The following is a 57,671-nucleotide window of genomic DNA, read 5'->3' as shown; positions in this document are numbered from 1 at the left end:
CGCGCGGCATTCCGACGGCCGCGCACTCGTCCCAGACCATCCGGGTCGCGCCGGCCACGCCGTCGGCCGCCGAGACAACGAAAAGGGCCGCGTCCGCGGCGCGCAGACCGGCCCTGAGTTCCCCGACGAAATCGGCGTATCCGGGGGTGTCCAAGATATTGATCTTGACTTCTCCCCAGTCCACCGGGACCAGGGAGAGCTGTACGGAGCGTTGCTGCCGGTGTTCGATGTCGTCGAAGTCGGAGAGGCAGCCGCCGTCCTCGACCCGGCCCGCCCGGTTGACCGCGCCGGATGCCAGCGCGAGGGCCTCGACCAGTGTGGTTTTTCCCGAGCCGCTGTGGCCGACCAGCACCACATTGCGCAGGGCCGTGGGCTGGTCGGCCGTTGATGCCCTGCCGGCGGCTCCCGGGTGTGTACTCGATTTCTCGCTCATGTGTCTCGCCTCCAGGTCGACACTTTGCGGTGATTCGAGCTTTCCACCGAGCCCATGCCGCGTCCATACGTGGCACACGGGCCCGGTGCCCCCAAGGGGTCCGGGCGCCCTGGTGGGGCCTGCGGGCGCGGCCGGCGGCGCGCGCCGGCGGCCCCGAGCCGCGGGACGCACCCCGCGCCGCGATGCGTTCGTGGTGCCCCCTGACCTCCTGGCTACGATGGGCCCGCCGGTGGCCGTCAGACCGCACGGCCCATATCGACTCCCGGGAAGGCCATGCTGAACAAGTACGCGCGTGCGTTCTTCACGCGTGTTCTCACGCCGTTCGCCGCCCTGCTCATCCGGATCGGCGTCAGCCCGGACGCGGTCACTCTGGTCGGCACCGGGGGCGTGGTGGCCGGCGCCCTGATCTTCTACCCACTGGGCGAGTTCTTCTGGGGAACGGTCGTCATCACGCTGTTTGTCTTCTCCGACCTCGTCGACGGCAACATGGCGCGGCAGCTGGGCCGCTCCAGCCGTTGGGGGGCCTTCCTCGACTCCACCCTCGACCGGGTCGCCGACTCGGCGATCTTCGGCGGACTTGCCCTGTGGTACGCGGGCCGGGGCGACAGCCTGATGCTCTGCGGGATGGCGATCTTCTGCCTCGCCAGCGGCCAGGTGGTCTCGTACACCAAGGCCCGCGGGGAGGCCATCGGACTGCCGGTGGACGTCAACGGCCTGGTGGAACGCGCCGAGCGGCTGGTCATCACGCTGGTCGCCTGCGGCCTGTCGGGCCTGCACGCCTTTGGGGTGCCCGGCGTCGAGATCCTGCTGCCGATCGCCCTGTGGATCGTCGGCATCGGCAGCGCCGTCACCCTGGGCCAGCGCGTGGTGACGGTACGACGGGAGTCGGCCGAGGCCGACGCCATGGCACAAGGGGGGAACAGCGCATGAGCCCGCGCAGGAACGGCCGGCCGTTGATCGATACGGAGAAGCTGGCGGAGGCGCTCTACGCGCTGGGCTGGAGCACCGTCAAGAAGCTGCCCGAGGGCGCTGCCGTACGGCTCGGCCGCCGGATCGCCGACATCGCCTGGAAGCGCCGCGGCAAGGGCGTCCTCCGTCTGGAGTCGAACCTCGCCCGGGTCGTCCCGGACGCCACACCGCAGCGGCTCGCCGAGCTCTCCCGGGCCGGGATGCGCTCGTACATGCGCTACTGGATGGAGTCCTTCCGGCTGCCGGCCTGGAGCAAGGACCGGATAAGGGCGGGTTTCACCCCCGAGGACGTGCACTACCTGGAGGACGGGCTCAAGTCCGACCGCGGCGTCATCCTGGCCCTGCCCCACATGGGCAACTACGACCTCGCGGGCGCCTGGGTCACCACCAAGCTCGGAGTCCCCTTCACCACCGTCGCCCAGCGCCTCAAGCCGGAAACCCTCTACGACCGCTTCGTCGCCTACCGCGAGGGCCTGGGCATGGAGGTCCTGCCGCACACCGGCGGCACCGCCTTCGGCACGCTCGCCCGGCGGCTGCGGGCCGGCGGGCTGGTCTGCCTGGTCGCGGACCGTGATCTGTCCGCCTCCGGCATAGAGGTCAAGTTCTTCGGCGAGGCCACGAAGATGCCGGCCGGCCCCGCCGTACTCGCCGTCCAGACCGGCGCCATGCTGCTGCCCGTCACCCTCTGGTACGACGACACCCCCGTCATGCGCGGCCGGGTCCACCCGGAGATCGAGGTCCCCGAGACCGGCACCCGCGCCGAGAAGGCCGCCCAGATGACCCAGGCGCTCGCCGACGCCTTCGCCTCCGGCATCGCCGACCACCCCGAGGACTGGCACATGCTCCAGCGGCTCTGGCTCGCCGACCTGGAAGCGCGCGAGGAGCCAGGCGCCCCGGGCGGCACCGAGGCCTCCGGAACCTCCGGAACGGAGTCCGTGTGAAGATCGGCATCGTCTGCCCGTACGCCTGGGACGTCCCCGGCGGCGTGCAGTTCCACATCCGCGACCTGGCCGATCACCTGATCCGCCTCGGCCATGAGGTCTCCGTCCTCGCCCCCGCGGACGACGAGACCCCCCTGCCGCCGTACGTCGTCTCCGCCGGCCGGGCCGTCCCCGTCCCGTACAACGGCTCGGTCGCCCGCCTCAACTTCGGCTTCCTCTCCGCCGCCCGGGTCCGCCGCTGGCTCCAGCACGGCGCCTTCGACGTCATCCACATCCACGAGCCGGCCTCGCCCTCGCTGGGCCTGCTCTCCTGCTGGGCGGCCCAGGGCCCGATCGTGGCGACCTTCCACACCTCCAACCCGCGCTCGCGGGCGATGATCGCCGCGTATCCGATCCTCCAGCCCGCACTGGAGAAGATCAGCGCACGGATCGCGGTGAGCGAATACGCCCGCCGCACCCTCGTCGAACACCTCGGCGGCGATGCGGTGGTCATCCCCAACGGCGTGGACGTCGACTTCTTCGCCACCGCCGAGCCCAAGGCGGAGTGGCAGGGCAGGACGATCGGCTTCATCGGCCGGATCGACGAACCGCGCAAGGGCCTGCCGGTCCTGATGAAGGCGCTCCCCACGATCCTCTCCGAAGTACCGGACGCCCGGCTGCTGGTAGCCGGCCGCGGCGACGAGGCGGAGGCCGTCGCGGACCTGCCCGCCGATCTGCGCTCCCGGGTCGAATTCCTCGGCATGGTCAGCGACGAGGACAAGGCCCGCCTGCTGCGCAGCGTCGACCTCTACGTCGCGCCCAACACGGGCGGCGAGTCCTTCGGCATCATCCTGGTGGAGGCCATGTCGGCCGGTGCGCCCGTACTGGCCAGCGACCTCGACGCCTTCGCCCAGGTCCTCGACCAGGGCGAGGCCGGCGAACTCTTCACCAACGAGGACGCCGATGCGCTTGCCGCTGCGGCGGTACAACTCCTCGGTGACCCGGCGCGCCTGACCGAACTCCGCGACCGCGGCGCCCGCCACGTACGCCGCTTCGACTGGGCCACCGTCGGCGCCGACATCCTCGCCGTCTACGAAACGGTCACCACCGGGGCGATGTCGGTAGCCACCGACGAGAGAATCGGCCCAAGGGGCCGTCGTCGCCTGGCCAAGGATTAACCCGTCCGCTGCGGTTGGCTTTTCTTCCCACGTTTTTGGCTTTCCCGCCGTGGTTGTTGCTCGCCGTTTGTGGCCCGCTTCGCGGTGCCCCCGCCGTTGCGCCTGCGGCGGGCGGGGTCCGCTGCGCGGGGCTGTGGGTGCGGTGACGGACCTCCGGGGCCTGGTGTGTGGACTGCTTCGCTTTACGTCCACACACCAGGCCCCTCCGGCCCGTCCCCTCCCGTTGGGAGAGTGAGTGCAGGTAGGTGGGGGCTGGCCATTCGTAGCCAGTTCACTGCGACCGATAAGGCGCACCGGACCACCCACGTGCACCCCCATCAACGTTCTTCCCATCCCTCAACGGGAGGGGACGGGTCTGCGCGGGTGGGGGTTTCCGGACGTAAAGCGAAGCAGTCCGGAAACCCCCACCCGCGCAGACCCGTCACCGCACCCCGACAGCCCCGCGCAGCGGACCCGCCCGCCGCAGGCGCAACGGCGGGGGCACCGCGCAAGCGGGCCACCAACGGCGAGCAACCCCCACGGCGGGAAAGCCAAAAACGTGGGAAGAAAAGCCAACCGCAGCGGACGGGTAACGTGACCGCCCGTGACCACGTTCATCTGGATCGCCGTCGCGATCGTCCTCATCGGCATCTACCTCAGCTGGACGGCCGGCCGCCTCGACCGCCTGCACGCCCGTATCGACGCGGCCAGGGCGGCGCTCGACGCCCAGCTGCTGCGACGGGCGTCCGTCGCGCAGGAGGTGGGTACGTCGGGGGTCCTGGATCCGGCCGCTTCGATCGTCCTCTACCAGGCCGCGCACGAGGCGCGGCAGGCTGAGGAGGATCACCGGGAGGTCGCGGAGAGTGAGCTGAGCCAGGCGCTGCGGGCGATCTTCGCGGAGGAGGCGCAGCTGGAGGCAGTGCGGGAGGCGCCGGGTGGCGAGCAGACGGTTGCCGAGCTGACCGCCGCGGTGCGCCGTGTCCCGATGGCGCGTCGCTTTCACAACGACGCCGTACGGGCCGCCCGTGCCGTTCGCCGCCACCGGGTGGTGCGGTATTTTCGGCTGGCCGGTCATGCGCCGTTCCCGCTGGCCTTCGAGATGGATGATGAGCCGCCGGCCGTTCTGGACGACCGCTCGTCCGGGAACTGAGCCGGGAAGCAGGCCGGGGGCGCGGAGCCGGCGGCTCCCAGCGGTGACGAGCCACTGACCTCTAATTGGCCCTTTTCCCGGGCCGCTCACAAACGGTTGTGTGGGCGCAGCAGTACAGCCACCCGCATTGAGTGAGGTCAAACCGTGTCCAGCACGCCCACCACGCCCCAGAACCCCGAGACCGGAACCGCGCGCGTCAAGCGCGGGATGGCCGAGCAGCTCAAGGGCGGCGTGATCATGGACGTCGTCACGCCGGAAGAGGCGAAGATCGCCGAGGACGCGGGCGCCGTCGCCGTCATGGCCCTGGAGCGGGTCCCCGCCGACATCCGCAAGGACGGTGGCGTGGCCCGGATGTCGGACCCCGACATGATCGACGGCATCATCAGCGCCGTCTCCATCCCGGTCATGGCCAAGTCCCGGATCGGCCACTTCGTCGAGGCGCAGGTCCTCCAGTCGCTCGGCGTCGACTACATCGACGAGTCCGAGGTCCTCACCCCGGCCGACGAGGTCAACCACTCCGACAAGTGGGCCTTCACCACCCCCTTCGTGTGTGGTGCCACCAACCTGGGCGAGGCGCTGCGCCGGATCACCGAGGGCGCCGCCATGATCCGCTCGAAGGGCGAGGCCGGCACCGGCAACGTCGTCGAGGCGGTGCGCCACATGCGTCAGATCAAGGGCGAGATCGCCCGGCTGCGCGGCTACGACAACAACGAGCTGTTCGCCGCCGCCAAGGAGCTGCGCGCCCCGTACGAGCTGGTCAAGGAGGTTGCCGAGCTCGGCAAGCTGCCGGTCGTGCTGTTCTCCGCCGGTGGTGTCGCCACCCCGGCCGACGCCGCGCTGATGCGTCAGCTCGGTGCCGAGGGCGTGTTCGTCGGCTCCGGCATCTTCAAGTCCGGTGACCCCGCCAAGCGCGCCGCCGCGATCGTGAAGGCCACCACCTTCTACGACGACCCGAAGGTGATCGCGGACGTGTCCCGCAACCTGGGCGAGGCCATGGTCGGCATCAACTGCGACACCCTCCCCGAGGCCGAGCGCTACGCCAACCGCGGCTGGTAGGGCACCGGATGAGCACCCCCACCATCGGTGTGCTGGCTCTCCAGGGCGACGTCCGCGAGCACCTCGTCGCGCTCGCCGAGGCGGACGCCCTGGCCCGGCCGGTGCGCCGTCCCGAGGAACTGGACGAGATCGACGGCTTGGTCATCCCGGGCGGCGAGTCCACCACGATGTCCAAGCTGGCCGTCGTCTTCGGCATGCTGGAGCCGCTGCGCGCGTTCGTCCGCGCGGGCAAGCCGGTCTACGGCACCTGCGCCGGCATGATCATGGTCGCCGACAAGCTGCTGGACGCCCGCGACGACCAGGAGACGTTCGGCGGCGTCGACATGATCGTGCGCCGTAACGCCTTCGGGCGGCAGAACGAGTCGTTCGAGGCGGCCATCGACGTCGCCGGGATCCCCGGCGGACCGGTCGAGGGCGTCTTCATCCGGGCGCCCTGGGTCGAGTCGGTCGGTGGCGCGGTCGAGGTCCTGGCCACGTACGACGGGCACACCGTGGCCGTGCGGCAGGGTAACGTCCTCGCCACGTCTTTCCACCCGGAGCTCACCGGCGACCACCGGGTCCACGCCCTGTTCGTGGACATGGTGCGGCGGGCCCGGGACTGATCCCGGGGGCGGGTCACGGCGCTTGATCACGGTCGTGGCCGGGTGACGGGCGGGAGTGACACCGTGTGACCCGGCCCCGGTAGGATCTGAGGCGTTCGTTTCAGACGTTGGTTACGCGAAGGAGACAGGCGGATGTCCGGCCACTCTAAATGGGCTACGACGAAGCACAAGAAGGCCGTGATCGATGCCAAGCGCGGCAAGCTCTTCGCGAAGCTGATCAAGAACATCGAGGTCGCGGCCCGCACCGGCGGCGCCGACGTGGACGGCAACCCGACCCTCTTCGACGCCATCCAGAAGGCCAAGAAGAGCTCGGTGCCCAACAAGAACATCGACTCCGCGGTCAAGCGCGGTGCGGGTCTTGAGGCCGGCGGCGCCGACTACGAGACCATCATGTACGAGGGTTACGGCCCCAACGGTGTCGCGGTGCTCATCGAGTGCCTCACCGACAACCGCAACCGTGCCGCCTCGGACGTCCGTGTCGCCATGACCCGCAACGGCGGTTCGATGGCCGACCCGGGTTCGGTGTCGTACCTGTTCAACCGCAAGGGCGTGGTGATCGTCCCCAAGGGTGAACTGTCCGAGGACGACGTCCTGGGCGCGGTCCTGGACGCGGGCGCCGAAGAGGTCAACGACCTCGGCGAGTCCTTCGAGGTGCTCAGCGAGGCCACCGACCTGGTCGCGGTCCGCACGGCCCTCCAGGAGTCCGGCATCGACTACGACTCGGCCGACGCCAACTTCGTCCCGACCATGCAGGTCGAGCTGGAGGAAGAGGGCGCGCGCAAGATCTTCAAGCTGATCGACGCGCTGGAGGACAGCGACGACGTGCAGAACGTCTTCGCCAACTTCGACGTCTCGGACGATGTCATGGCCAAGGTCGACGCCTGACCGGCGCGGCACACTCGGTCGTCTGACGGGCCGGCGGGGACACACCCCGTCGGCCCGTCGGTTTGTCAGTGGCAGCCACTACTGTGCTGATCAGGGGGCATGCGCTTCCGAGGCAGGCACAGTTGACCGATAGGCGAGGGGCGGGGACCGATGAAGGTGCTGGGGGTGGACCCGGGGCTGACGCGCTGCGGGGTCGGGGTGGTCGACGGTGTCGCCGGCCGGCCGCTGACGATGGTCGGCGTCGGCGTCGTCCGCACCCCCGCGGACGCCGAGATCGCCCAGCGCCTGGTCGAGATCGAGCGCGGGATAGACGCCTGGCTCGATGAGTACCGCCCCGAATTCGTCGCCGTGGAGCGGGTCTTCAGCCAGCACAACGTCCGTACGGTCATGGGCACCGCCCAGGCCAGCGCGGTCGCCATGCTGTGCGCGGCCCGCCGCGGGCTGCCGGTCGCGCTGCACACCCCCAGCGAGGTCAAGGCCGCCGTCACGGGCTCAGGCCGGGCCGACAAGGCCCAGGTCGGCGCGATGGTGACCCGTCTGCTGCGGCTCGACGCGCCACCGAAGCCGGCCGACGCCGCCGATGCCCTCGCCCTCGCCATCTGTCACATCTGGCGCGCCCCCGCGGTCAACCGCCTCCAGCAGGCGCATGCCGCGGCCCGCCGCGCCGCTCCCGTCCGCGCTCCCGGCGTCCGCCGGGCGACACCCCAGAAGGGCACCCGATGATCGCCTTCGTCTCCGGCCCGGTCGCGGCCCTCGCACCGGACTCCGCCGTCGTCGAGGTCGGCGGTATCGGCATGGCTGTCCAGTGCACTCCGGACACCCTCTCCGGCCTGCGCATCGGACAGCAGGCCAAGCTCGCCACCTCCCTCGTCGTCCGCGAGGACTCGCTCACCTTGTACGGCTTCGCCGACGATGACGAGCGGCAGACCTTCGAGCTGCTCCAGACCGCCAGTGGCGTCGGCCCCCGGCTCGCCCAGGCGATGCTCGCGGTGCATTCGCCGGACGCGCTGCGGCTGGCCGTCGCCACCGGTGACGAGAAGGCGCTCACCGCCGTGCCCGGTATCGGCAAGAAGGGCGCGCAGAAGCTGCTCCTGGAGTTCAAGGACCGGCTGGGGGAGCCGGTGGGCACCGGCCGCGCGGGCGTCGGCGGCGCCGTCACACCCGGCTGGCGCGATCAGCTGCACGCCGCCCTGATCGGCCTCGGCTACGCCACCCGCGAGGCGGACGAAGCGGTCGCCGCGGTCGCCCCGCAGGCCGAGGCGGCCGTCGCCGACGGCGGCGCGCCCCAGGTGCCGCAGCTGCTCAAGGCCGCCCTCCAGACCCTGAACCGCGCCCGGTGACCGCCGCCCTCCGGGCCCCGCGCCCCCGACCGTTCGACCACGCAGGCGGCCCGGCCGCCCCGACCCCGCGAGGCACACCGCAGTGAACTGGGACGACACCGCACCGCCCACCACCGAGGACCCCGCCACGGGCGCGCCCGACCGGCTGGTCGGGGCCGACGCGGACGGTGAGGACACCGCCGTCGAGGCCGCGCTGCGGCCCAAGGACCTGGAGGAATTCGTCGGCCAGGAGCGGGTGCGCGAACAGCTCGACCTGGTCCTGCGCGCCGCCCGGGCCCGCGGTGCCACCGCCGACCACGTCCTGCTGTCCGGAGCGCCGGGCCTCGGCAAGACGACCCTCTCGATGATCATCGCCGCCGAGATGGGCGCCCCGATCCGCATCACCTCCGGCCCCGCCATCCAGCACGCCGGTGATCTCGCCGCGATCCTCTCCTCCCTCCAGGAGGGCGAGGTCCTCTTCCTCGACGAGATCCACCGGATGTCCCGGCCCGCCGAGGAAATGCTCTACATGGCGATGGAGGACTTCCGCGTCGACGTGATCGTCGGCAAGGGCCCGGGCGCCACCGCCATCCCGCTCGAACTCCCCCCGTTCACCCTGGTCGGGGCCACGACCAGGGCCGGTCTGCTGCCGCCCCCGCTGCGCGACCGCTTCGGCTTCACCGCCCATATGGAGTTCTACGCCCCCGCCGAGCTGGAGCGGGTCATCCACCGCTCGGCCGGGCTGCTGGACGTCGAGATAGAGCCCGAGGGCGCCGCGGAGATCGCCGGCCGCTCGCGGGGCACGCCCCGTATCGCCAACCGTCTGCTGCGCCGGGTCCGCGACTACGCGCAGGTGAAGGCCGACGGCCTGATCACCCGCGAGATCGCCTCCCAGGCCCTCGGGGTCTACGAGGTCGACGCCCGCGGCCTGGACCGCCTCGACCGCGCGGTGCTCACGGCCCTGCTCAAGCTGTTCGGCGGCGGACCGGTGGGCCTGTCGACCCTCGCGGTGGCGGTGGGGGAGGAGCGGGAGACGGTCGAGGAGGTCGCCGAGCCGTTCCTCGTACGGGAAGGTCTGCTGGCCAGGACCCCCAGGGGCCGGATCGCGACCCCGGCGGCCTGGGACCATCTGGGGCTCGTCCCGCCACAGCAGCAGGCGGGCGCCGGCGGGCAGCAGGGCTTGTTCGGGGCGTGACGGCGCGGGGACTCGCCCGGTCAGGAACTGCGGTGGGATGCTGTGCGTTGTTCCACTGGTGGGGACTCGCCTAGACTCCGCCGATGCCGTTCGTATGGGCGGCATACCCACCCCCGTATATGAGACCGCGCGTCAGCGGTCGTGCGAAGGATTTCCGTCCCGTGAGTATCGTGACTCTCCTCCCCTTCATCGTCCTCATCGGGGCCATGTTCCTGATGACGCGGTCCGCCAAGAAGAAGCAGCAGGCGGCCGCGCAGATGCGCAATGAAATGCAGGTCGGCACCGGCATCCGGACCATCGGCGGCATGTACGCCACGGTCAAGGAAGTCCACGAGGACACCGTCCTCCTGGAGGTCGCCCCCGGCGTGCACGCCATTTACGCCAAGAACGCCATCGGCGCCGTGCTCGCGGACGAGGAGTACAACCGCATCCTGGACGGTGCCGACCCGATCCACGCCGGCGAGCCGATTGTTCCGGACGACGCCTCCTCGCTGACCGGCGACACCGCCGAGGCCGAGAAGGCCGACAAGATCGACCTGGGCAAGACCGCCCCGGCCGACGCCGAGCCCGCCGCCGACGAGGCCAAGGACGCCAAGCCCGCCGACGAGGTCAAGGACACCGTCAAGGCGGACGCCGACGCCGCGAAGGACGACAAGAAGTCCGGCGACGACGCGAAGTAGTCCACCCCCACGGAACCGCGGAGCACGCGTGGTGTGTCGTGCACCGCGGTTCCGGAACGGTCTAGGCTCCGGCGGGGGCAGGTCCCCACAAGACTTCGTGGCCCCTCGGCCGGCATCCCGGGCCGAGGGGTTGGACAGGGAGATACGAGAAGGTGGCAGCACCGAAGAAGGGCCGCAGGGCGCCCGCGAGCCAGGGGCATCCGGGCCGCACCCTGCTCCTGGTCCTCATCGCCATGGCGGGGCTGATCGGAGGGATGTTCTACTCCGGCACGATGACGCCGCGGCTGGGCATCGACCTGGCGGGCGGCACCAGCTTCACGCTGGCGGCCCAGAACCAGCCGGGCAAGCCCAACGCGATCAACGAGACCAACATGAACACCGCCGCCGGCATCATGGAGCGGCGGGTCAACGGTCTCGGTGTGTCCGAGGCCGAGGTCCAGACACAGGGCACCGACCACATCATCGTGAACATCCCCAAGGGGACGGACGCGAAGCAGGCCCGCCAGCAGGTCGGCACCACCGCCAAGCTCGGGTTCCGGCCGGTGCTCACCACCACGGCGGGCACCAAGACCCCCGAGCCCAAGCCCAGCCCCTCCAAGGGCGGCGCGAACGGCAAGGCCAAGGGCGACAAGGCCGCGGGTGACCCGGCCAAGGACCAGCCGGGTACCCAGCAGAAGGCCTCGTCCTCGCAGTCGCCGGACGCCAAGCCGACGACGCAGGGCCGGGCGGTGACGGACGCGCTGAAGAAGGCACCGTCCGCCAAGCCCACCCCCTCCGCCCCGGCCAAGCCCTCCGCCCCCGCGGTTCCGCCGACGCCCGGCGCGGACATCCCGCCGGCCCTCCAGAAGCAGCTGAACGCTCTGGACTGCGCCAGCAAGCAGAGCCGCGCCACCGCCGGTGAGAAGGCCGCGAACTCCAAGCCGTCCGACCCGATCGTGGCGTGCAAGGAAGACGGCACGCAGAAGTACGCGCTCGGCCCGGTAGGCGTCGAGGGCACGGACGTCAGCGACGCCAAGGCCGTCTTCGACAGCCAGCAGGGCCAGGGCTGGATCGTCCAGATGGACTTCACCTCGAACGGCGGCAAGAAGTTCGCGGACGTCACCGGCAAGCTGGCCGCCAAGGCGCCGCCGCAGAACCAGTTCGGGATCGTGCTGGACGGCGCGGTGGTCTCCGCTCCGTCGGTCAGCAACGCGATCAACGGCGGCAACGCCACGATCTCCGGCGGCTTCAACCAGCAGTCCGCCGAGGACCTCGGCAACATGCTGTCCTACGGTTCCCTGCCGCTCTCCTTCAAGATCGACGACGAGACCACGGTCACCGCGGCGCTCGGTGGCGAGCAGCTGCACGCCGGTCTGATCGCCGGCGCCATCGGCCTCGCACTGGTCGTGATCTACCTCGTCGCCTACTACCGGGGGCTGGCGCTGGTCGCGCTGGCGAGTCTCTTCGTCTCGGCGATCCTGACGTACACGATCATGACGTTGCTCGGCCCGACCATCGGGTTCGCGCTGAACCTCCCGGCGGTCTGCGGCGCCATCGTGGCCATCGGTATCACCGCCGACTCGTTCATCGTCTACTTCGAACGGATCCGGGACGAGATCCGCGACGGCCGCACCCTGCGCCCGGCCGTCGAGCGCGGCTGGCCGCGGGCCCGCCGTACGATCCTGGTCTCCGACTTCGTGTCGTTCCTGGCCGCCGCGGTGCTGTTCATCGTCACCGTCGGCAAGGTGAAGGGCTTCGCGTTCACGCTCGGCCTGACCACCGTCCTCGACGTCGTCGTGGTCTTCTACTTCACCAAGCCGCTGATGACGATGCTGGCCCAGCGGAAGTTCTTCGCCGACGGTCACTCCTGGTCCGGCCTCGATCCCAAGCGCCTGGGCGCCAAGCCGCCGCTGCGCCGTCGTCGCGGCGCCGCCCCCACCCAGACGAAGGAGGCGTGAGATGTCCAAGCTCGGAAACATCGGCGCCCGGCTCTACCGCGGCGAGGTCGGCTACGACTTCATCGGCAAGCGGAAGATCTGGTACGGCATCTCGATCCTCATCACCATCACGGCCATCGTCGGCCTGGCGGTGCGCGGCCTGAACATGGGCATCGAGTTCTCCGGTGGCGCGGTCTTCACCGCGAAGTCGTCCATGGTCGCCTCGGAGGCCCAGCACAAGGCCGAGTCGGCGGTGGGCGGTCACCAGGCCGTGGTACAGAAGCTCGGCGGCAGCACGCTGCGCATCCAGATCAGCGGTCTGGACACCAAGCAGGCGCTGCCGGTCCAGGAAAAGCTCGCCAAGAACCTGAACATCCCGGTCAAGGACGTCAACACCCAGTTGGTCGGCCCGAGTTGGGGCGAGGAGATCAAGAACAAGGCCTGGCTGGGCCTGGGGATCTTCATGGTCCTCGTGGTGCTCTATCTGGCGATCGCCTTCGAGTGGCGGATGGCCCTCGCCGCCCTGATCGCGCTGATCCACGACCTCACGATCACGGTCGGCGTCTACGCCCTGGTCGGCTTCGAGGTCACGCCCGGCACGGTCATCGGTCTGCTGACCATCCTCGGTTACTCCCTGTACGACACGGTCGTCGTCTTCGACAGCCTCAAGGAAGCCTCCAAGGACCTCACCAAGCAGAACCGCTTCACGTACAGCGAGGTCGCCAACCGCTCGATCAACAGCACCCTGGTGCGGTCCATCAACACCACGGTCGTCGCGCTGCTCCCGGTCGCGGGTCTGCTGTTCGTCGGCGGCGGTGTGCTGGGCGCGGGCATGCTCAACGACATCTCGCTGGCCCTGTTCGTCGGTCTCGCCGCCGGTGCCTACTCGTCGATCTTCATCGCGACCCCGCTGGTCGCCGATCTGAAGGGCCGCGAGCCGCAGATGAAGGCGCTGGCCAAGCGGGTCAAGGCGAAGCGCGCCGCGGCCGCGGCCAAGGAGGCGAGCCAGGAGGACACCGAGGACCCCGCCCCGGCCGATGCCGAGGACGGTGCCGCGGTCGTCGGACCGCGCCACCAGCCCGACTCGCGTAACCGCGGACGCGGCCGCCCCTCGGGCAAGCGCCGATGAGCGCCCCGGCGGAACTTCGTGAGCTCCTGATCAGCCGGATCACGGACATCCCGGACTACCCGCAGCCCGGGGTGATGTTCAAGGACATCACCCCGCTGCTGGCCGATCCGGCCGCCTTCGGCGCGCTGACCGAGGCGTTCGCCGAGCTGTGCGGGCAGCACCGCGTGGACAAGATCGTGGGCCTGGAGGCGCGCGGGTTCATACTCGCCGCTCCGGTCGCGGTCCGGGCCGGTGTCGGCTTCGTCCCCGTCCGCAAGGCGGGCAAGCTCCCCGGCACGACCCTCGGGCAGTCCTACGAGCTGGAGTACGGCACGGCCGAGATCGAGATCCACAGCGATGCGCTGGCCCCGGGCGACCGGGTGCTGGTGATCGACGACGTCCTCGCCACCGGCGGGACCGCCGATGCCTCGCTCCAGCTCATCCGCCGTGCGGGTGCCGAGGTCGCGGGCCTGGCCGTGCTGCTGGAGCTCGGCTTCCTGGCCGGGCGGCAGCGGCTGGAGCCGGGACTCAAGGGCGCTCCGCTGGAGGCCCTGATCACGGTCTGAGCCGGCCGTACGCAGCAGCTCCGCAGCGGGGGCATCCGGAAGAAATCCGGGTGCCCCCGCTGCTGTGTCATGTACGGACCCATGGCCGCGGGGGAGTCGCGGCCGCGGGGTCGATACCATGGCACCCCGACCCGTTCGAGGTTTTGGGGTCCGGAACCGCCTGAGGAGTGCTCTTGCCAGACGAGGCCCAGCCGCTCTCCCCCGGACTGCGTCCGACGGGATCCGACGCCGCGCGCCCGGACGAGCCGAAGCCCACGGACGTGGCTTCCTCGGACGCGCCCCAGCCCGAGCGGCAGGGTGCGCCCGACGGCAGCGCCACGCCCCGGCCGCCGGCCGGCCCGACCTCCGCGTCCGCGGCGCCCGCCGAGCGGCCCCGTACGGCGCCCAAGCCGGGGCCCGCCTCCTCCTCGTCCCAGCCGGGCTCCGCGCCGTCCCGGGCGCCGAAGCCGCCCGCCAAGGCCGACCAGCCCGCCGCCACCAAGCCGCTGCCGCCCGCCCCCGCCGGCCGCTCCGGCTCCCCGAACCGGGTACGGGCCCGGCTGGCCCGGCTGGGCGTCCAGCGCTCCAGCCCGTACAACCCCGTCCTGGAGCCGCTGCTGCGGGCCGTCCGCGGCAACGACCCCAAGATCGAAACCGCGACGCTGCGCCAGGTCGAGCGGGCCTACCAGGTCGCCGAGCGCTGGCACCGCGGCCAGAAGCGCAAGAGCGGCGACCCGTACATCACCCACCCGCTCGCGGTGACGACGATCCTCGCCGAGCTGGGCATGGACCCGGCCACGCTGATGGCGGGCCTGCTGCACGACACCGTCGAGGACACCGAGTACGGCCTGGACACCCTGCGCCGCGACTTCGGCGACCAGGTCGCGCTGCTGGTCGACGGCGTCACCAAGCTGGACAAGGTCAAGTTCGGCGAGGCCGCGCAGGCCGAGACCGTGCGCAAGATGGTCGTCGCCATGGCCAAGGACCCGCGCGTCCTGGTCATCAAGCTCGCCGACCGGCTGCACAACATGCGCACCATGCGCTACCTCAAGCGGGAGAAGCAGGAGAAGAAGGCCCGCGAGACGCTGGAGATCTACGCTCCGCTCGCCCACCGCCTGGGCATGAACACCATCAAGTGGGAGCTGGAGGACCTCGCCTTCGCGATCCTCTACCCCAAGATGTACGACGAGATCGTGCGGCTGGTCGCCGAGCGTGCGCCCAAGCGGGACGAGTACCTGGCCATAGTGACCGACGAGGTCCAGGCCGATCTGCGCTCCGCGCGCATCAAGGCCACCGTCACGGGGCGGCCCAAGCACTACTACAGCGTCTACCAGAAGATGATCGTCCGCGGCCGCGACTTCGCCGAGATCTACGACCTGGTGGGCATCCGCGTCCTCGTCGACACCGTCCGCGACTGCTACGCCGCCCTCGGCACCATCCACGCGCGATGGAACCCGGTCCCCGGCCGGTTCAAGGACTACATCGCGATGCCGAAGTTCAACATGTACCAGTCGCTGCACACGACCGTGATCGGCCCCAGCGGCAAGCCCGTTGAGCTCCAGATCCGTACGTTCGACATGCACCGCCGCGCCGAGTACGGCATCGCCGCGCACTGGAAGTACAAGCAGGAAGCGGTGGCCGGCGCCTCCAAGATCCGTACGGATGTGCCGAAGAACGCCGGCAAGGGCCAGGACACCGTCAACGACATGGCCTGGCTGCGGCAGTTGCTCGACTGGCAGAAGGAGACCGAGGACCCCGGCGAGTTCCTGGAGTCGCTGCGCTTCGACCTGTCGCGCAACGAGGTCTTCGTGTTCACGCCCAAGGGCGATGTCATAGCGCTGCCGGCCGGTGCCACCCCCGTCGACTTCGCGTACGCGGTGCACACCGAGGTCGGCCACCGCACGATAGGGGCCCGGGTCAACGGGCGGCTCGTCCCGCTCGAATCGACCCTGGACAACGGCGACTTGGTGGAGGTCTTCACCTCCAAGGCGCCGGGTGCCGGACCGTCCCGCGACTGGCTCGGCTTCGTCAAGTCCCCGCGGGCCCGCAACAAGATCCGCGGCTGGTTCTCCAAGGAGCGCCGCGACGAGGCCATCGAGCAGGGCAAGGACTCCATCGCGCGCGCCATGCGCAAGCAGAACCTGCCGATCCAGCGGATCCTGACCGGTGACTCCCTGGTCACCCTCGCGCACGAGATGCGCTACCCGGACATCTCCTCGCTCTACGCCGCCATTGGCGAGGGCCATGTCGCCGCGCAGGGCGTCGTCCAGAAGCTGGTGCAGGCGCTCGGCGGCCAGGACGAGGCCACCGAGGACATCGCCGAGTCGACCCCGATCCGGCCGCGTTCCAAGCGCCGCTCCAGCGCCGACCCCGGGGTGGTCGTCAAGGGCGTCGACGACGTGTGGGTCAAGCTGGCCCGCTGCTGTACGCCGGTGCCGGGCGACCCCATCATCGGCTTCGTCACCCGCGGCAACGGTGTCTCGGTACACCGCGCCGACTGCGTCAACGTCGACTCGCTGTCCCGGCAGCCGGAGCGGATACTCGACGTCGAATGGGCGCCGACCCAGTCCTCGGTCTTCCTGGTCGCCATCCAGGTCGAGGCGCTGGACCGCTCCCGGCTGCTGTCGGACGTCACCCGGATCCTGTCCGACCAGCACGTCAACATCCTGTCGGCCGCCGTCCAGACCTCCCGCGACCGTGTCGCCACCTCCCGCTTCACCTTCGAGATGGGCGACCCCAAGCATCTGGGGCACGTCCTGAAGGCCGTACGGAGCGTGGAGGGCGTGTACGACGTCTACCGGGTGACGTCGGCCCGCAGGCCGTAACGGCGTGACACAGCAGGCGGCCCCGGTACGGAATCCGTACCGGGGCCGCCTGCTGTTCCGCGCTAGCCGCCGAACTCTTCCAAGCCCCTCAGCGCCTGGTCCAGCAGCGCCTTGCGGCCCTCCAGCTCCCGGCCGAGCTTGTCGGCCTTGGCGTTGTTGCCCGCCGCCCGGGCCGTGTCGATCTGCTTCTCCAGCTTGTCGACCGCGTCCTGGAGCTGACCGGTCAGCCCCGCGGCGCGGGCCCGCGCCTCAGGGTTCGTCCGGCGCCACTCGTTCTCCTCGGCCTCCTGGATGGCTCGCTCGACGGCGTGCATCCGGCCCTCGATCTTCGGGCGGGCGTCCCGCGGCACATGGCCGATGGCCTCCCACCGCTCATTGATCGAGCGGAACGCGGCCCGCGCGCCCTTCAGGTCCGAGACGGGCAGCAGCTTCTCGGCCTCGACGGCCAGCTCCTCCTTGCGGGTCAGATTCTCCCGCTGCTCGGCATCGCGCTCCGCGAAGACCTCACCGCGCGCCTGGAAGAAGACGTCCTGGGCGCCGCGGAAACGGTTCCACAGATCGTCCTCGTGCTCGCGCTGGGCCCGGCCGGCCGCCTTCCAGTCCGCCATCAGCTCGCGGTAGCGGGCCGCGGTGGCCCCCCAGTCCGTCGAGTTCGACAGCGCCTCGGCCTCGGCGACCAGCTTCTCCTTGGCCTTACGGGAGTCCTCGCGCTGCGCGTCCAGCGACGCGAAGTGCGCCTTGCGCCGCTTGGAGAACGCCGAGCGGGCGTGCGAGAAGCGGTGCCACAGCTCGTCGTCCGCCTTGCGGTCGAGCCGCGGCAGGCCCTTCCAGGTGTCGACCAGCGCGCGCAGCCGTTCACCGGCCGCCCGCCACTGCTCGCTGGCGGCCAGCTCCTCGGCCTCGGCGACCAGCTTCTCCTTGGCCTCCCGGGCCTCGTGGCTCTGCCGCGCCTTCTGTGCCTTGCGCTCCTCGCGGCGCGATTCGACGGCCTCGACGAGCTTGTCGAGCCGCTTCTTCAGCGCTTCCAGGTCGCCCACCGCGTGGTGTTCGTCGACCTGGGTGCGCAGATGCTCGATCGCGGTCGTGGCGTCCTTCGCCGACAGGTCGGTGGTCTTGACCCGGCGCTCGAGGAGGCCGATCTCGACGACCAGGCCCTCATACTTGCGCTCGAAGTAGGCGAGGGCCTCCTCGGGAGTGCCCGCCTGCCACGATCCGACGACCTGCTCGCCATCGGCGGTACGCACGTACACGGTCCCCGTCTCGTCGACGCGGCCCCATGGGTCGCTGCTCACAGCGCCTCCTCCACATGATGCCGACGGGGGCGTGCGGCCCCCCGGCATCGTCCACAGTTTCTGTCCGGCAGAGCCGCGCCCTGACCGGTCCGACGGGCTGAATCGCGGGTGAGGGTGGCAGCCGTCGGAGCAGGCACCCTACCCAACGCCAATCTAGGCGACCGGCGGTCGGCTGTCCGCATCCAGCACGACCGAAATTCCTCGGTTCGCGCGGTGGGGGCCGCCGCACCGCCCCAGGTCGCCCGGCAGGTCAGGACTTTCTGACGGTTGCCCGGTCGATCACGACGGTGGCGTTCGGTGCGGTGTTGCCGGTTTGCGGGTCGGGCGTCGAACCGGCCTTGGCGATCTTCCGCAGCACGTCCATACCGCCGGTGACGGTGCCGAACGGTGTGTAGTTGGGAGGCAGCTTGCTGTCCTGGTAGACGAGGAAGAACTGGCTGCCGCCGGAGTCGCGGGTTTTGTCGCTCTGCCCGTCGTAGCGGTTGGCCATCGCGACCGTGCCCGCCGGATAGACGCCGCCCTTGAGCCGGGGGTCCTTGAGGTTCTCGTCCGGGATGGTGTAGCCGGGCGTGCCCTGGCCCGTGCCCTTCGGGTCGCCGCACTGAAGGACGTAGAGGCCCTGGTCGACCAGACGGTGGCACTTGCTGTGGTCGAAGTAGCCCTGACCGGCCAGGAAGGCGAAGGAGTTGACGGTGTGCGGCGCCTTGCCGGCGTCCAGCTTCAGCTCGATCGTGCCGCAGGTCGTCGCCAGCTTCGCGGAGTAGGAGGCCGAGGTGTCCACGGACATCGCCGGCTCCTTCTTCCAGGTCTTGGTGGAGGGCATGCCCTTGGCGGGCTTGCCGCACGGATCCGGCGCCTTGGAGGGGGACGGGGGAGCCGCCCGGTCGGCGTCCTGGCCGGCGCCCGCAAGCCCGGTGGTGGCGTACGCGGTGACGCCCGCGGCCAGGGCGACGGCCACGGCGGACGCGATGACCACATTGCGGCGTCTGGTCTTCCGCTGAGCCGCGGACCGCCGTTGCTGCTGGCGCTCGTACTTCTCCCTGGCGAGCTGCCGCCGCCGCTGATCTCTGCTGACCACCGGTCGTCTCCTTCGTCCGATCACCGATCGCTGTCGTCGCCGTGGCCGTACCGTATATGGGTTCGCTCTGCCGGGAGTCCCGCCGGTAGGCTCTGGAGCTGCCGAGATGTTCCGGGAGCGGTCCCGTGGACCGACCCCGACCACCGACCTTTAAGGACGAACGTGCTGATTGCCGGGTTCCCCGCCGGGGCCTGGGGCACCAATTGCTACTTGGTCGCCCCCGCCGCCGGCGAGGAGTGCGTCATCATCGACCCGGGCCACCAGGCGGCCCAAGGTGTCGAGGACGCGGTCAAAAAGCATCGGCTCAAGCCCGTCGCGGTCGTTCTCACCCATGGCCACATCGACCATGTCGCCTCCGTGGTCCCGGTGTGCGGCGCGCACGACGTACCGGCCTGGATCCACCCCGAGGACCGCTTCATGATGAGCGACCCGGAGAAGGCCCTGGGCCGCTCCATCGGTCAGCAGCTCATGGGCGAACTCACCGTGGGGGAGCCGGACGACGTCAAGGAGCTGACCGACGGTGCCGCCCTGGAACTCGCCGGGATGGAGTTCTCCGTCGCCCACGCCCCGGGCCATACCAAGGGGTCGGTGACGTTCAGGATGCCCGAGCAGGCCGACATTCCGCCGGTCTTCTTCTCCGGCGACCTGCTCTTCGCCGGCTCCATCGGACGCACCGACCTGCCGGGCGGCGACCACGCCGAGATCCTTCAGTCGCTGGCCCGTGTGTGCCTGCCGCTGGAGGACTCGACCGTCGTCCTGTCCGGCCACGGCCCCCAGACCACCATCGGCCGCGAGCGCGCCACCAACCCCTTCCTGCGGGAGGTGGCCGCCGGCCTCGGAGACGGCTTCAGCGCCGCTCCACGACGAGGAATGTGACGAGACCTTCCGTGAGCACCTTCAAGGCCCCCAAGGGCACGTACGACCTGATTCCGCCGCAGTCCGCCACCTATCTCGCGGTGCGCGAGGCGATCGCCGCGCCGCTGAAGAACTCCGGGTACGGCTATGTCGAGACGCCCGGTTTCGAGAACGTCGAGCTGTTCGCGCGCGGGGTCGGTGAGTCCACCGACATCGTGACCAAGGAGATGTACGCCTTCGAGACCAAGGGCGGCGACCAGCTCGCGCTGCGCCCCGAGGGCACCGCGTCCGTGCTGCGCGCCGCACTGGAGGCCAACCTCCACAAGGCGGGCAACCTCCCGGTCAAGCTCTGGTACTCCGGCTCGTACTACCGCTACGAGCGCCCGCAGAAGGGCCGCTACCGCCACTTCTCCCAGGTCGGCGCCGAGGCCATCGGTGCCGAAGACCCGGCCCTGGACGCCGAGTTGATCATCCTGGCCGACCAGGCCTACCGCGCGCTGGGACTGCGGAACTTCCGCATCCTGCTCAACTCCCTGGGCGACAAGGAGTGCCGCCCCGTCTACCGGGCCGCGCTCCAGGACTTCCTGCGCGGCCTCGACCTGGACGAGGACACCCGGCGCCGGGTCGACATCAACCCGCTGCGCGTCCTGGACGACAAGCGCGAGTCCGTACAGAAGCAGCTCGACGGGGCGCCCAAGCTCCGTGACTACCTCTGCGAGGCCTGCAAGGCGTACCACGAGCAGGTGCGCGAGCTGCTGACCGCGGCGGGCGTGGCCTTCGAGGACGACGAGAAGCTGGTCCGCGGCCTGGACTACTACACCCGCACCACCTTCGAGTTCGTCCACGACGGCCTCGGCTCGCAGTCAGCGGTGGGCGGCGGCGGCCGCTACGACGGTCTCTCGGAGATGATCGGCGGCCCCGCGCTGCCGTCCGTCGGCTGGGCGCTGGGCGTCGACCGTACGGTGCTGGCACTGGAGGCGGAGGGCGTCACGCTCGACATCCCCGCCGCCACTGCCGTCTACGCGGTACCGCTCGGTGAGGAGGCCCGCCGGGTGCTGTTCGGTGTGGTCACCGAGCTGCGCCGGTCCGGCATCGCCACCGACTTCGCGTTCGGCGGCAAGGGCCTGAAGAACGCCATGAAGTCCGCCAACCGCTCCGGCGCGCGGCTGGCACTGGTGGCGGGCGAGCGGGACCTGGCCGAGGGCATCGTCCAGCTCAAGGACCTGGAGAGCGGTGAGCAGACCGCGGTCGCGCTGGATGCCGTGGCCGACGAGGTCCGGCGCACGCTGGGCTGAGGCCGCGGGACGGCGGACCCCGAGGGGCCCGGACGGCGATCTGCCGGCCGGGCCCCTCGTGCGTGCCGGGTCCTCCGTGCCGCCGGGCGGCCGGTGTCAACGGCGGCGGCGCCTTCATCCCGGCGAAGGGTTTCCGGCACGGCCGCACCGGTGGCGGCAGGCGTCGTGCGGGCGGCAGAGGGGGCGGTGGCGCGGCGAATACTGAGAGAACCCTGTGTGCGGGCGGCTCTTCTTTATGCTCATCGCACAGTGGGGCATGGTGGAGTTGGGGCAGAATGAACGGCGTGGCCGCGACCGGGCCCGCGCTCAGCCCCACTCCCAGGGATCGACGGAACGGCGATATGACGACGACAGCGCTTGACGACGTGTCCACCGACGACGACCGCGCGAGCGGCCCGGGCACCCTCGGCTCGGGTCGCGGATACGCCCTGCTTCTGGTGATCACCGGCGCGCTGGGTCTGCTGGCGGCCTGGGTCATCACCCTGGACAAGTTCGAGCTGCTGAAGGACCCGCACTACAAGCCCGCCTGCAGCCTCAACCCGATCGTCTCCTGCGGCAACGTCATGCAGAGCAAGCAGGCGGAGGCCTTCGGCTTCCCGAACCCGCTCGCCGGTCTGGTCTGCTTCGGCGTGGTGGTCGCGATCGGCATGGCCCTGCTGGCCGGCGGCCGCTTCCGCCGCTGGTACTGGATCGGGCTGAACATCGGCACGCTGCTCGGCACGGTCTTCTGCATGTGGCTGATGTCCCAGTCGCTGTACGTGATCAACTCGCTGTGTCTGTGGTGCACGCTGACCTGGATGATCACGATCCTGATGTTCTGGTACACCACCGTGCACAACATCAAGCACGGCATCATCCCGGCCCCCGCGGGACTGCGCCGGACGGTGCTGGAGTTCCACTGGGTCGTGCCGGTGCTCTGGTACGGCGTGATCGCGCTGCTGATCCTCACCAAGTGGTGGTCGTACTGGAGCAGCCTGATCTGAGGTCCCGCCCGACGCGTCACCCGCGCCCCGGCTCCGTCCATGACGGCGGCCGGGGCGTTGTCAGTGGGGTGGCTTAGGCTCGTGATCGTGGAGCCCGACCTGTTCACCGCCGCTGCCGAAGACCGCCAGGAGAAGGACCCCGCGGGGTCCCCGCTCGCCGTCCGGATGCGCCCGCGCACCCTCGACGAAGTCGTGGGCCAGCAGCATCTGCTCAAGCCGGGCTCGCCGCTGCGCCGTCTCGTCGGCGAGGGCGCCGGGGGCCCCGCCGGGCCGTCCTCGGTGTTCCTGTGGGGGCCGCCGGGCATCGGCAAGACGACCCTCGCGTACGTCGTCAGCCAGGCGACGAACAAGCGCTTCGTGGAGCTCTCGGCGATCACCGCGGGAGTCAAGGAGGTCCGCGCGGTCATCGACGGCGCACGGCGGGCCTCGGGCGGCTACGGCAAGGAGACCGTCCTCTTCCTCGACGAGATCCACCGCTTCAGCAAGGCCCAGCAGGATTCCCTGCTGCCGGCCGTGGAGAACCGCTGGGTCACCCTGATCGCCGCGACGACCGAGAATCCGTATTTCTCGGTGATCTCGCCGCTGCTGTCCCGCTCCCTGCTGCTGACCCTCGAACCCCTCACGGACGACGATCTGCGCGGGCTGCTGCGGCGGGCGCTGACCGATGCGCGCGGGCTGGCGGGCGCGGTGACCCTGCCCGAGGACACCGAGGGGCATCTGCTGCGGATCGCCGGCGGCGATGCCCGGCGCGCGCTGACGGCCCTGGAGGCCGGTGCCGGTTCCGCCCTGGCCAAGGGCGAGAAGGAGATCACCCTCCAGACGCTGGAGGAGTCCGTCGACCGGGCGGCGGTGAAGTACGACCGGGACGGGGACCAGCACTACGACGTCGCCAGCGCGCTGATCAAGTCCATCCGGGGCTCGGACGTCGATGCCGCGCTGCACTACCTGGCGCGCATGATCGAGGCGGGGGAGGACCCGCGGTTCATCGCCCGCCGGCTGATGATCTCGGCGAGCGAGGACATCGGCCTGGCCGACCCCACGGCCCTGCCGACCGCGGTCGCCGCCGCCCAGGCCGTGGCGATGATCGGCTTCCCGGAGGCGCGGATCACGCTGAGCCAGGCCACCATCGCGCTCGCCCTGGCGCCCAAGTCGAACGCCGCGTACATGGCCATCGACGCCGCCCTGGCGGACGTCCGGGCCGGTCAGGCGGGAGCGGTGCCGCCGCATCTGCGCGACAGCCACTACAAGGGCGCTCAGAAGCTCGGCCACGGCCAGGGCTACCAATATCCGCACGACCTGCCGGGCGGTATCGCGGCCCAGCAGTATGCGCCGGACGAGGTGCACGGCAAGCGCTATTACGAGCCCACCCGCCATGGCGCGGAGGCGCGGTACGCCGATGTCGTCGAGCGGGTGCGGACGCGCCTGCGCGCCGACTCCGGTGAGAGCGCCGCCGAGTAGGCCTCCGCGGGGCGGCGCCCCCGGATTACCCGGCCGCGGCCTCGAAGAGCAGATGCATCGCCCGCCGCAGGTCCACCACGTCCCGAACGGGCTCGGGGAAGTCGAACCGGGCGTCGAAGGTGTGCTGCTCGGCGTCGGTGAAGCGGACCCGCAGACCGAAGCGGTCCAGGCCCACCGGCACGGCCCGGCCGCGCATCCCGCAGACGTCCTTGCGGTCGCCGAGCAGGGCGCACAGCCCGCGTACCTGCTCGCTGTGCGCGGAGTGCAGATGCTGGAGCAGCTCCGCCTCGTGGGCGACGAGGGGGTCGGCGGCCGCGTCGGCGAAGTCGTCCGGTTCGACGGACTCGGCGCCCCACAGATCGTCCACCGCGCCCTCGCCGACCTCCAGGCGCAGCATCATCCAGGCGGCCCGCCCGTACAGGCCCGGGGCGGGGTCCGGCTGGAGCGCCTCGCCGATGCCGAGCAGCTCGCCCACCGGGTGCCGCTCCGCGAGCAGCAGCGCCGCCTCGGCCCGCTGCTCATTGCGGACGGGGGTGAGCCAGCCGGCCACCCAGGCCCGTCCGCGGATGCGATGGGGCACCGAAACGGGCGCGACATCCGTGATCTCCATCACGGCTGTGAGGTCGTCGTCCTGCGCGTGTGCCGCCGCCCGAGCCGCCGCAGAGTCCCCGGAAACCAGCAACAGCACGTCTCCGTCGGGTGTCACGGTCCGGCAGACCGGTGCCGAGAGGCCGGTCTCGTCGGGGTCCTCGATGCCGGGGATGCTCAGCGACGCCATACCATTGGATTCGACGAGGGTTCGTATGCGCTCGGCGGCAGTGGGCTGCTGGGCGTCTTCCACGGGACGCGGCTGACCCGCCTCGGTGCGGTGTGCACTGGGCAGGGGGATCCCAGGTCGAAACATGCGTTCTCCTCGCGCTAAGGTAAGCCTCACCTAACTTACACGGAGGTCCGTTCCACGTGAACCAGTCGCGTCCCAAGGTCAAGAAGTCCCGCGCGCTCGGCATCGCGCTGACGCCCAAGGCCGTCAAGTACTTCGAGGCCCGTCCCTACCCGCCCGGCGAGCACGGCCGTGGCCGCAAGCAGAGCAGTGACTACAAGGTCCGTCTGCTCGAGAAGCAGCGCCTGCGTGCGCAGTACGACATCAGCGAGCGCCAGATGGCGCGTGCCTACGACCGCGCTCGGAAGGTCGAAGGCAAGACCGGCGAAGCGCTGATCATCGAGCTTGAGCGCCGTCTGGACGCGCTCGTCCTGCGTTCGGGCATCGCCCGCACCATCTACCAGGCTCGCCAGATGGTCGTCCACGGCCACATCTCGGTGAACGACCGCAAGGTCGACAAGCCGTCCTTCCGCGTCCGCCCCGGCGACGTCGTGATGGTCCGCGAGCGCAGCCGCGAGAAGCACCCCTTCCAGGTCGCCCGCGAGGGTGGCTACGACACCGACGGTGAGACCCCGCGCTACCTCGAGGTCAACCTGCCGGCTCTGGCGTTCCGTCTCGACCGGGACCCGAACCGCAAGGAGATCCCGGTGATCTGCGACGAGCAGCTCGTCGTCGAGTACTACGCCCGCTAAGCACCACCGCAGGCGCAGCACCACGCTCAGCCCGCCGTCTCCCCGCCGCTCGCGGAGGGGGAGACGGCGGGCTTGCTCGTACCCGGCGGCGCGATCCGCACCGTCCGGGGCCGGGCGGGCGCCGGACCCTCGGTCCGCAGCCCCCGGGCCACCGCCGCGTCCAGGCCGAGGCGCTCGCCCCTGCGCAGGGCACGCTCGTAGCGCTCGGCCCCCAGCCGCTGCCGTGCCTGTTCCTCGCACAGCACGTGCGGTCGGCGGAAATGGCGCGAGCCGAACAGCGGCAGCCCCACCGAAGGCCAGATCCGTTTCGCGGCGCCCTGGAGCACCGCCGCCTCCTCCGCATCCCCCTCGCCGAGCGTGATCATCGCCAGCAGTTCGAGCGCCAGCACCACGCCCAGCAGGTCGTGGAAGGCGTGATGGACGGCCAGCGACTGCTCCAGCAGGGTCCGGGCCCGCTCGCCGTCGCCCCGCGACCAGGCCGCGTACCCCAGCACGAACCGGGCGTACGCCCGCGTCCAGCGCTCCCCGTGGTCCGCACACACCTCCACGACGTCCTCGCACAGCCGCACCGCGTCCGCCGGGTCGCCCCGGAAGGCCACCGCCATCGCCAGCTCGACCTGCGCCAGCAGCACGGTGCCGTTGAGCTCGCCGATCTCCCGGTAGCGCCGCAGCGCCCTGCGCAGCAGCTCCTCGGCGCGCGGCATGTCGTCGCAGACCAGGGCGAGACAGCCGGTGCGGTGCAGCGCGTACGCGGCCGCGGTGGCGTTGCCGGTCCGCTCGGCCTCGTCCCGGCACTCCTGTAGTGCCCCGAGCGCGCCGATGGTGTCCCCCTGGAGCACCGCGACATAGCCGGCCACCCACAGGGCCTTCAGCCGTGTGTCGTCGTGCTCGCTCTCCAGCTCCAGGGCCCGGTCCAGCCAGTGGCGGCCCTCGGAGAGCCGGCCGCAGCCCACCCAGTAGAACCACAGGGTGCCCGCCAGATACTGGCCCAGATGGGTATCGGCGGGGCACTCCAGGCTCTGCTCCAGCGCCACCCGCAGATTGGGCAGCTCGGCCTCGATCCGGGCCGCGATCTCGGCCTGCCGGGAGCTGAACCAGTCCAGTTCGCACCAGGTGGCCAGCCCCAGATACCAGTCGCGGTGCCGGCGCCGCAGCCGGTCGCCGTCGTGCGTCGCCGCCAGCCAGTCCGCGCCGTAGGCCCGTACGGTGTCCAGCATCCGGTAGCGCACCCCGGCCGCGGTCTCCTCCCGCACCAGCACCGACTGGGCGACCAACTCCGCGATGACATCGAGGAGTTCGTCGGCCGGCAGGTCCGGTCCTGAGCAGACGTATTCCACCGCCTCCAGGTCGAACTGCCCGGCGAAGACCGACAGCCGCGCCCACAGCAGCCGCTCCCCGGGCGTACACAGCTCATGGCTCCAGCCGATCGCGGTACGCAGCGTCTGGTGGCGCGGCAGGGCACCGCGGCCGGTGCCGGTCAGCAGCCGGAAGCGGTCGTCGAGCCGCTGGAGCACCTGGTTGACGGAGAGCGCGCGCAGCCGCCCGGCGGCCAGCTCCAGCGCGAGCGGAATCCCGTCGAGCCGCGCACAGAGCTCGGTGACGGCGGCCTCGTTGGCCTCGTCGACGGTGAAGGCGCCGAGCACCGCCGCCGCGCGGTCGGCGAACAGGGCGGTCGCATCGGTGGTGTTCAGCGGTGCCAGCGCCATGTTCTGCTCGCCGGTGAGCCCGAGCGGGCGCCGCCCGGCGGCCAGCACCCGCAGCCCGGGGGCGCGGCGCAGCAGCTCCGCGGTCAGCTCGGCACAGGCGTCGACCAGGTGCTCGTAGCCGTCCAGGACGAGCAGCAGTTCACGGTCGGCGAGGTGGTCGCAGAGCGCGGTGCGCACCGGGCGGCCGCCGTGGTCGGCCGGCGCCAGTGCCTCGGCGACGGCGTGGTCCAGGAGGTGCGGTTCGCGCAGGGACGCGAGTTCGACCAGCCACACCCCATCGCAGAAGCGATCCTGCAAGATCGCTGCGCCATGGCGGGCAAGGCGTGACTTCCCGATGCCGCCGAGGCCGGTGAGCGTCACCAGCCGGGCCGATTCCAGCTGCCGTGCCAGCGCGGCCAGTTCGTCGTCGCGGCCGATGAAGCGGTTGAGTTCCGCGGGAAGGTTCCCCGGCCTGCCCGGAGCCCGCGGACGCTCGGGGGACGGGCGGGAGAGGGGACCGGGGCGCGTGAGGCGTCGCATGGCACACGGAGCGTACTCGGCAGGATGCGGACCGTACAATCACGCCGCGGGATCCCCCCGGCGGTCGCCCGTGGTGACCGGGAACGGGGTACGGACGGACAGTCACGGCGCGATAAGGTCAAGGTTGCCGTTCGAGCAGGACGAGAAGCAGACCGAACCAGTCGGAGAGTGGTGCCAACGTGTCCGGTGGAGAGGTGGCCGGGATCCTCGTGGCCGTCTTCTGGGCGATCCTTGTGTCGTTCCTCGCCCTCGTGCTGGTGAGGCTCGCACAGACGCTCAAGGCGACCACCAAGATGGTGGCCGAGGTGTCCGAGAAGGCCGTGCCCCTCCTCGCCGACGCCTCCGCGACGGTCCGCTCCGCGCACACCCAGCTGGCCCGCGTCGATGCCATCGCCGCCGACGTCCAAGAGGTCACCGCCAACGCCTCCGCGCTCTCCTCGACCGTGTCCTCCGCCTTCGGCGGCCCGCTGGTCAAGGTGGCGGCGTTCGGCTACGGCGTGCGCCGCGCGATCGGCAAGAAGGGCGAACCGGAGCCGGAGCGCACCGTCGTCCTCGGCCGTACCCTGCCCGGCGCCCGCCGCGGCGGGCGCCGCAACCGTCGCTCCAAGGACTGATCACAGCGATGTTCCGCCGCGCATTCTGGTTCACCACCGGCGCCGCCGCCGGCGTGTGGGCCACCAACAAGGTCCACCGCAAGCTGCGCAAGCTCCAGCCCGACAGCCTCGCCGCACAGGCCGCGGACAAGGCCGTCGAGACCGGACACCGGCTGCGCCAATTTGCATTGGACGTACGCACCGGAATGGCGGACCGTGAAGAACAGCTGCACGACGCCCTGGGGCTCGGCGAGCCGGACGGGGTGCGCGAGCTGCCGGCACCGCGCCGTGCGGTGCTCGAACCGCAGTACCGAACCACGAGAACAACCGGACCTACCGGTCTGACCGGACCGACTGGAAAAGAGGACCACTGATGGAGTCGGCTGAAATCCGCCGCCGCTGGCTGCGCTTCTTCGAGGAGCGCGGGCACACCGTCGTGCCGTCGGCGTCGCTCATCGCGGACGACCCGACGCTGCTGCTCGTCAACGCGGGCATGGTCCCCTTCAAGCCGTACTTCCTCGGTGAGGTCAAGCCGCCCGCCCCGCGCGCCACCAGCGTGCAGAAGTGCGTCCGTACGCCGGACATCGAAGAGGTCGGCAAGACCACCCGGCACGGCACGTTCTTCCAGATGTGCGGCAACTTCTCCTTCGGCGACTACTTCAAGGAAGGCGCCGTCAAGTACGCCTGGGAGCTGCTGACCGGCTCGCAGGCCGACGGCGGCTACGGCCTCGACCCCGAGCGCCTCTGGATCACCGTCTACCTCGAGGACGACGAGGCCGAGCGCCTCTGGCACGAGGTCATCGGGGTGCCCAAGGAGCGCATCCAGCGCCTGGGCAAGAAGGAGAACTACTGGTCCATGGGCGTCCCGGGCCCCTGCGGCCCGTGCTCCGAGATCAACTACGACCGGGGCCCGGAGTTCGGCGTCGAGGGCGGCCCGGCCGTCAACGACGAGCGGTATGTGGAGATCTGGAACCTGGTCTTCATGCAGTACGAGCGGGGTGCGGGCACGAGCAAGGAGGACTTCGAGATCCTCGGCGAGCTGCCCAGCAAGAACATCGACACCGGCCTCGGTCTCGAACGCCTGGCGATGATCCTCCAGGACGTCCCGAACATGTACGAGACGGACACCCTGCGCGTCGTCATCGACAAGGCCACCGAGCTCTCCGGGGTGCGCTACGGCGACTCCGACGCCACCGATGTCTCGCTCCGCGTCGTCGCCGACCACATCCGTACGTCCACGATGCTCATCGGCGACGGCGTCACCCCCGGCAACGAGGGCCGTGGCTACGTCCTGCGCCGCATCATGCGCCGCGCCATCCGCAACATGCGGCTGCTCGGCGCGAGCGGGCTGGTCGTCGGCGAGCTGCTGGACGTGGTCATCAAGACCATGGGCCAGCAGTACCCGGAGCTGCTGGAGGACCGCCGCCGCATCGAGACGGTCGCCCTCGCCGAGGAGGCCGCCTTCGTCAAGACGCTGAAGGCCGGCACCAACATCCTCGACACCGCCGTCACGGACACCAAGTCCGCCGGCTCCTCGGTCCTGCCCGGCGAGAAGGCGTTCCTGCTCCACGACACCTGGGGCTTCCCGATCGACCTCACCCTCGAAATGGCCGCCGAACAGGGCCTCTCGGTGGACGAGGACGGCTTCCGCCGCCTGATGAAGGAACAGCGGGACCGCGCCAAGGCCGACGCCCAGGCCAAGAAGAGCGGCCACGCCGACCTGTCCGCCTACCGTGAGGTCGCCGACAAGTCCGGCAGCACGGAGTTCACCGGCTACAGCGCCACCGAGGGCGAGTCCGCCGTCGTCGGCCTCCTGGTCAACGGCGCCCCGGCGCCCGCCGCCCACGAGGGCGACGAGGTCGAGGTCGTCCTGGACCGCACCCCCTTCTACGCCGAGGGCGGCGGCCAGCTCGCCGACACCGGCCGGATCAAGCTGGACTCCGGCGCCGTCGTCGAGGTCCGTGACGTCCAGCAGCCGGTGCCCGGCGTGACGGTCCACAAGGGCGTCGTCCAGGTCGGCGAGGTGGTGCTCGGCTCGGCCGCGTACGCCACCATCGACATCACCCGCCGCCGCGCCATCGCCCGCGCCCACAGCGCCACCCACCTCACCCACCAGGCGCTGCGCGACGCCCTCGGCCCGACGGCCGCCCAGGCCGGTTCGGAGAACTCCCCGGGCCGCTTCCGCTTCGACTTCGGCTCGCCGGCCGCTGTGCCCGGCACGGTGCTGACCGACGTCGAGCAGAAGATCAACGACGTCCTCGCCCGTGAGCTCGATGTGCACGCCGAGGTCATGAGCATGGAGGACGCCAAGAAGCAGGGCGCCATCGCCGAATTCGGTGAGAAGTACGGCGACCGTGTCCGGGTCGTCACCATCGGCGACTTCTCCAAGGAGCTGTGCGGCGGTACCCACGTCCACAACACCGCTCAGCTGGGCCTGGTGAAGCTGCTCGGCGAGTCGTCCATCGGCTCCGGTGTGCGCCGGGTCGAGGCGCTGGTCGGCGTGGACGCCTACAAGTTCCTGGCCCGGGAGCACACCGTCGTCTCCCAGCTCACCGAACTGGTCAAGGGCCGCCCCGAGGAGCTGCCCGAGAAGATCTCCGGTGTCCTGGCCAAGCTGAAGGACGCCGAGAAGGAGATCGAGAAGTTCCGCGCCGAGAAGGTGCTCCAGGCCGCCGCCGGGCTGGCCGAGGGCGCCAAGGACGTGCGCGGTGTGGCGCTGGCCGCCGGGCAGGTCCCGGACGGCACCTCCGCCGACGACCTGCGCAAGCTCGTCCTCGACGTGCGCGGCCGGATCCAGGGCGACCATGCCGCCGTGGTGGCCCTGTTCTCGGTCGCCAACGGTCGCCCGGTGACGGTCATCGCCACCAACGAGGCCGCCCGCGAGCGCGGCATCAAGGCCGGTGACCTGGTCCGTACGGCCGCCAAGACGCTCGGCGGCGGTGGCGGCGGCAAGCCGGACGTCGCCCAGGGCGGCGGTCAGAACCCCGCCGCGGTGCCCGAGGCCATCGAGGCCGTCGAGCGCCTCGTCGCCGAGGCGGCCTGACGCGCGTGAGTGAGATGCGACGCGGCCGGCGCATCGCCGTGGATGTCGGGGACGCCCGTATCGGGGTCGCCTCGTGCGACCCCGACGGGGTCCTCGCCACCCCCGTCGAGACCGTGCCGGGACGTGACGTCCCGTCAGCACACCGTCGGCTCAAGGCGATCGTCGAGGAGTACGAGCCCCTCGAAGTCGTGGTCGGCCTGCCCCGCTCCCTCAATGGGGGAGAGGGGCCGGCCGCGGCCAAGGTCCGGGCCTTCGCCCAGGAGATGGCCCGGAACATCGCCCCCGTAGGGGTCCGGCTGGTCGACGAGCGGATGTCGACGGTCACCGCCACCCAGGGGCTGCGGGCCTCCGGGGTCCGGAGCAAGAAGGGCCGCTCGGTGGTCGACCAGGCCGCCGCGGTGGTGATCCTGCAGAGCGCGCTGGAGACCGAACGTGTCTCCGGGGAACCTCCGGGCGAGAGCGTCGAAGTGGTCATCTGATCGCGGTACGGTAACGTTCCGCGCGATGTGCGGCGTTCGAACAGCCGCGCGTGCAAGTAGAGGCGGACCGGGTTACAGCAAGCGCACTGCCGGGCCGGAGTGCACCGCCTCTCGGCTCTAGGGGATCGATGACCGAGTATGGCCGGGGCTACGGCTCCGAACCGTGGCATCCCGAGGACCCGCTCTACGGAGACGGTTCCTCCAGAGGCCAGGACCAGCAGCCTCAGTGGGACGGGCAGCAGGCCCACCGGTACCCCCAGCAGCAGGCCGACCCGTATGCCCAGCAGCACTACAACGGCGGCTGGGACGGGACGCAGGGCGGGCAGGTCCCCTACGACCCCTACGATGCGTACGACCCCTACGGGCAGCAGCCACCGGCCGACCCGTACGGCGGGGCGAACCCCGACTACTACGCCGCTCCCGAGGCCTATCCGCCGCAGCCCCAGCACCCGCAGCAGCAGGGGATGCAGGCCCAGCAGCCCCAGCAGGGGATGCAGCAGCAACAGCAGTACCAGCAGTCGCCGCATCCCCAGCAGCGGGAGCCCTACTACGACGAGGGCACCGGGGCCGGCGACGACTGGCGGGCCGAGCCGGAGCCGCGCGAGCCGGAGCCGGAGCACGCGTTCTTCGCGGACCACGGCGATGACGACGACCGCGACGACCACGACCCGCGCGAGGAGGGCCGTGGCGGCCGCGACCGCCGCGGCAAGAAGAACAAGAAGAACAAACGGCACAGCGGCCGGACCTGCCTGGTCGTCACGCTGTTCTTCGCCGGAGCCGTCGGCGTCGTCGGCTATTTCGGCTATGACTTCATCATGAGCCACTTCGGTTCGGCCCCCGACTACGAGGGCGAAGGAACCGGCGAGGTCCAGGTCGACGTCCCGGAGAATTCCACGATCCTTCAGATGGGTCTGGCCCTCAAGAAGGCAGGCGTGGTCAAGAGCGCCGACGCGTTCTCCGAGGCGGCCGTTGACAGCAAGAAGGACAAAATCCTTCAGCCGGGGACCTATTCCCTGCGCAAGCACATGTCCGCGGCCTCGGCCGTCGAGCTGATGGTGGACCCCAAGAGCCGCAACGGCCTCACGATCCGTGAAGGGCTGCGCTCCGGCGACGTCTACAAACTCATCGACAAAAAGCTCCACCTTAAGACCGGCACGACCAAGGGCATCGCCAAGACCGAGTCCAAGAGCCTCGGCCTGCCCTCGTGGGCCAACGACTCCGCGAAGATAAAGGACCCGCTGGAGGGGTTCCTCTATCCGTCGACGTACAGCGTGGGGGAGAACACGAAGCCGGCGGCGGTCCTGAAGCAGATGGTGGCGCGGGCGAATCAGGTCTATGCGAAGTACGACCTGGAGCGGAATGCGCAGAAGCTGCACCTCGATTCGCCGATGCAGCTGCTCACCGTCGCCAGCCTCACGCAGGCCGAGGGTAAGTACAAGCATGACTTCGACCGGGTCGCACGGGTCGTCTACAACCGTCTCAAGCCGAACAACACCGAGACCTACGGTCTGCTCGATTTCGACTCGACGGTGAACTACGCCCGGTCCAAGAGCACCCTCGACACCGGCTCCGTCGACAATCTGCGGAACTTCAACGACCCCTACAACACCTACAAGTTCAAGGGACTGCCGCCGGGGCCGATCGGCAACCCCGGTGAAGAGGCGCTGAAGTCGGCGATCCACCCGACCAAGGGCAACTGGTACTACTTCGTCTCGATCAATCCGGAAAAGACGCTGTTCGCGGAGACGAACGAAGAGCACGAACGCAACCGCCGTATTTACCTCAAGGAACAAGAGAAAGCCAAGTAATGAGCACCACCCGTCGGGCTGCGGTACTCGGCTCCCCGATCGCCCATTCCCTTTCCCCGGTGCTGCACCGTGCCGCGTATGCGGAACTGGGGCTGGCGGACTGGGCGTACGACCGCTACGAGGTCGACGAGGCGGCATTGCCCGGTTTTCTGGAGAAGCTCGGCCCCGAGTGGGCGGGCCTGTCGCTGACCATGCCGCTCAAGCGCGCGGTGATTCCGCTGCTCGACGAGGTCAGTGAGGTCGCGGCGTCCGTTGAGGCCGTCAATACGGTGGTCTTCACCGAGGGCGGCCGGAGCGTGGGCGACAACACCGACATCCCCGGCATGCTCGCCGCGCTGCGTGAGCGCGGGGTGGAGCAGGTCGAGCGGGCGTCGGTCCTGGGGGCCGGGGCCACCGCCTCCTCCGCGCTCGCCGCGCTCTCCCGGATCTGCACCGGCGAGGTCACCGCGTATGTCCGCAGCGCGGCGCGCGCCGACGAGATGCGCGGCTGGGGCGAGCGGCTCGGCGTCACGGTCCGCACCGCCGCCTGGGAGGACGCCGCCGCGGCCTTCGAGGCGCCGCTGACCATCGCCACCACCCCGGCGGGGACCACCGACGCGCTCGCCGCCGCGGTCCCCGACCGGCCCGGCACGCTCTTCGACGTGCTCTACGAGCCCTGGCCGACGGCGCTGGCCACGGCCTGGTCCGACCGCGGCGGCGCCGTGGTCGGCGGCCTCGACCTCCTGGTCCACCAGGCCGTGCTCCAGGTGGAGCGGATGACGGGCCGCTCCCCGGCGCCGCTGGCCGCGATGCGCACGGCGGGCGAGGCGGCGCTCACCGCCCGCTGACCCTCCGTACCGGGCTCTTCCGCCCGGACCGTCCCGTACGTCCCCGCGCGCCCGGTCCGCACCCTGGACTGGGCGCCGGTCGTCCCGCGCGACGTGGGAGGATCGGGGAGAGACCGTACGCGGATGAGCAGTACATGAGGAGCACCGTTGAGCAGGTTGCGCTGGCTGACGGCGGGGGAGTCGCACGGCCCCGCACTCGTGGCGACGCTGGAGGGCCTTCCGGCCGGCGTGCCGATCACCACGGAGATGGTGGCGGACGCGCTGGCCCGGCGCCGGCTCGGCTATGGCCGCGGTGCCCGGATGAAGTTCGAGCAGGACGAGGTCACCTTCCTGGGCGGGGTGCGGCACGGTCTGTCGATGGGCTCGCCGGTGGCGATCATGGTCGGCAACACCGAGTGGCCCAAGTGGGAGCAGGTGATGGCGGCCGACCCGGTGGACCCGGAGGAGCTGGCCGCGCTGGCCCGTAACGCGCCGCTGACCCGTCCCCGCCCCGGCCACGCCGACCTCGCCGGTATGCAGAAGTACGGCTTCGACGAGGCCCGCCCGATCCTGGAGCGCGCCTCCGCCCGCGAGACCGCCGCCCGGGTCGCCCTCGGCACGGTCGCCCGTTCCTTCCTCAAGGAGACGGCCGGCATCGAGATCGTCTCGCACGTCGTCGAGCTGGCCGCGGCCAAGGCCCCGTACGGCGTGTACCCCAAGCCCTCCGACGTCGAGAAGCTGGACGCCGACCCGGTGCGCTGCCTGGACGCGGACGCGAGCAAGGCGATGGTCGCCGAGATCGACCAGGCCCACAAGGACGGCGACACCCTCGGCGGAGTCGTCGAGGTGCTGGCCTACGGCGTGCCGGTGGGCCTCGGCTCGCATGTGCACTGGGACCGGCGGCTGGACGCCCGGCTGGCCGCCGCCCTCATGGGCATCCAGGCCATCAAGGGCGTCGAGGTCGGCGACGGCTTCGACCTGGCGCGGGTGCCGGGCTCGAAGGCCCATGACGAGATCCTCGCGACCGACGGCGGCATCAGGCGCAGCTCGGGCCGCTCCGGCGGCACCGAGGGCGGGCTGACCACCGGCGAGCTGCTGCGGGTGCGCGCCGCGATGAAGCCGATCGCGACCGTGCCGCGGGCGCTGGCGACCATCGATGTGAGCACCGGCGAGGCGGCCAAGGCGCACCACCAGCGCTCGGACGTCTGCGCGGTGCCGGCCGCCGGCATCGTCGCCGAGGCCATGGTGGCGCTGGTGCTGGCGGACGCCGTGGTGGAGAAGTTCGGCGGCGACAGCGTGCCGGAGACCCGCCGCAATGTGCGGAACTTCCTCGACAACCTGGCGATCAAGTGACGTCCCCGGTCGTCGTGCTGATCGGCCCGCCCGGGGCCGGTAAGTCGACAGTGGGCGCACTGCTGGCCGAGCGGCTGGGCGTCGGCTACCGGGACACCGACGCCGATATCGTCGCCACGGCCGGCCGGCCGATCGCCGAGATCTTCATCGACCAGGGCGAGCCGCACTTCCGCGACCTGGAACGGGCCGCGGTGCGTGACGCGCTCGACGGCCACCCGGGCGTGCTCTCGCTCGGCGGCGGCGCGATCCTCGACGAGGGCACCCGCAAGCTGCTGACCGGACTGCCGGTGGTCTTCCTGGACGTGCAACTCGCGGACGCCGTCAAGCGGGTGGGCCTGGACGCGCCCCGCCCGCTGCTGGCCGTCAACCCGCGCAAGCAGTGGCGCGAGCTGATGGAGCGGCGCCGCCCGCTGTACACCGAGGTCGCGCGCGCCGTGATCGACACGGGGGAGCGCTCCCCCGAGCAGGTCGCCGAGGCGATCCTGGACGCTTTGGAGCTACGGCCGGCCGCGGGAGACGCCCCGCGGGCCGCCCACAGGGAGGAACAGGCATGACGGAGCAGGCCACCCGTATCCAGGTCGGCGGCACGGCGGGCACCGATCCGTACGAAGTGCTCGTCGGGCGGCAGCTGCTCGGTGAACTCCCCGGCCTGATCGGCGAGGGCGTCAAGCGCGTCGCGGTGCTGCACCCGGAGGCGCTGGCCGCCACCGGCGAGGCGCTGCGCGAGGACCTCGCCTCCCAGGGCTACGAGGCGATCGCCATCCAGCTGCCGAACGCCGAGGAGTCCAAGACCGCCGAGGTCGCGGCCTACTGCTGGAAGGCGCTCGGCCAGTCCGGCTTCACCCGCAGCGATGTGATCGTCGGCGTCGGCGGCGGGGCCACCACCGACCTGGCCGGCTTCGTCGCCGCGACCTGGCTGCGCGGGGTGCGCTGGATCGCCGTGCCGACCACCGTGCTCGGCATGGTGGACGCGGCGGTCGGCGGCAAGACCGGCATCAACACCGCCGAGGGCAAGAACCTCGTCGGCGCCTTCCACCCGCCGGCCGGGGTGCTCTGCGACCTGGCCGCGCTGGACTCGCTGCCGGTCAACGACTACGTCTCCGGCCTGGCCGAGGTCATCAAGGCCGGCTTCATCGCCGACCCGGCGATCCTCGACCTGATCGAGTCGGACCCGGAGGCCGCCAAGCGCCCGGACGGTGCGCACACCGCCGAGCTGATCGAGCGGGCGATCCGGGTCAAGGCCGAGGTGGTCTCCGCGGACCTCAAGGAGTCCGGTCTGCGGGAGATCCTCAACTACGGCCACACCCTCGCGCACGCCATCGAGAAGAACGAGCGCTACAACTGGCGGCACGGCGCGGCCGTCTCCGTCGGCATGGTCTTCGCCGCCGAACTCGGCCGGATCGCCGGCCGCCTGGACGACGCCACCGCCGACCGGCACCGCTCCGTCCTGGAGTCCGTCGGGCTGCCGCTGACCTACCGGGGCGACCAGTGGCCCAAGCTGCTGGAGACCATGAAGGTCGACAAGAAGTCCCGCGGTGACCGGCTGCGCTTCATCGTCCTGGACGGCCTCGCCAGGCCGACCGTCCTGGAGGGCCCGGACCCGGCCATGCTGCTCGCCGCACACGCGGAGATCGCGGCATGAGTGAGCGCAGCGAGCGAATCATCGGGAGGTGCGCGCCACGCGAATGCGGGGCCGAGCGAAGCGAGGTTTCGGCATGACCGGCAAGCCCCGCCGGGTGCTCGTCCTCAACGGGCCCAACCTCGGCCGGCTGGGCTCCCGTGAGCCCGATGTCTACGGCGCCACCTCCTACACCGGACTGGTCGAGGAGTGCACCAGGCTCGGCAAGGAGCTGGGGTTCGACGCCGAGGTCCGGGAGACCAACGACGAGGGCGAGATGATCCGCTGGCTGCACGAGGCCGCCGACGGATCGATTCCGGTCATCATCAACCCCGGTGCCTTCACGCACTATTCGTACGGCATGCGGGACGCGGCGGCCCAGCGCACCGCCCCGCTGATCGAGGTGCACATCTCCAACCCGTACGCCCGCGAGGAGTTCCGCCACAATTCGGTCATCGCGGCCATCGCCAGCGGTACGGTCGCCGGCTTCGGCATCGGCTCCTACCGGCTCGCGCTCCGCGCGCTGGCCGAGGAACTGGGCGACTGACGCCCCTCGGCACATACGGCGCCCCCGGACGTTCCCGCAGCGAGCGCCGGGGGCAGGAGACCCACCGGCCGGGTCCGGGAGGGTACCGTTCGCAGCAGCACCACCCACGCCGACGGCTGTGGGGCACAACGGCCCCTCCGGGCCGGTGGGTTACCGCACGGGGTGCCGGGCAGCCGAGCCCGGTGCCCGGGTGCCACCCGGCGTGAGCCGGGAGCACCGCACCACGTCGACCGCACGAGACGGAGAGCCACCGGATGCACTACGCAGTGGGGGCTCCGCTGCCACCGCCCCGCGGGCAGGCATCAGGACCCGGGGCATCCATGCACTGGACGCCCCACCCGGGAGGGCACACACCGGGAGGGCACACACCGGGAGGGCACCATCCGCCCGCCTCGCCGCCGGTCCCGTCGCCCCCGCCGCAGGCCCCCGCCGCTCCGCCGCCCGCGCAGCAGCCCGCCCCCGCCGGCCAGGGCTGGCACGGGCCCGCACCCCAGCAGGCCCCGCCCACCCAGCCCGGCATGGACGTCACCGGCCATGTGCCGCTGCCCCCGGGCGCCCCGGTGCCGCTGCCCAGCCCGCCCACCGATGCCGCACCGGACGCCGCGCACACGGCCGTCGCGGTGCTGCTCATCGGCCCGGCCGGGGCCGGCAAGACCAGCGTGGCGCGCCACTGGGCCGACACCCGGCGGGTGCCGACCGCGCACATCAGCCTCGACGATGTCCGCGAATGGGTCCGCTCCGGCTTCGCCGACCCGCAGGCCGGCTGGAACGACCACTCCGAGGCGCAGTACCGCCTCGCCCGCCGCACCTGTGGCTTCGCGGCCCGTAACTTCCTCGCCAACGGCATCTCCTGCATCCTCGACGACGCCGTCTTCCCCGACCGGCCGGTCGTCGGCCTCGGCGGCTGGAAGCGGCATGTGGGTCCCGGGCTGCTGCCGATCGTGCTGCTGCCCGGCCTGGAGATCGTGCTGGAGCGCAACGCCCGGCGCAGCGGCAACCGCCGGCTCTCCGACGAAGAGGTGGCCAGGATCCACGGGCGGATGGCCGGCTGGTACGGCTCCGGCCTGCCGATCATCGACAATTCCCAGCACGACGTCGCCACCACGGTCCGGGTGCTGGACGACGTCGTCGCCCGCAGCATCGCCAGCCCGCCCAACTGGTAGGACGGCACCGGTCCCCCGGGCGGCCCCGCTCGACCGGCCGCCTCGGGGGAGTCGCCGTACGCTCGTGATATGTCCGAGTTGTACGCGGCCCGACGCACACGGCTGCGCGACCGCGTAGCCGGGGCCGGAAGTGCCGGCGCACTGATCTCGCGTCCCGCGAACGTCCGCTACCTCACCGGTTGTGCCCCGCCGGGCGCCGCGCTGCTGCTGGGACCGGCCGAGGATCTGCTGCTCTGCGGCAGCCCGCTGAGCGGTGATCCCTCCGAGGGCCGCCCGGCCGAGGACGTACGGGTCGAGGTGCTGCCGACCCGTGGGGGCGACCCGGTCGTGGCGGGCGCCGACCTGGCCGAGAAGGCCGGCGCGGAGCTGCTGGCCGTCGAGGAACACCACCTCACCGTCACCCGGCACCGGGCCCTTTCCCAGGTCGCGCCCCGGCTGCGGCTGACGGATCTGGCCTGCGCGGTCGAGGCGCAGCGGCTGGTCAAGGACGACGACGAGATCGCCTGTCTGCGGATCGCCGCGGAGATCGCCGACCAGGCCCTGGGGGAGCTCCTGGAATCGATCCTGGTCGGCCGTACCGAACGGCATCTCGCGCTGGAACTGGAGCGCCGGCTGGTCGACCACGGCGCGGACGGCCCGGCCTTTCCCACCTCCGTCGCGACCGGCCCGAACGCCGGCCGCCCCGGGCATCTGCCCACCGACCGGCGGGTCGAGGAGGGCGACTTCCTCAGCGTCGGCCTGGGCGCGAATTACCGCGGCTACCGCTGCGAGATCGGCCGGACCTTCGTCATCGGCACCACGCCCTCGGACTGGCAGATCGAGCTGTACGATCTCGTTTTCGCAGCCCAGCGCGCCGGACGCGAGGCGCTCGCACCGGGTGTGGAGTGCCGTGAGGTGGACCGGGTGACCCGCCATGTCCTGGACGCCGCGGGGTACGGGGAACGGCTCGGACCGTGGACCGGGCACGGTGTGGGACTCGAAATCGATGAGGACCCTCAGTTGTCCCCTGCCGCCATGGGTAAACTGGACGCTTGCGTGCCGGTCACCGTCGAGCCGGGGGTTCACATCCCGGGCCGTGGGGGTGTCCGGATCGACGACACACTCGTCGTCCGCCCCGAGGCGGACGGCGGGCCCGAGCTACTCACGATCACGACCAAGGAGCTGCTCGCACTCTGAACCGTAGGGGTTCGGCGTGCGCCGCTCCGGGGTCCCACCACCGGCAGTCCAGGAGATTCCGCAACCGTGGCATCCACGAACGACCTCAAGAACGGCATGGTGCTCAAGCTCGAAGGCGGCCAGCTCTGGTCCGTCGTCGAGTTCCAGCACGTCAAGCCCGGCAAGGGCCCCGCCTTTGTCCGCACGAAGCTCAAGAACGTGCTGTCCGGCAAGGTGGTGGACAAGACCTTCAACGCCGGCGTGAAGGTCGAGACGGCCACCGTCGACAAGCGCGGAATGCAGTTCTCGTACATGGACGGCGACTACTTCGTCTTCATGGACATGGACACCTACGACCAGCTGCACGTCGACCGCAAGGCCGTCGGCGACGCCGCGAACTACCTCATCGAGGGCTTCGAGGCGGTCGTGGCGCAGCACGAGGGCGAGGTGCTCTACGTCGAGCTCCCCGCCGCGGTCGAGCTGACCATCAACCACACCGAGCCCGGTGTGCAGGGCGACCGCTCCACGGGTGGCTCCAAGCCCGCCGAGCTGGAGACCGGCCACTCCATCCAGGTGCCGCTCTTCATCACCACCGGTGAGAAGATCAAGGTCGACACCCGCACGGGCGACTACCTCGGCCGGGTGAACAGCTAACCGTGGCTGCCCGCACCAAGGCCCGTAAGCGCGCCTTCCAGATACTCTTCGAGGCCGACCAGCGCGGTGCCGATGTGCAGTCCGTGCTCGCGGACTGGATGCGGCACGCCCGGACCGATCCGCGACAGCCGCCGGTGAACGAATACACCCTGGAGCTGGTCGAGGGATACGCGGACCATGTCACCCGCATCGACGAGCTGATCTCCACCTACGCGGTCGACTGGGACCTGGACCGGATGCCGGCGGCCGACCGCAGCATCCTGCGGCTCGGTGCCTACGAGCTGCTCTGGGTGGACGACACGCCGGACGCGGTGGCGATCGACGAAGCCGTGCAGCTCGCCAAGGAGTTCTCCACGGACGACTCCCCGGCCTTCGTCAACGGCCTCCTCGGCCGGCTCAAGGAGCTGAAGCCGAGTCTGCGGCGCGAGGCGTAGCAGGCGGTCGGCAGAGCGTGTGAACGGGCCCGGAGCCAAGGGCAAGGCTCCGGGCCCTTCGCATGCCCGCAGAACGCCGTCAGCGGCCTCGTGGGGGTGCCTAGCGGGGAACCGGAGCGCCCCGGAACGCAGAACCGCCGCCCCGGAAGCCCGGGGCGGCGGTACGTTTCTGCGGTGCGAGGGGTCAGAGCTCCTCGTGTGACACGGCACGGCGTGCGTCGGCGTCGAGCACGCCCCAGCTGATCAGCTGCTCGGTCAGCACCGAGGGCGACTGGTCGTAGATGACCGCAAGGGTGCGCAGATCGTCCTGGCGGATCGAGAGCACCTTGCCGTTGTAGTCACCGCGCTGGCTCTGGATGGTGGCGGCGTAGCGCTGCAGCGGGCCGGCCTTCTCCTGCGGGACATGGGCGAGGCGCTCCAGGTCGAGCACCAGCTTCGGCGGCGGCTCGGCCGCTCCGCCCGGTGTCGTGCCCGGAAGCAGTTCCTGGACCGGGACGCCGTAGAAGTCCGCCAGCTCGGCAAGGCGCTGTACGGTCACGGCGCGGTCGCCGCGCTCGTACGAACCCACCACCACGGCCTTCCAGCGGCCCTGGGACTTCTCCTCGACGCCATGGAGAGAAAGGCCCTGCTGGGTGCGGATGGCGCGGAGCTTGGCCCCGAGCTGTTTGGCGTATTCGCTGGACATAAAACTCCCCAGACGGCTCTATCGACATGCGGCTCCGCCGCGGGCTGGTAACTCACTGTGAGGTTACGCAGCGTAATCTGACTTCGTCAAGCGGAACGGGGTAGACCCTCACCCGTCAGGGGTGCCGACGGGCCGTGGCGGGCCCCCTGGTAGCCTTGGGCGCGTAATTCCGACGTCCTTTAAGGTCCGTCCCGTGAGGCGGAGAAGGAGGTCCGTTTCGTATGGACGCAAGCAATTCCGACACGAGGGTTCAGCTCCCCGCGCGGCCGGTGCTCGAAGGCCCGGACATCGCGCGCATGCTCACCCGCATCGCCCACGAGATCGTCGAGCGCGCCAAGGGCGCGGACGATGTGGTGCTCCTGGGGATTCCCACCCGCGGCGTCTTCCTCGCCCGGCGACTGGCCGAGAAGCTCGAAGAGATCACCGGCCGTACGGTTCCGGTCGGCTCGCTCGACATCACGATGTACCGCGACGACCTGCGCCTGGGCCCCGCCCGCACGCTCGCCCGCACGGACATTCCCGCCGACGGCATCGAGGGCCGGGTCGTCCTGCTCGTCGACGACGTCCTCTTCTCCGGGCGCACGATCCGCGCCGCGCTGGACGCGCTGGGCGACATCGGCCGGCCGCGCGCCGTGCAGCTCGCGGTCCTCGTCGACCGGGGCCACCGCGAACTCCCGATCCGCGCCGACTACGTGGGCAAGAACCTCCCCACGTCGCTGCGGGAGACGGTCAAGGTCCAGCTCACCGAGGAGGACGGCCGGGACGCCGTGCTGCTCGGCGTGAAGCACTCCGCCCCGGCCGGCGAGCGATAGCGCACCGCGCACGGACCCGGTGACCCCGGGCCCGCAGGCATGCCCGCTCAACGGACATTCCCGTACACCTCCTTCACCCACGGAGAACACCGGATGAAGCGTCACCTCATCTCGGCCGCCGACCTCACGCGCGACGACGCCGTCCTGATCCTCGACACCGCCGAGGAGATGGCCCGGGTCGCCGACCGGCCGATCAAGAAACTTCCCACGCTGCGCGGACGCACGGTCTGCAACCTCTTCTTCGAGGACTCGACCCGGACCCGGATCTCGTTCGAGGCCGCCGAGAAGCGGCTCTCCGCCGACGTGATCAACTTCGCCGCCAAGGGATCCAGCGTCTCCAAGGGCGAGTCGCTCAAGGACACCGCCCAGACCCTGGAGGCGATGGGCGTCGACGCCGTCGTCATCCGGCACGGCGCCTCCGGCGCGCCCTACCGCCTCGCCACCTCCGGCTGGATCGACGCCCCGGTCATCAACGCCGGCGACGGCACCCACCAGCACCCCACCCAGGCGCTGCTCGACGCCTTCACCATGCGGCGCCGGCTGATCGGCCCGGACGCCGGGCTCGGCCAGGATCTGAGCGGCCGGCGCATCACCCTCGTCGGTGACGTGCTCCACAGCCGCGTCGCGCGCTCGAACGTCGACCTCCTGCACACCCTCGGCGCCGAGGTCACCCTCGTCGCCCCGCCCACCCTGGTGCCGGTCGGCGTCGAGACCTGGCCGTGCGAGGTGTCCTACGACCTCGACCGCGTCCTGCCGAAAACCGACGCCGTGATGATGCTGCGGGTGCAGCGCGAGCGGATGAACGCCGCCTTCTTCCCGACCGAGCGGGAGTACTCGCGCCGCTACGGCCTGGACGGCGAGCGGATGGCGCGGATGCCCGAGCACGCCCTGGTGATGCACCCCGGCCCGATGGTCCGCGGCATGGAGATCACCGCCGAGGTCGCCGACTCCGACCGCTGCACGGTCGTCGAGCAGGTGGCCAACGGCGTCTCCGTCCGCATGGCCGTCCTGTACCTGCTGCTCGGCGGCAACGAACCTGCTGTGACCCACACCCGCACCGAGGAGAAGTAAGTACATGAGCAAGATCCTGATCCGCGGTGCGAAGGTGCTCGGCGGCGATGTCCAGGACGTCCTGATCGACGGCGAGACCATCGAGGCGGTCGGCGCCGGGCTGTCCGCAGAGGGCGCCGACGTCATCGAGGCCGAGGGCAAGATCCTTCTGCCGGGCCTCGTCGACCTGCACACCCACCTGCGCGAGCCGGGCCGCGAGGACTCCGAGACCGTGCTGACCGGTACCCGGGCGGCCGCCTCCGGTGGCTACACCGCCGTGTTCGCCATGGCCAACACCTTCCCCGTCGCCGACACCGCCGGCGTCGTCGAGCAGGTCTACCGCCTCGGCCAGGAGCACGGCTACTGCGATGTGCAGCCCATCGGTGCCGTCACCGTCGGCCTGGAGGGCAGCAAGCTCGCCGAGCTGGGCGCCATGCACGAGTCCGCCGCCGGGGTCACCGTCTTCTCCGACGACGGCAAGTGCGTGCACGACGCCGTGATCATGCGCCGGGCCCTGGAGTACGTGAAGGCCTTCGGCGGCGTCGTCGCGCAGCACGCCCAGGAGCCGCGGCTCACCGAGGGCGCCCAGATGAACGAGGGCATCGTCTCCTCGGAGCTGGGACTCGGGGGCTGGCCGGCGGTGGCCGAGGAATCGATCATCGCCCGGGACGTCCTGCTCGCGGAGCACGTGGGCTCGCGGGTGCACATCTGCCACCTGTCGACCGCCGGCTCCGTCGAGATCGTCCGCTGGGCCAAGTCCCGCGGCATCGACGTCACCGCAGAGGTCACGCCGCACCACCTGCTCCTCACCGACGAGATGGTGCGCACCTACAACCCCGTCTACAAGGTCAACCCGCCGCTGCGCACCGAGCGCGACGTGATGGCCCTGCGCGAGGCCCTCGCCGACGGCACGATCGACATCGTCGCCACCGACCACGCCCCGCACCCGCACGAGGACAAGGACTGCGAGTGGGCCGCGGCCGCCATGGGCATGGTGGGCCTGGAGACCGCGCTGTCGGTCGTGCAGCAGACGATGGTCGAAACCGGCCTGCTGACCTGGGCGGCCGTCGCGGACCGGATGTCCTACGCGCCCGCGCGGATCGGGCAGGCCAAGGGCCACGGCCGCCCCGTCTCGGCTGGTGAGCCCGCCAACCTCACGCTGCTCGATTCCGCTTACCGTGGAGAGGTGGACCCCGCGGGCTTCGCCTCCCGCAGCCGCAACACCCCCTACGAGGGCCGTGAGCTGCCGGGACGCGTCACCCACACCTTCCTGCGGGGCCGGGCAACGGTCGTCGACGGGAAGCTGGCGTGACTCCTCCACTGATCCACCTGGCCGAAGCGCAGAAGTCCGCGCCGGTCACCGACTGGGCCGCCCGGATCTCCTGGGTCGTCGGTCTGCTGGTCTTCGTCGCCTTCGTCTACTGGCTGATGCGCCAGGGCTGGAAGTGGCGCGGCACGCTCCAGGGCGATCTGCCCGAGCTGCCGGCCACCCCGGACGACCTGGGCGAGCCCGAGCTGACCCTCAGCGGCCGCTACCACGGTTCCACCACCGCCGGGCAGTGGCTCGACCGGATCGTGGCCCGTGGTCTGGGCACCCGCAGCCGCGTCGAGCTGACCCTGACCGACCAGGGCCTGGACGTCGTACGGCCGGGCGCCGCGGACTTCTTCGTGCCGGCCGCCGCACTGTGCGGCGCCCGCCTCGACAAGGGCATCGCCGGCAAGGTCCTCCCCGAGGGCGGCCTGCTGATCGTCACCTGGCGGCACGGGGACAAGGAGATCGACTCCGGCTTCCGCTCCGACCGGGCGACCGAGCACCCGGCCTGGGTCGAGGCCGTCAACCGGCTGAGCACCACCGAGCACAGCATCACCGAGCACCACACCAGCACCACCGAGCACACCGAAACGGAAGGCGCACGATGACGACCTCCACCAGGGGGACCGCCAAGATCCCCGCCGTACTCGTCCTGGAGGACGGCCGCACGTTCCGCGGCCGCGCCTACGGGTCCGTGGGGGAGACCTTCGGCGAGGCGGTGTTCTCCACCGGCATGACCGGCTACCAGGAGACGCTGACCGACCCCTCGTACCACCGTCAGGTCGTCGTCATGACCGCCCCGCACATCGGCAACACCGGTGTGAACGACGAGGACCCCGAGTCGCAGCGGATCTGGGTCGCCGGTTACGTCGTCCGCGACCCCGCCCGGCTCCCGTCCAACTGGCGCTCGGTGCGCTCCCTGGACGACGAGCTGGTCGCCCAGGGCGTCGTCGGCATCAGCGGCGTCGACACCCGCGCGCTGACCCGGCACCTGCGCGAGCGCGGTGCCATGCGGGTCGGCATCTTCTCCGGCGAGGCGCTGCCCGACGAGGGCACGATGCTGGCCAAGGTGCGCCAGGCCCCCGAGATGCAGGGCGCCGACCTGTCCACGCAGGTGGCCACCAAGGAGTCCTACGTCGTCCCGGCGATCGGTACGAAGAAGTTCACCGTCGCCGCGATCGACCTGGGCATCAAGGGCATGACCCCGCACCGGATGGCCGAGCGCGGCATCGAGGTGCACGTGCTGCCCGCCACCGCCACCGTCGAGGACGTCTACGCGGTGAACCCGGACGGCGTGTTCTTCTCCAACGGCCCCGGTGACCCGGCCACCGCCGACCACCCGGTCTCCGTCATGCGCGGAGTGCTGGAGCGCAAGACGCCGCTGTTCGGCATCTGCTTCGGCAACCAGATCCTGGGCCGCGCCCTGGGCTTCGGCACCTTCAAGCTCAAGTACGGCCACCGCGGTATCAACCAGCCGGTGCAGGACCGTACGACCGGCAAGGTCGAGGTCACCGCGCACAACCACGGGTTCGCCGTCGACGCCCCGCTCGACAAGGTCTCCGACACCCCCTTCGGCCGCGCCGAGGTCTCCCACGTCTGCCTCAATGACAACGTGGTGGAGGGTCTGCACCTCCTCGACCAGCCGGCCTTCAGCGTCCAGTACCACCCCGAAGCAGCAGCGGGTCCGCACGACGCCGCGTACCTCTTCGACCGCTTCGTATCCCTGATGGAGGGCCAGCGTGCCTAAGCGCACCGATATCCAGTCCGTCCTGGTCATCGGCTCCGGCCCGATCGTCATCGGCCAGGCCGCCGAGTTCGACTACTCCGGCACCCAGGCCTGCCGGGTCCTCAAGGCCGAGGGCCTGCGCGTCATCCTGGTGAACTCCAACCCGGCGACGATCATGACCGACCCGGAGATCGCCGACGCGACCTATGTCGAGCCGATCACCCCGGACTTCGTCGAGAAGATCATCGCCAAGGAGCGCCCCGACGCGCTGCTGCCGACCCTGGGCGGCCAGACCGCGCTGAACACCGCGATCTCGCTGCACGAGTCCGGCACCCTCGACAAGTACAACGTCGAGCTGATCGGCGCCAACGTCGAGGCGATCAACAAGGGCGAGGACCGCGACCTCTTCAAGGACGTCGTCGAGGCCGTCAACCGCAAGATCGGCCACGGCGAGTCCGCCCGCTCGTACATCTGCCACTCCATGGACGACGTCCTGAAGGGCGTCGACGAGCTCGGCGGCTACCCCGTCGTCGTCCGTCCCTCCTTCACCATGGGCGGCGCCGGCTCCGGCTTCGCCCACAACGAGGAGGAGCTGCGCCGGATCGCCGGCCAGGGCCTGACGCTCTCGCCCACCACCGAGGTGCTCCTGGAGGAGTCCATCCTCGGCTGGAAGGAGTACGAGCTGGAGCTGATGCGCGACAAGAACGACAACGTCGTGGTCGTCTGCTCCATCGAGAACTTCGACCCGATGGGCGTGCACACCGGTGACTCGATCACCGTCGCGCCGGCCATGACGCTCACCGACCGCGAGTACCAGATCCTGCGGGACATCGGCATCGCGGTGATCCGCGAGGTCGGCGTCGACACCGGCGGCTGCAACATCCAGTTCGCGGTCAACCCCGAGGACGGCCGGGTCATCGTCATCGAGATGAACCCCCGTGTCTCGCGCTCCTCGGCGCTGGCTTCCAAGGCCACCGGCTTCCCGATCGCGAAGATCGCCGCCCGGCTCGCCGTCGGCTACACCCTCGACGAGATCCCCAACGACATCACCGAGAAGACGCCGGCCTCCTTCGAGCCGACTCTCGACTATGTCGTCGTCAAGGTGCCGCGCTTCGCCTTCGAGAAGTTCCCGGCAGCCGACGCCACGCTGACCACCACCATGAAGTCGGTCGGCGAGGCCATGGCCATCGGCCGTAACTTCCCCGAGGCGCTCAACAAGGCCCTGCGCTCCCTGGAGAAGAAGGGCAGCCAGTTCGACTTCGTCTCCGAGCCGGGCGACAAGGCCGCGCTGCTGGAGAAGTCCCAGGTCCCGACCGACGGCCGGATCAACACGGTCATGGCGGCGATCCGGGCCGGTGCCACCCCGCAGGAGGTCTTCGACGCCACGAAGATCGACCCCTGGTTCGTCGACCAGCTCTTCCTCGTCAAGGAGATCGCCGACGAGATCGCCGCGGCCGACAAGCTCGACCCGGAGATCCTCGCGGACGCAAAGCGCCACGGCTTCTCCGACGTCCAGATCGCCGCGATCCGCGGGCTGCGCGAGGACGTCGTCCGTGAGGTCCGGCACTCCCTCGGGGTCCGCCCGGTCTACAAGACGGTCGACACCTGCGCCGCCGAGTTCGCCGCGAAGACGCCGTACTTCTACTCCTCCTACGACGAGGAGACCGAGGTCGCCCCGCGCGAGAAGCCGGCCGTGATCATCCTCGGCTCCGGCCCCAACCGCATCGGCCAGGGCATCGAGTTCGACTACTCCTGCGTCCACGCCTCGTTCGCGCTCAGCGACGCCGGCTACGAGACCGTGATGGTCAACTGCAACCCGGAGACCGTCTCGACGGACTACGACACCTCCGACCGCCTGTACTTCGAGCCGCTGACGCTCGAAGACGTGCTGGAGATCGTGCACGCCGAGACCCAGGCCGGTCCGGTCGCCGGTGTCATCGTCCAGCTCGGCGGCCAGACCCCGCTGGGCCTGGCGCAGGCGCTCAAGGACAACGGTGTGCCGATCGTCGGCACCTCGCCCGAGGCGATCGACCTCGCCGAGGAGCGCGGCGCCTTCGGCCGGGTGCTGACCGAGGCCGGACTGCCGGCCCCCAAGTACGGCACCGCGTTCTCCTTCGCCGAGGCCCAGCAGATCGCCACCGAGATCGGCTACCCGGTCATGGTCCGCCCGTCCTACGTGCTCGGCGGCCGCGGTATGGAGATCGTCTACGACGAGCCCTCGCTGCGGGAGTACCTCACCCGGCACGCCGGCCTGATCGACCGGCACCCGGTCCTCATCGACCGGTTCCTGGACGACGCCATAGAGATCGACGTGGACGCGCTCTACGACGGCCACGAGCTCTACCTCGGCGGCGTCATGGAGCACATCGAGGAAGCCGGTATCCACTCCGGCGACTCCGCCTGTGCGCTGCCCCCGATCACCCTCGGCGGCTTCGACATCAAGCGGCTGCGCGCCTCGACGGAGGCCATCGCCAAGGGCGTCGGCGTCCGCGGACTGATCAACATCCAGTTCGCGATGGCCGGCGACATCCTCTACGTGCTGGAGGCCAACCCCCGCGCCTCCCGTACGGTGCCCTTCACCTCGAAGGCCACCGCCGTACCGCTCGCCAAGGCCGCCGCCCGGATCTCGCTGGGCGCCACCGTCGCCGAGCTGCGCGCCGAGGGCATGCTGCCCAAGACGGGCGACGGCGGCACCCTGCCGCTGGACGCGCCGATCTCGGTCAAGGAAGCCGTGATGCCCTGGTCGCGGTTCCGCGACATCCACGGCCGCGGGGTGGACACCATCCTCGGCCCGGAGATGCGCTCCACCGGCGAGGTCATGGGCATCGACTCGGTCTTCGGCACCGCGTACGCCAAGTCCCAGTCCGGCGCCTACGGGGCGCTGCCCACCAAGGGCCGCGCGTTCGTCTCGGTCGCCAACCGGGACAAGCGCTCGATGATCTTCCCGGCCCGTGAGCTGGTCGCCCACGGCTTCGAGCTGCTCGCCACCTCCGGCACCGCCGAGGTGCTGCGCCGCAACGGCATCAACACCACCGTGGTGCGCAAGCAGTCCGAGGGCGAGGGCCCGGACGGCGAGAAGACCATCGTCCAGCTCATCCACGACGGCCAGGTCGACCTGATCGTCAACACCCCCTACGGCACCGGCGGCCGGCTGGACGGCTACGACATCCGTACCGCCGCCGTCGCCCGCGGCGTCCCCTGCCTGACCACGGTCCAGGCGCTGGCCGCCGCCGTACAGGGCATCGAGGCCATGTCCCGCGGAGACGTGGGCGTGCGTTCCCTCCAGGAACACGCCGAACATCTCACCGCGGCCCGCCAGGAGTAGCGGTCAGGAGGGGGACACCGAAACGGTGTCCCCCTCTTCATGAGCCCCCCGTCCCTCCCCGTGCGGAAGGCACCACCCGACGATGTACCGCCTCTTCTTCCGACTGATCTTCCAGCGCATGGACCCGGAGAAAGCCCACCACCTGGCCTTCCGCTGGATCCAGCTCGCCGTGCGCCTCCCCGTGCTGCGCACGTTCCTCGCGGCCGCCCTCGCGCCCCGCTACAAGGAGCTGCGCACCGAGGCCCTGGGCCGCCGGATGCACGGCCCCTTCGGCCTGGCCGCCGGCTTCGACAAGAACGCCGTCGCCATCGACGGAATGACCATGCTCGGCTTCGACCACGTCGAGATCGGCACGGTCACCGCGCAGCCGCAGCCCGGCAATCCCCAAAAGCGGCTGTTCCGGCTCGTACCGGACCGCGCGCTGATCAACCGGATGGGCTTCAACAACGACGGTTCCGCGTCCGTGGCGGCCCGTCTGGCGGCCCGCAACCCGGTGTTCCCGGCCACCGTCGGCGTCAACATCGGCAAGACCAAGGTCGTACCGGAGGCCGAAGCGACCGCGGACTACGTCACCTCCACCGAGCGGCTCGCCCCGCACGCCGACTACCTGGTCGTCAATGTCTCCTCCCCGAACACCCCGGGGCTGCGCAACCTCCAGGCCGTCGAGCATCTGCGCCCGCTGCTGACCGCGGTCCGCGAGGCCGCCGACCGTACGGTCACCGACCGCCGGGTCCCGCTGCTGGTCAAGATCGCCCCGGACCTCGCCGACGCGGACGTGGACGCGGTCGCCGACCTCGCCGTCGAGCTCGGCCTGGACGGGATCATCGCCACCAACACCACCATCGCCCGCGACGGCCTCGGCCTGACCTCCGACCCGAAGCTGATCGCCGAGACCGGCGGACTGTCCGGCGCGCCCGTCAAGGAGCGCTCCCTGGAGGTCCTGCGCCGCCTCTACGCCCGCGTCGGCGACACGATCACCCTCATCGGCGTCGGCGGCATCGAGGACGCCGAGGACGCCTGGCAGCGCATCCTCGCCGGCGCCACCCTGGTCCAGGGCTACAGCGCCTTCATCTACCAGGGCCCGTTCTGGTGCCGCGCGATCCACAAGGGGCTGGCCGCCCGCCTGCGCAACAGCCCCTACGCCACCCTCGCCGACGTGGTCGGCGCCGAGCACAAGAAGGTGACCGGATGACCCGGGAAGCCGCCCACCCGCCGGCCGCCCCCTTCGGCGCGCGCCTGCGGCAGGCCATGGACGAGCGCGGCCCGCTCTGCGTCGGGATCGACCCCCATGCCTCGCTGCTGGCCGACTGGGGCCTGAACGACGATGTCGCGGGTCTGGCCCGCTTCACCCGCACCGTCGTGGAGGCCCTCGGCGAGACGGTCGCCGTCTTCAAGCCGCAGTCCGCGTTCTTCGAGCGCTTCGGCTCGCGCGGCCTGGCCGTCCTGGAGACCGCCGTCGTCGAGGCGCGCGAACGCGGTGCCCTGGTCCTGATGGACGCCAAGCGCGGCGACATCGGCTCCACCATGGCCGCCTACGCCGAGACCTTCCTGCGCCCGGACTCCCCGCTGTTCTCGGACGCGCTGACGGTCTCCCCCTACCTCGGGTACGGCTCGCTCCGGCCGGCCGTCGACCTGGCCCGCGAGAGCGGCGCCGGACTCTTCGTGCTCGCCCTCACCTCCAACCCGGAGGGCGCGGAGGTCCAGCGGGCGGTGCGCGAGGACGGCAGCACCCTCGCGGCGACGATGCTCGGCCATCTTGCCGCCGAAAACGCCGGAGCCGAACCGCTGGGTTCCTTCGGCGCGGTCGTCGGCGCCACGCTCGGCGATCTCTCCTCGTTCGATCTGGCGATCAACGGTCCGCTGCTCGCCCCCGGCATCGGCGCGCAGGGCGCCACGCCCGCCGACCTGCCGAAGGTCTTCGGAAACGCCGCGCACAACGTCGTCCCGAGCGTCAGCCGGGGGGTGCTGCGGCACGGTCCGGACCCCGCGGCGCTGCGCGCGGCGGCGGACCGATTCGCCGACGAAGTGCGCACCGCGCTCACCTAGGACCCGAAAGACGGGGACTTTGGTCCCGAATTGTCCTGGTCAGCAGAGTCTGACCAGGACTTTTCGTCTGTTCTCGCTGACTCTGGCGCCCTCGGCCGCTAGTCTCCGTCGAGAGCACTGCACGTAAGCGCGTTGCTCGTTGCTCCGCACGTGTGGGGTGACTAGGTTCCACACTGGTCCGTATCCGACAGTTCGACATCCGAGGTGACGTAGGCGTGGCTCTTCCGCCCCTTACCCCTGAACAGCGCGCAGCCGCGCTCGAGAAGGCCGCCGCGGCTCGCCGGGAGCGCGCCGAGGTCAAGAATCGGCTCAAGCACTCCGGTGCTTCCCTCCATGAGGTCATCAAGCAGGGCCAGGAGAACGACGTCATCGGCAAGATGAAGGTCTCCGCCCTCTTGGAGTCCCTGCCGGGCGTCGGCAAGGTCCGCGCCAAGCAGATCATGGAACGGCTCGGTATCTCCGAGAGCCGCCGAGTCCGGGGACTTGGCTCCAACCAGATCGCGTCGCTGGAGCGCGAGTTCGGCAGCACCGCTTCCTGAATTTTCCGGCATCACCGGGAAGCTGGAATAATCGCTGCATGAGTTCTGACGTCTCCCGGGGGACGACCCCCGCGCCCCCGGCCAGACAGCCGCGGCTGACCGTGCTCTCCGGCCCCTCCGGGGTCGGCAAGAGCACGGTCGTCGCGCATATGCGCAAGGTCCACCCCGAGGTCTGGCTTTCGGTCTCGGCCACCACCCGCAAGCCGCGGCCCGGGGAGCGGCACGGCATCCATTACTTCTTCGTCGAGGACGAGGAGTTCGACAAGCTCATCGCCAATGGTGAGCTGCTCGAATGGGCCGAGTTCGCCGGCAACCGCTACGGCACCCCCCGCAAGGCGGTGCTGGACCGGCTGGCGGCCGGGGAGCCGGTCCTGCTGGAGATCGATCTTCAGGGTGCCCGCCAGGTCCGCGCGTCCATGGCGGAGGCCGAGCTGGTCTTCCTGGCCCCGCCGAGCTGGGACGAGCTGGTCCGCCGGCTCACCGGACGGGGCACCGAGGCGCCGGAGGTCATCGAGCGCCGGCTGGCCGCCGCCAGGGTCGAGCTGGCAGCGGAGAAAGAGTTCGATGTGACGCTTGTCAACACCTCCGTCGAGGACGTCAGCCGCGAGCTGCTAGCCTTGATGCTGAATCGCTCCGGGGACCGGAACACCAGCGGCTGACCGCGCAGCTCCCCGGACCGTCCAAGACTTTGCGTAACACCCCCGCTTCATCCCCCTTCGGAAGGTAGAGAGTGTCCTCTTCCATCACTGCACCCGAGGGCATCATCAACCCGCCCATTGATGAGCTTCTCGAGGCCACCGATTCGAAGTACAGCCTGGTGATCTACGCCGCCAAGCGCGCGCGCCAGATCAACGCGTACTACTCCCAGCTCGGCGAGGGCCTGCTCGAGTACGTCGGCCCCCTCGTGGACACGCACGTCCACGAGAAGCCCCTCTCGATCGCGCTCCGTGAGATCAACGCGGGTCTGCTGACCTCGGAGGCCATCGAGGGCCCCGCCCAGTAAGCAGCACAGCGACATAGCAAGGGCCCGGCGGAGCATCCGCCGGGCCCTTGGTGTGTCATAGGGGCATACGTAGGGACCTAGCCCGGGGAGCGGCGAAGCGATGGACATGCGGGAGCGGGAGCGGCCCAGGGTCGTCCTGGGGGTCAGCGGCGGGATCGCCGCGTACAAGGCGTGCGAACTGCTGCGGCGGCTGACCGAGTCCGGGCACGACGTACGGGTGGTGCCGACCGCTTCGGCGCTGCACTTCGTGGGGGAGGCCACCTGGTCGGCGCTGTCCGGCAACCCGGCGGGCACCGAGGTCTGGGAGTCCGTCCACGAGGTCCCGCACGTCCGTATCGGCCAGGCCGCCGATCTCGTCGTGGTGGCGCCCGCCACCGCCGACATGCTGGCCAAGGCCGCGCACGGCCTCGCCGACGATCTGCTGACGAACACGCTGCTCACCGCCCGCTGTCCGGTGATCTTCGCGCCCGCGATGCACACCGAGATGTGGGAGAACCCGGCCACCCAGGAGAACGTCGCCACCCTGCGCCGCCGCGGCGCGCTGGTGATCGACCCCGCGGTCGGCCGGCTGACCGGCGTCGACACCGGCAAGGGCCGCTTCCCCGACCCGGCCGAGATCTTCGCGTTCTGCCGCCGGGTGCTGGCCCGCGGTGCGCGAGCGAGCGAGCAGGATCTCGCCGGACGCCATGTCGTGATCAGCGCGGGCGGTACCCGCGAGCCGCTGGATCCCGTCCGCTACCTGGGCAATCGCTCCTCCGGCAAGCAGGGCTACGCGCTCGCCCGTACGGCGGTGGCCCGCGGCGCCCGGGTCACCCTGGTCGCCGGCAACACCGAGCTGCCCGATCCGGCCGGTGTGGACGTGATCCCCGTCGGTACGGCCCGCCGGCTCCGTGAGGAGATGGTGAAGGCCGCCGCGGACGCCGACGCGGTGGTCATGGCCGCCGCCGTCGCCGATTTCCGTCCCGCCGTCTACGCCTCCGGCAAGATCAAGAAGGTTGAGGGCCAGGAGCCGGAACCCATCGCCTTGGTGCGAAATCCGGACATCCTCGCCGAGCTTTCCGCCGAGCGGGCCCACCCGGGCCAGCTCGTAGTCGGCTTCGCCGCGGAGACCGACGACGTGCTCGCCAACGGACGCGCCAAGCTCGCCCGCAAGGGCTGTGACCTGCTCGTCGTCAATGAGGTCGGCGAGCACAAGGCCTTCGGCTCGGCGGAGAACGAAGCGGTGATCCTCGCGGCCGACGGAACCGAAACCCCGGTGCCGTACGGGCCCAAAGAATCCCTGGCCGACACGGTCTGGGACCTGGTCGCACCCCGCCTGGCCGAGACTCGCCGCTGAAGCGCTGAAGCGGCCCCGGAATCACTCCGTCAGCCCTGCAAAATCGGGCATGTCCCCTTGACCCGGCAGATTCTCAAGGTGATCGTCCTAGCGTAAGCCGCGGTGTCCCAGGTCACGGGGGGTCCATAAATCGAGACCGTGTGCCCGAACGCCGCATCCGACCGATAAACTGGCGAGTGGATCGGGCCGAGCGCAGCTCTCGGCCCGTCCGCCAATGATCAGCCAGCAGCCGCTGCAACCCCAGGGAGCGATGTGTCCCGCCGCCTTTTCACCTCGGAATCCGTCACCGAGGGACACCCCGACAAGATCGCTGACCAGATCAGCGACACCATCCTCGACGCTCTCCTCAAGGAAGACCCGACGTCCCGGGTCGCCGTGGAGACGCTGATCACCACCGGCCTGGTGCATGTGGCCGGCGAGGTGACGACGAAGGCGTACGCCGACATCCCCAACCTCGTCCGCAACAAGATCCTGGACATCGGGTACGACTCGTCCAAGAAGGGCTTCGACGGCGCTTCCTGCGGCGTCTCGGTGTCCATCGGCGCGCAGTCCCCGGACATCGCCCAGGGTGTCGACACCGCGTACGAGAACCGCGTCGAGGGCGATGACGACGAGCTGGACAAGCAGGGCGCCGGCGACCAGGGCCTGATGTTCGGCTACGCCTGCGACGAGACGCCGGAGCTGATGCCGCTCCCGATCAACCTCGCGCACCGGCTCTCCCGCCGCCTGTCCGAGGTCCGCAAGAACGGGACCATCCCCTACCTCCGTCCCGACGGCAAGACCCAGGTCACCATCGAGTACGACGGCCACAAGGCCGTCCGCCTCGACACCGTCGTGGTTTCCTCGCAGCACGCCAGCGACATCGACCTGGACTCGCTGCTCGCGCCCGACATTCGCGAGTTCGTCGTCGAGCACGTCCTCAACCAGCTGGTCGAGGACGGCATCAAGCTGGACACCGAGGGCTACCGTCTGCTGGTCAACCCGACCGGGCGCTTCGAGATCGGCGGCCCCATGGGTGACGCCGGCCTCACCGGCCGCAAGATCATCATCGACACCTACGGCGGCATGGCCCGCCACGGTGGCGGCGCCTTCTCCGGCAAGGACCCGTCCAAGGTCGACCGCTCGGCCGCCTACGCGATGCGCTGGGTCGCCAAGAACGTCGTCGCGGCCGGCCTCGCGGCCCGCTGTGAGGTCCAGGTCGCCTACGCGATCGGCAAGGCCGAGCCGGTCGGTCTCTTCGTCGAGACCTTCGGCACCGCCACGGTCGACACCGACAAGATCGAGCAGGCCATCGGCGAGGTCTTCGACCTCCGCCCGGCGGCCATCATCCGCGACCTCGACCTGCTCCGTCCCATCTACGCGGAGACCGCCGCCTACGGCCACTTCGGCCGTGAGCTGGAGGACTTCACCTGGGAGCGCACGGACCGCGTGGAGGCGCTGAAGCAGGCCGCGGGGCTGTAAGTCCCGTAGCGCCCGTGTGAGTGCCACGGCCCCGGACCGCTCGGCGGTCCGGGGCCGTCGGCTGTCCACAGCCCGCCGGGCACTGTCCGTGCGGTCTGCTAAGACTGATGCTGTGAGCAGGGAGAACGGGCGACCGGAGGCGGGGGCGGCGGATGCGGGCGAGCAGTTGGCCCTCATCCGGGAGGCCGTGCGGGAGACCAAGGCGGAGCGGGCGAAGCCGCGGACCTGGCGGGGGGCCGAGCTGGCGGCCGAGCTGCCGGTGGCGCGGGTGCTGGTCGACAAGGGGCTGGTGCACCTCGACCGGTATTTCGACTATGCGGTCCCGGCGGCGATGGATCACGAGGCGCAGCCCGGGGTCCGGGTCCGGGTGCGCTTCGGGGCGGGGGAGAAGGGTGGTCGGCGCGAGGGCGGCAAGCTGGTCAGTGGCTTCATCGTGGAGCGGGTCGCGGAGAGCGACTACCGGGGGGTGCTCGCCCCGGTCGCGCAGGTGCTGTCGTCCGAGCGGGTGCTGACGCCGGAGCTGCTGGCGCTGTGCCGGTCGGTCGCGGACCGCTATGCCGGGACGCTCGCCGATGTGGTGCAGCTGGCGGTGCCGCCCCGGCGGGCGCGCGCGGAGGCCAAGCCCTCGCCCGCCCCGCTGCCGCCCAACCCGCCCCCGGAGCCGGGAAGTTGGGAGCGCTACGGTGCCGGCGCCGGGTTCCTGGCGGCGCTCACCCGGGGGGACGCGCCGCGGGCGGTGTGGACGGCGCTGCCCGGGCCGACCTGGCCACAGGAGCTGGCGCGGGCGGCGGCCGCGGCGCTGACTGGCGGCCGCGGTGCGCTGGTGGTGGTGCCGGACGGGCGGGCCGCGGCGCGGGTGGACGCGGCCCTCGGTGAGCTGATCGGCGCGGGCCGGCATGTGCTGCTGACCGCCGACGCCGGGCCCGAGGAGCGCTATCGCCGCTGGCTGGCGGTCAGCCGGGGCGCGGTGCGCGCCGTGGTGGGGACCCGGGCGGCGATGTTCGCGCCGGTCGCCGACCTGGGCCTGGTCGCCCTCTGGGACGACGGGGACGCCAGCCACAGCGACCCGCATGCGCCGCAGCCGCATGCCCGTGAGGTCCTCATCCAGCGGTCGGTCCATGAGCGGGCGGGATTTCTGCTGGGCGGGCTCAGCTGCACGGTCGAGGCGGCCCAGCTGGTCGAGACGGGCTGGGCGCGCCCGCTGA

Annotated in this window: 54 protein-coding genes (2 of these 54 only partly in view); 48 read left to right on the top strand and 6 right to left on the bottom strand. The window is 70.8% G+C overall.

Features of this window, described 5'->3' with window-relative positions:
- Positions 1-433 carry the 5' end (the start) of an elongation factor G-like protein EF-G2 gene (locus CP981_RS07300; RefSeq protein ID WP_085925986.1) on the bottom strand. The gene continues 1,766 nt to the left of window position 1, outside the view, so only the first 433 of its 2,199 coding nucleotides appear in the window; the start codon lies at positions 431-433; its stop codon lies off the left edge, out of view.
- 273 nt (positions 434-706) lie between these two features.
- Between CP981_RS07300 and pgsA the strand changes: the two genes are divergently transcribed.
- From pgsA to CP981_RS07225, 15 genes are all read left to right on the top strand, one after another.
- Complete coding sequence (gene pgsA / locus CP981_RS07295) at positions 707-1,363, top strand: phosphatidylinositol phosphate synthase (protein ID WP_085925987.1); 657 nt, start codon at positions 707-709, stop codon at positions 1,361-1,363.
- The gene (locus CP981_RS07290; RefSeq protein WP_085925988.1) at positions 1,360-2,343 is read left to right on the top strand and encodes a phosphatidylinositol mannoside acyltransferase; all 984 of its coding nucleotides are present in this window, start codon (positions 1,360-1,362) and stop codon (positions 2,341-2,343) included. Before pgsA ends, CP981_RS07290 begins: the two co-directional genes overlap by 4 nt.
- Complete coding sequence (locus CP981_RS07285) at positions 2,340-3,500, top strand: glycosyltransferase family 4 protein (RefSeq protein WP_085925989.1); 1,161 nt, start codon at positions 2,340-2,342, stop codon at positions 3,498-3,500. Before CP981_RS07290 ends, CP981_RS07285 begins: the two co-directional genes overlap by 4 nt.
- Before the next feature lie 583 nt (positions 3,501-4,083).
- On the top strand, positions 4,084-4,629 hold the full coding sequence (locus tag CP981_RS07280) for a LemA family protein (protein WP_085924559.1): 546 nt from the start codon (positions 4,084-4,086) through the stop codon (positions 4,627-4,629).
- 144 nt (positions 4,630-4,773) lie between these two features.
- Positions 4,774-5,685 (top strand): pyridoxal 5'-phosphate synthase lyase subunit PdxS, encoded by a 912-nt coding sequence (gene pdxS / locus CP981_RS07275; protein WP_085924558.1) that lies wholly within the window; start codon positions 4,774-4,776, stop codon positions 5,683-5,685.
- 8 nt (positions 5,686-5,693) lie between these two features.
- On the top strand, positions 5,694-6,287 hold the full coding sequence (gene pdxT / locus CP981_RS07270; RefSeq protein ID WP_085924557.1) for a pyridoxal 5'-phosphate synthase glutaminase subunit PdxT: 594 nt from the start codon (positions 5,694-5,696) through the stop codon (positions 6,285-6,287).
- Positions 6,288-6,419: 132 nt separating this feature from the next.
- Positions 6,420-7,172 (top strand): YebC/PmpR family DNA-binding transcriptional regulator, encoded by a 753-nt coding sequence (locus tag CP981_RS07265; RefSeq protein ID WP_085924556.1) that lies wholly within the window; start codon positions 6,420-6,422, stop codon positions 7,170-7,172.
- Between the two features lie 150 nt (positions 7,173-7,322).
- On the top strand, positions 7,323-7,895 hold the full coding sequence (gene ruvC, locus CP981_RS07260) for a crossover junction endodeoxyribonuclease RuvC (RefSeq protein ID WP_085924555.1): 573 nt from the start codon (positions 7,323-7,325) through the stop codon (positions 7,893-7,895).
- A complete protein-coding gene (ruvA, locus tag CP981_RS07255; RefSeq protein WP_085924554.1) occupies positions 7,892-8,512 on the top strand; it encodes a Holliday junction branch migration protein RuvA in 621 nt (206 codons plus the stop codon). The genes ruvC and ruvA overlap by 4 nt, the downstream gene beginning before the upstream one ends.
- Positions 8,513-8,594: 82 nt before the next feature.
- Complete coding sequence (ruvB, locus tag CP981_RS07250; RefSeq protein WP_085924553.1) at positions 8,595-9,686, top strand: Holliday junction branch migration DNA helicase RuvB; 1,092 nt, start codon at positions 8,595-8,597, stop codon at positions 9,684-9,686.
- 161 nt (positions 9,687-9,847) lie between these two features.
- Positions 9,848-10,366 (top strand): preprotein translocase subunit YajC, encoded by a 519-nt coding sequence (gene yajC, locus CP981_RS07245; protein ID WP_085924552.1) that lies wholly within the window; start codon positions 9,848-9,850, stop codon positions 10,364-10,366.
- 152 nt (positions 10,367-10,518) lie between these two features.
- Positions 10,519-12,303, top strand: coding sequence for a protein translocase subunit SecD (secD, locus tag CP981_RS07240; protein WP_085924551.1), 1,785 nt, complete (start codon positions 10,519-10,521; stop codon positions 12,301-12,303).
- A 1-nt stretch (position 12,304) separates the two neighbouring features.
- Positions 12,305-13,411, top strand: coding sequence for a protein translocase subunit SecF (secF, locus tag CP981_RS07235; protein WP_085924550.1), 1,107 nt, complete (start codon positions 12,305-12,307; stop codon positions 13,409-13,411).
- Positions 13,408-13,956: an adenine phosphoribosyltransferase gene (locus CP981_RS07230; protein ID WP_085924549.1), complete on the top strand. Its 549-nt coding sequence runs from the start codon at positions 13,408-13,410 to the stop codon at positions 13,954-13,956. Before secF ends, CP981_RS07230 begins: the two co-directional genes overlap by 4 nt.
- Positions 13,957-14,129: 173 nt before the next feature.
- On the top strand, positions 14,130-16,760 hold the full coding sequence (locus CP981_RS07225) for a RelA/SpoT family protein (protein WP_085924548.1): 2,631 nt from the start codon (positions 14,130-14,132) through the stop codon (positions 16,758-16,760).
- Between the two features lie 62 nt (positions 16,761-16,822).
- Here the strand turns inward: CP981_RS07225 and CP981_RS07220 are convergent, their stop codons facing one another.
- Positions 16,823-18,052, bottom strand: coding sequence for a DUF349 domain-containing protein (locus tag CP981_RS07220; RefSeq protein WP_085924547.1), 1,230 nt, complete (start codon positions 18,050-18,052; stop codon positions 16,823-16,825).
- 250 nt (positions 18,053-18,302) lie between these two features.
- Positions 18,303-19,130, bottom strand: a complete 828-nt coding sequence (locus CP981_RS07215) for a peptidylprolyl isomerase (protein ID WP_085924546.1) — start codon at positions 19,128-19,130, stop codon at positions 18,303-18,305.
- A 162-nt stretch (positions 19,131-19,292) separates the two neighbouring features.
- Here CP981_RS07215 and CP981_RS07210 point away from each other — a divergent pair, with 162 nt between their 5' ends.
- The 4 genes from CP981_RS07210 (at position 19,293) to CP981_RS07195 (ending at position 23,721) form a co-directional block, all read left to right on the top strand.
- On the top strand, positions 19,293-20,006 hold the full coding sequence (locus tag CP981_RS07210) for an MBL fold metallo-hydrolase (RefSeq protein WP_085924545.1): 714 nt from the start codon (positions 19,293-19,295) through the stop codon (positions 20,004-20,006).
- A gap of 11 nt (positions 20,007-20,017) precedes the next feature.
- Entirely contained in the window at positions 20,018-21,280 is a 1,263-nt protein-coding gene (hisS, locus tag CP981_RS07205; protein WP_085924544.1) for a histidine--tRNA ligase, read from the top strand.
- A gap of 341 nt (positions 21,281-21,621) precedes the next feature.
- Entirely contained in the window at positions 21,622-22,263 is a 642-nt protein-coding gene (locus CP981_RS07200) for a vitamin K epoxide reductase family protein (RefSeq protein ID WP_085924543.1), read from the top strand.
- Between the two features lie 87 nt (positions 22,264-22,350).
- Entirely contained in the window at positions 22,351-23,721 is a 1,371-nt protein-coding gene (locus CP981_RS07195; RefSeq protein ID WP_085924570.1) for a replication-associated recombination protein A, read from the top strand.
- 25 nt (positions 23,722-23,746) lie between these two features.
- On the opposite strand, the gene CP981_RS07190 is transcribed toward CP981_RS07195, so the two are convergent.
- Complete coding sequence (locus CP981_RS07190) at positions 23,747-24,499, bottom strand: DUF2470 domain-containing protein (RefSeq protein WP_085924542.1); 753 nt, start codon at positions 24,497-24,499, stop codon at positions 23,747-23,749.
- Positions 24,500-24,681: 182 nt separating this feature from the next.
- On the opposite strand from CP981_RS07190, the gene rpsD reads away from it, so the two are divergent.
- Positions 24,682-25,293: a 30S ribosomal protein S4 gene (gene rpsD / locus CP981_RS07185; RefSeq protein ID WP_030987289.1), complete on the top strand. Its 612-nt coding sequence runs from the start codon at positions 24,682-24,684 to the stop codon at positions 25,291-25,293.
- 26 nt (positions 25,294-25,319) lie between these two features.
- On the opposite strand, the gene CP981_RS07180 is transcribed toward rpsD, so the two are convergent.
- A complete protein-coding gene (locus CP981_RS07180; RefSeq protein WP_085924541.1) occupies positions 25,320-27,518 on the bottom strand; it encodes an ATP-binding protein in 2,199 nt (732 codons plus the stop codon).
- Positions 27,519-27,697: 179 nt separating this feature from the next.
- Here CP981_RS07180 and CP981_RS07175 point away from each other — a divergent pair, with 179 nt between their 5' ends.
- The 14 genes from CP981_RS07175 (at position 27,698) to nusB (ending at position 41,171) form a co-directional block, all read left to right on the top strand.
- Entirely contained in the window at positions 27,698-28,132 is a 435-nt protein-coding gene (locus tag CP981_RS07175) for a DUF948 domain-containing protein (RefSeq protein WP_229894345.1), read from the top strand.
- A gap of 8 nt (positions 28,133-28,140) precedes the next feature.
- Positions 28,141-28,485 (top strand): DUF6167 family protein, encoded by a 345-nt coding sequence (locus CP981_RS07170; RefSeq protein ID WP_085924539.1) that lies wholly within the window; start codon positions 28,141-28,143, stop codon positions 28,483-28,485.
- Entirely contained in the window at positions 28,485-31,154 is a 2,670-nt protein-coding gene (gene alaS, locus CP981_RS07165; RefSeq protein ID WP_085924538.1) for an alanine--tRNA ligase, read from the top strand. The genes CP981_RS07170 and alaS overlap by 1 nt, the downstream gene beginning before the upstream one ends.
- Before the next feature lie 14 nt (positions 31,155-31,168).
- A complete protein-coding gene (gene ruvX / locus CP981_RS07160) occupies positions 31,169-31,633 on the top strand; it encodes a Holliday junction resolvase RuvX (RefSeq protein WP_085924537.1) in 465 nt (154 codons plus the stop codon).
- Positions 31,634-31,761: 128 nt separating this feature from the next.
- Positions 31,762-33,441 (top strand): endolytic transglycosylase MltG, encoded by a 1,680-nt coding sequence (gene mltG / locus CP981_RS07150; RefSeq protein WP_085924536.1) that lies wholly within the window; start codon positions 31,762-31,764, stop codon positions 33,439-33,441.
- Entirely contained in the window at positions 33,441-34,268 is an 828-nt protein-coding gene (locus CP981_RS07145; protein ID WP_085924535.1) for a shikimate dehydrogenase, read from the top strand. Before mltG ends, CP981_RS07145 begins: the two co-directional genes overlap by 1 nt.
- A gap of 147 nt (positions 34,269-34,415) precedes the next feature.
- Positions 34,416-35,600, top strand: coding sequence for a chorismate synthase (aroC, locus tag CP981_RS07140; protein WP_085924534.1), 1,185 nt, complete (start codon positions 34,416-34,418; stop codon positions 35,598-35,600).
- Positions 35,597-36,154, top strand: coding sequence for a shikimate kinase (locus CP981_RS07135; RefSeq protein ID WP_085924533.1), 558 nt, complete (start codon positions 35,597-35,599; stop codon positions 36,152-36,154). Before aroC ends, CP981_RS07135 begins: the two co-directional genes overlap by 4 nt.
- Positions 36,151-37,242, top strand: coding sequence for a 3-dehydroquinate synthase (gene aroB, locus CP981_RS07130; protein WP_085924532.1), 1,092 nt, complete (start codon positions 36,151-36,153; stop codon positions 37,240-37,242). The genes CP981_RS07135 and aroB overlap by 4 nt, the downstream gene beginning before the upstream one ends.
- A 73-nt stretch (positions 37,243-37,315) precedes the next feature.
- Positions 37,316-37,765, top strand: a complete 450-nt coding sequence (aroQ, locus tag CP981_RS07125; protein ID WP_085924531.1) for a type II 3-dehydroquinate dehydratase — start codon at positions 37,316-37,318, stop codon at positions 37,763-37,765.
- 254 nt (positions 37,766-38,019) lie between these two features.
- A complete protein-coding gene (locus tag CP981_RS07120) occupies positions 38,020-38,928 on the top strand; it encodes a Pro-rich N-terminal domain-containing protein (protein ID WP_085924530.1) in 909 nt (302 codons plus the stop codon).
- A gap of 69 nt (positions 38,929-38,997) precedes the next feature.
- Positions 38,998-40,104, top strand: a complete 1,107-nt coding sequence (locus CP981_RS07115; protein WP_085924529.1) for an aminopeptidase P family protein — start codon at positions 38,998-39,000, stop codon at positions 40,102-40,104.
- A 66-nt stretch (positions 40,105-40,170) separates the two neighbouring features.
- Positions 40,171-40,737, top strand: a complete 567-nt coding sequence (efp, locus tag CP981_RS07110) for an elongation factor P (RefSeq protein ID WP_085924528.1) — start codon at positions 40,171-40,173, stop codon at positions 40,735-40,737.
- A gap of 2 nt (positions 40,738-40,739) precedes the next feature.
- The gene (gene nusB / locus CP981_RS07105) at positions 40,740-41,171 is read left to right on the top strand and encodes a transcription antitermination factor NusB (RefSeq protein ID WP_042156860.1); all 432 of its coding nucleotides are present in this window, start codon (positions 40,740-40,742) and stop codon (positions 41,169-41,171) included.
- A 184-nt stretch (positions 41,172-41,355) separates the two neighbouring features.
- Here the strand turns inward: nusB and bldD are convergent, their stop codons facing one another.
- Complete coding sequence (bldD, locus tag CP981_RS07100) at positions 41,356-41,856, bottom strand: transcriptional regulator BldD (protein WP_018087605.1); 501 nt, start codon at positions 41,854-41,856, stop codon at positions 41,356-41,358.
- 221 nt (positions 41,857-42,077) lie between these two features.
- Between bldD and pyrR the strand changes: the two genes are divergently transcribed.
- From pyrR to CP981_RS07030, 14 genes are all read left to right on the top strand, one after another.
- The gene (gene pyrR, locus CP981_RS07095; protein WP_085924527.1) at positions 42,078-42,668 is read left to right on the top strand and encodes a bifunctional pyr operon transcriptional regulator/uracil phosphoribosyltransferase PyrR; all 591 of its coding nucleotides are present in this window, start codon (positions 42,078-42,080) and stop codon (positions 42,666-42,668) included.
- Between the two features lie 93 nt (positions 42,669-42,761).
- Positions 42,762-43,739, top strand: a complete 978-nt coding sequence (locus CP981_RS07090) for an aspartate carbamoyltransferase catalytic subunit (RefSeq protein WP_085924526.1) — start codon at positions 42,762-42,764, stop codon at positions 43,737-43,739.
- Between the two features lie 4 nt (positions 43,740-43,743).
- Positions 43,744-45,030, top strand: a complete 1,287-nt coding sequence (locus CP981_RS07085) for a dihydroorotase (protein ID WP_085924525.1) — start codon at positions 43,744-43,746, stop codon at positions 45,028-45,030.
- Positions 45,027-45,638, top strand: coding sequence for a PH-like domain-containing protein (locus CP981_RS07080; RefSeq protein WP_085924524.1), 612 nt, complete (start codon positions 45,027-45,029; stop codon positions 45,636-45,638). The genes CP981_RS07085 and CP981_RS07080 overlap by 4 nt, the downstream gene beginning before the upstream one ends.
- On the top strand, positions 45,635-46,777 hold the full coding sequence (gene carA / locus CP981_RS07075; RefSeq protein ID WP_042156852.1) for a glutamine-hydrolyzing carbamoyl-phosphate synthase small subunit: 1,143 nt from the start codon (positions 45,635-45,637) through the stop codon (positions 46,775-46,777). Before CP981_RS07080 ends, carA begins: the two co-directional genes overlap by 4 nt.
- Complete coding sequence (carB, locus tag CP981_RS07070; protein ID WP_085924523.1) at positions 46,770-50,081, top strand: carbamoyl-phosphate synthase large subunit; 3,312 nt, start codon at positions 46,770-46,772, stop codon at positions 50,079-50,081. Before carA ends, carB begins: the two co-directional genes overlap by 8 nt.
- A gap of 82 nt (positions 50,082-50,163) precedes the next feature.
- Positions 50,164-51,273: a quinone-dependent dihydroorotate dehydrogenase gene (locus CP981_RS07065; RefSeq protein WP_085924522.1), complete on the top strand. Its 1,110-nt coding sequence runs from the start codon at positions 50,164-50,166 to the stop codon at positions 51,271-51,273.
- Complete coding sequence (gene pyrF, locus CP981_RS07060) at positions 51,270-52,127, top strand: orotidine-5'-phosphate decarboxylase (protein ID WP_085924521.1); 858 nt, start codon at positions 51,270-51,272, stop codon at positions 52,125-52,127. Before CP981_RS07065 ends, pyrF begins: the two co-directional genes overlap by 4 nt.
- Positions 52,128-52,342: 215 nt before the next feature.
- On the top strand, positions 52,343-52,666 hold the full coding sequence (locus tag CP981_RS07055; protein ID WP_006607450.1) for an integration host factor: 324 nt from the start codon (positions 52,343-52,345) through the stop codon (positions 52,664-52,666).
- A 38-nt stretch (positions 52,667-52,704) separates the two neighbouring features.
- Positions 52,705-53,325: a guanylate kinase gene (gene gmk, locus CP981_RS07050; RefSeq protein WP_085924520.1), complete on the top strand. Its 621-nt coding sequence runs from the start codon at positions 52,705-52,707 to the stop codon at positions 53,323-53,325.
- Between the two features lie 71 nt (positions 53,326-53,396).
- Positions 53,397-53,669, top strand: coding sequence for a DNA-directed RNA polymerase subunit omega (rpoZ, locus tag CP981_RS07045; RefSeq protein ID WP_005319902.1), 273 nt, complete (start codon positions 53,397-53,399; stop codon positions 53,667-53,669).
- 100 nt (positions 53,670-53,769) lie between these two features.
- The gene (coaBC, locus tag CP981_RS07040) at positions 53,770-55,005 is read left to right on the top strand and encodes a bifunctional phosphopantothenoylcysteine decarboxylase/phosphopantothenate--cysteine ligase CoaBC (RefSeq protein WP_425282113.1); all 1,236 of its coding nucleotides are present in this window, start codon (positions 53,770-53,772) and stop codon (positions 55,003-55,005) included.
- 252 nt (positions 55,006-55,257) lie between these two features.
- Complete coding sequence (gene metK / locus CP981_RS07035; protein ID WP_085924519.1) at positions 55,258-56,466, top strand: methionine adenosyltransferase; 1,209 nt, start codon at positions 55,258-55,260, stop codon at positions 56,464-56,466.
- 112 nt (positions 56,467-56,578) lie between these two features.
- Positions 56,579-57,671: the 5' portion of a primosomal protein N' gene (locus CP981_RS07030; RefSeq protein ID WP_085924518.1), read on the top strand. It continues 1,046 nt past the right edge of the window; the window shows 1,093 of its 2,139 coding nt (coding positions 1-1,093); its start codon is at positions 56,579-56,581; its stop codon lies beyond the right edge, outside the window.

This window comes from Streptomyces platensis (genome assembly GCF_008704855.1).
Taxonomy (GTDB): Bacteria; Actinomycetota; Actinomycetes; order Streptomycetales; family Streptomycetaceae; genus Streptomyces; species Streptomyces platensis.
Note: the sequence above shows the minus strand (reverse complement) of the source record. Positions and strands in the feature narration are given on the sequence as shown.

Coding starts and splice junctions, on each gene's coding strand:
- CP981_RS07290 (WP_085925988.1), top strand. CDS start 1,360: ATGAGCCCGCGCAGGAACGGCCGGCCGTTGATCGATACGGAGAAGCTG.
- aroB (WP_085924532.1), top strand. CDS start 36,151: ATGACGGAGCAGGCCACCCGTATCCAGGTCGGCGGCACGGCGGGCACC.
- CP981_RS07115 (WP_085924529.1), top strand. CDS start 38,998: ATGTCCGAGTTGTACGCGGCCCGACGCACACGGCTGCGCGACCGCGTA.
- CP981_RS07190 (WP_085924542.1), bottom strand. CDS start 24,499: ATGGCGTCGCTGAGCATCCCCGGCATCGAGGACCCCGACGAGACCGGC.
- CP981_RS07180 (WP_085924541.1), bottom strand. CDS start 27,518: ATGCGACGCCTCACGCGCCCCGGTCCCCTCTCCCGCCCGTCCCCCGAG.
- coaBC (WP_425282113.1), top strand. CDS start 53,770: ATGGACATGCGGGAGCGGGAGCGGCCCAGGGTCGTCCTGGGGGTCAGC.
- mltG (WP_085924536.1), top strand. CDS start 31,762: ATGACCGAGTATGGCCGGGGCTACGGCTCCGAACCGTGGCATCCCGAG.
- CP981_RS07065 (WP_085924522.1), top strand. CDS start 50,164: ATGTACCGCCTCTTCTTCCGACTGATCTTCCAGCGCATGGACCCGGAG.
- CP981_RS07170 (WP_085924539.1), top strand. CDS start 28,141: ATGTTCCGCCGCGCATTCTGGTTCACCACCGGCGCCGCCGCCGGCGTG.
- ruvX (WP_085924537.1), top strand. CDS start 31,169: ATGCGACGCGGCCGGCGCATCGCCGTGGATGTCGGGGACGCCCGTATC.
- CP981_RS07145 (WP_085924535.1), top strand. CDS start 33,441: ATGAGCACCACCCGTCGGGCTGCGGTACTCGGCTCCCCGATCGCCCAT.
- CP981_RS07200 (WP_085924543.1), top strand. CDS start 21,622: ATGACGACGACAGCGCTTGACGACGTGTCCACCGACGACGACCGCGCG.
- pgsA (WP_085925987.1), top strand. CDS start 707: ATGCTGAACAAGTACGCGCGTGCGTTCTTCACGCGTGTTCTCACGCCG.
- secF (WP_085924550.1), top strand. CDS start 12,305: ATGTCCAAGCTCGGAAACATCGGCGCCCGGCTCTACCGCGGCGAGGTC.
- gmk (WP_085924520.1), top strand. CDS start 52,705: ATGAGTTCTGACGTCTCCCGGGGGACGACCCCCGCGCCCCCGGCCAGA.
- alaS (WP_085924538.1), top strand. CDS start 28,485: ATGGAGTCGGCTGAAATCCGCCGCCGCTGGCTGCGCTTCTTCGAGGAG.
- CP981_RS07265 (WP_085924556.1), top strand. CDS start 6,420: ATGTCCGGCCACTCTAAATGGGCTACGACGAAGCACAAGAAGGCCGTG.
- CP981_RS07085 (WP_085924525.1), top strand. CDS start 43,744: ATGAGCAAGATCCTGATCCGCGGTGCGAAGGTGCTCGGCGGCGATGTC.
- aroQ (WP_085924531.1), top strand. CDS start 37,316: ATGACCGGCAAGCCCCGCCGGGTGCTCGTCCTCAACGGGCCCAACCTC.
- carA (WP_042156852.1), top strand. CDS start 45,635: ATGACGACCTCCACCAGGGGGACCGCCAAGATCCCCGCCGTACTCGTC.
- bldD (WP_018087605.1), bottom strand. CDS start 41,856: ATGTCCAGCGAATACGCCAAACAGCTCGGGGCCAAGCTCCGCGCCATC.
- pdxT (WP_085924557.1), top strand. CDS start 5,694: ATGAGCACCCCCACCATCGGTGTGCTGGCTCTCCAGGGCGACGTCCGC.
- CP981_RS07120 (WP_085924530.1), top strand. CDS start 38,020: ATGCACTACGCAGTGGGGGCTCCGCTGCCACCGCCCCGCGGGCAGGCA.
- CP981_RS07090 (WP_085924526.1), top strand. CDS start 42,762: ATGAAGCGTCACCTCATCTCGGCCGCCGACCTCACGCGCGACGACGCC.
- ruvA (WP_085924554.1), top strand. CDS start 7,892: ATGATCGCCTTCGTCTCCGGCCCGGTCGCGGCCCTCGCACCGGACTCC.
- ruvC (WP_085924555.1), top strand. CDS start 7,323: ATGAAGGTGCTGGGGGTGGACCCGGGGCTGACGCGCTGCGGGGTCGGG.
- pyrR (WP_085924527.1), top strand. CDS start 42,078: ATGGACGCAAGCAATTCCGACACGAGGGTTCAGCTCCCCGCGCGGCCG.
- pyrF (WP_085924521.1), top strand. CDS start 51,270: ATGACCCGGGAAGCCGCCCACCCGCCGGCCGCCCCCTTCGGCGCGCGC.
- CP981_RS07230 (WP_085924549.1), top strand. CDS start 13,408: ATGAGCGCCCCGGCGGAACTTCGTGAGCTCCTGATCAGCCGGATCACG.